Origin of the sequence: Bacillus cereus group sp. BfR-BA-01430 (assembly GCF_022663115.1) — a bacterium.
Classification (GTDB): Bacteria; Bacillota; Bacilli; order Bacillales; family Bacillaceae_G; genus Bacillus_A; species Bacillus_A cereus_BD.
Window position 1 is genome coordinate 1 of sequence record NZ_JAKUEW010000005.1, and the last position, 57,671, is coordinate 57,671.

Here is a 57,671-nt window from a genome sequence, read left to right on the forward strand (position 1 = left end):
GTACCTCACTTATATCGTTGTATCCATTATAACGAGGTTTGCTTATAAAAATACACAAAAACCCCGAATTATGGACTTTTTTTAAGTGTCCACGATTCGGGGTACAGTTCAATTTGAGCAGATGCTTTTTTTATTTCTTTTCGATTTCACAATTGGTATATGCAACAAAAGTAGAAAGTAAACACAATGGATTTCCTTGCATGTGAATGTGCAATGGTTCCTCTTCAAACGACATTTTTTATACAGCTCTTGCTACGAAAGTCCTGTATGCTTCTTTTTTCATTCCATTTATCGATCAATTAACTGCACCATAAGCAGTGCTTTCCCGACAACATTTCCTTCATGATGTACTTCAACATCGACCTTACCAAATTTACGACCAATTTCTAATACCTTTGGATAAACTGATACGATATGATCAATTTGGACAGGCTTTACAAAATAAATCGTTAAATTTTCAACGATTAAATCGCTCTTCTTTTGCGCTCGAATCACACGATTTGTCGCCTCTGTTACAATCGTTGTAAATACACCATAAGATAACGTTCCTAATGAATTCGTCATTTGTGGCGTTACTGAAAATTGATAATTTTGTTCATGTTTCGTTTCTTTTTGATTCACAAATTGACTTGTTACGATATCATCAATTGTTTCTCCTACTTGTGGTTGACGCTGAATCATTTGCAGTGCCTGAAGTACATCTTGACGACTAATAATTCCCTGCAGTTTGCTCCCTTCATCCACCACAGGAAGCATTTCAATCCCTTCCCAAACCATCATACGTGCTGCTGCAGCAACAGACATTTTTCCATTCACTGTAATCGGTTGCTTTGTCATGACCTTTTCAATCGGCGTTTCTTTTGCAACCCCAATCATATCTTTTGACGTTACGATTCCTAATACTTTTTTATTGTCATCGATGATTGGATAACGTCCATGCATCGTTTCTTTATTATAAGCATGCCATCTCTCCACTTTATCATCTGGCTTTAAATATAAAGTTTCTTCAATTGGCGTTAAAATATCTTCAACAAGTACAATTTCCTTTTTAATAAGCTGATCGTAAATCGCACGGTTAATTAGTGTCGCTACAGTAAATGTATCATAGCTACTTGAGATAATTGGCAACTTCAATTCGTCTGCTAATTTCTTCACATAATCTTCCGTATCAAATCCACCTGTAATTAATACAGCAGCTCCCCTTTCTAACGCAAGCTGGTGCGCATTTGTACGGTTCCCAATAATTAATAAGTTCCCAGCTTCTGTATAGCGCATCATCGCTTCTAATTTCATTGCGCCAATTACAAATTTATTTAATGTCTTATGTAATCCTTCTCTACCGCCTAACACTTGACCATCGACAATGTTAACGACTTCTGCATATGTTAGTTTTTCAATATTTTCTTTCTTCTTTTGTTCAATTCGAATTGTTCCCACGCGTTCAATCGTACTTACATATCCTTTATTTTCTGCATCTTTAATTGCGCGATATGCTGTTCCTTCACTGACACTTAAATCCTTTGCAATTTGACGCACAGAAATTTTATGCCCTACTGGCAAGTTATTAATATGTTCTAAAATTTGGTTATGTTTGGTAGCCAAATGGTTTCACCATACTTTCTTTTCCCTAAATTCTTCATGTGTTGTATGTTTAGTATACTATATTTCCAAAACTGTTACACACTCTCTTTACATATCTGTACTATTTTCCATATAACAAAAAAATTCTTACAACAGCATAATTTATTTTTCATCTCATTCCATCATTTATCCGCTCACCTCAATATAGAATAAAAGTAAGAAATGAAAATGAAACACCTGGACAATCATTACAAAATATCCAGAATGCATACTCCTACACCTATTTTTCATACATAAAGAAACCCTTCACTTGTTCGATCAAATGAAGGGTTTCTTTTCTATAGTGTAATACTTTCTCCCACTTCTAATACTCTCCCTGTACGGTTTGTTAGCTTTTCAACAAATCGATGTGGGTCTTGTTCAATAACCGGGAACGTATTATAATGCATCGGCACAACTGTTTTCGCATCAATCCATTTCGCTGCTAACGCCGCATCTTCTGGTCCCATTGTAAAGTTATCGCCAATTGGTAAAAATGCTAATTCAATATCGTTACGCTCTCCAATTAATTTCATATCAGAGAATAATGCCGTATCCCCTGCATGATAAATTGTTTTCTCCTCTGCTGTAAATAAAATCCCAGCTGGCATTCCTGTATATGTAATCGTCTTATTTTCTTCATCGATGTAGCTAGAACCATGGAATGCTTGCGTAAATTTTACTTTTCCAAAATCAAATTCATGCGCCCCACCGATATGCATTGGATGCGTCTTCACACCTTGCCATCCTAAAAACGTCGCGAGTTCAAAAGGTGCGACTACAATCGCATCATTTCGCTTCGCAATTTCGGCTGTATCACCAACATGATCTCCATGACCGTGCGATAAAAGAATCGCATCTACCTTTACATCTTCCGCTTTTAAATCTGTTTTCGGATTTCCTGTTAAAAATGGATCAATTAAAATCACTTTTCCATTCGTTTCAATCTTTACAACTGAATGCCCGTGATAAGATATTTTCATTGTTACATTCCTCCTTACTCCCCCCTATTATTCTACATAATTTCACAATTTCCTGTCTTTTCTAACATCGATTTACTTGTCATAACTCTTTCATCCGATGTAAAGTTATATATGTAACAGAAATCTCGGAGGTGTCGATCGATGAATACTAGATTAGAAAAATTCATGCACTGGCTACAAGAACAAAACGTGGAAGCAGCCTTCTTAACTTCTACACCAAACGTTTTCTACATGACGAACTTCCATTGCGAACCGCACGAAAGACTACTCGGTCTATTTGTATTCCAAGAACAAGAACCTATTTTAATTTGTCCGAAAATGGAAGAAGATCAAGCACGAAATGCTGGATGGACACACGAAATTATCGGATTTACTGATACTGACAGACCGTGGGATATGATTGCAAAAGCATTGAAAGACCGCGGTATCAAAGCAAACGCAGTTGCAATTGAAAAAGAACACTTAAATGTAGAACGCTATGAGGCGTTAACAAAATTATTCCCAAATGCAACATTTCGCTCTGCAGAAGAAAAAGTTCGTGAGCTTCGTTTAATTAAAGATGAAAAAGAACTTTCTATTTTACGTGAAGCTGCTCATATGGCTGACTATGCTGTCGGTATTGGTGTAGAAGCCATTAAAGAAGATCGCAGTGAATTAGAAGTACTGGCAATCATCGAACATGAACTAAAGAAAAAAGGTATACATAAAATGTCATTCGACACGATGGTCTTAACTGGAGCAAATTCAGCTCTACCTCATGGTGTACCAGGCGCTAATAAAATGAAGCGCGGTGACTTCGTTCTATTCGACCTAGGTGTAATTATTGATGGTTACTGTTCTGATATTACACGCACAGTCGCATTCGGCGATATTTCTGAAGAACAAACGCGTATTTATAACACAGTACTAGCTGGCCAACTACAAGCAATTGAATCATGTAAACCGGGCGTTACACTCGGTGCTATCGACCGTGCTGCTCGTTCTGTTATTGCAGACGCTGGCTACGGAGGCTTCTTCCCGCATCGCCTCGGCCATGGCCTTGGTATTAGTGTACATGAATATCCAGATGTAAAAGAAGGCAACGAATCTCCATTAAAAGAAGGCATGGTCTTCACAATTGAACCAGGAATTTACGTACCAAATGTAGGCGGAGTTCGAATTGAAGATGATATTTACATTACAAAAAACGGAACAGAAATTTTAACAAAATTCCCGAAAGAATTGCAGTTTGTGAAATAAAAAAGAAGGCACTCAAAAAGTGCCTTCTTTCATCTTACTAATATTCACTTGAAAATTTACAATCCAAACCGAGAAAAGGTGTACAAAAATCGCTATAACCATACAAGTCCCGCTCAAAAATGTTAAAACTGGGTGCGAGTATGAATGCTCTAAGTAATAAGACACTCCAATAAAAAACAGTGTTATATAGATGTAGATCGCTCCATGTATTTGCCTCATATAAGCCCCCTTTTTTTATATTATACCATAAATTTTCTGATTATTCACATTAATGGACTGTGATTAATATTTCTCAACTGTTACGACTCTTACAATACCCTATATATTAGTATATCTTTTGTAAATTGTTTCATTCATCTTTTTTACCAATTGCATCTTAATTAAAAAAGCCCATCTATGTTGATGCGCTTTTCTGCTTATATACAAACTATCATTCTATTCTTTCATCGCTTCTTTGACAACATCTTGAATCATTATAACCTCTGTTTTCATATCAACAGCTGGTACTTCTTTATCAATACATTCATACCAAAATGCTAAGTGCTTTTTATCAATTTCATGATGAGAATTTTCGACAAGAGCACCATCTTCTCCTTGTACAGAATACCAATATAAGTACTCCTCTTCATCTCTTATTTCCCGGAAAATTGTCTCTACATACATTTTTTCGTCGTTTAGTGTCAAAAGCACTTCTTTCATATTGTCATTAAGAAGCTGCATCCATTCATCTACACGATGACTTTTTCCTTGTTTCACTTTGAATCTCGTTAATTCGACATTCATTTTTATCCCTCCGTTTTCTTACGTACAAATAAATTATATTCTACTGGATTATGAAAACTTAATTTACTAGCTAATTTTTGCGAAGGAATATTGTCTACGTTACAATCCCAGCACGGCATTATATGATTTTGTATACAATGTTCAATGAAACGTGTTGCAACAGCTTGGGCTAATCCTTTCCCTTGATGCGCTTCATGCGTCGCAATATCAATTTCAGCAAAACGATTCCCGCTAAATATTGTGACACATTCCGCTACAATCATCCCATTTTGTTCTATGCAAAACCCAAAGCCATTATTCAAAAACGCTTCATTTGACCCCCAATATTCTTTATAATACGCCTCTGTAAATTCCTTACTTCGTTCTATATCGCTTCTATCAATACGCTTAACCTCATATGTATTTTTGTTACAATCTCGTTTTCTCTCTTCAAAAGTTTCTCTTTGAAATTTCATTCGTGGGATTTTCCGAAATACATTACTAAAACGGCCCTCAATCATCATTTCCCATTCTTCACTAGAAGTGAAAAGCGTAAATCGTTTTTCTGTCGTTTCAATGGCTGTTTTTATATACGAGAATAAATCTTCGTTATAACTTTGATCATGAGTGTCACCGAATAAATAATAAATGCCATTAGCTGCGATAATTAGTCCTGCTGTTAATTGCTCATTTACAAAAACCTCACCATTTATCATTTGATCACATACCGCATAAGCAAATGCGGTCGTTCTTGTATTGCTTTTTAAAATCGGAAGAACTTTTCTATACTCGACTACAGATAATTTTTTCATAATTGCTTCACTATAATCGTATCAGCCTCTATATGTTCAAAACAAAGATTTACCGTTCTCTTTAATGCTCTCGTTCTATGAATCGTACATGCTGGAATTAAAATTGAATCATTCGGTTTCAAAACTGCTGTCTCTCCATCTTGAAAATCGATAAGTAATTCTCCCTCTAATACAATGAATAATTCGTCCGAATTAGAATGATAATGCCAATCATATTCACCAGTAAACACAGCAATTCGTAGGCAATGACTATTTACATTTGAAACGACGAAGTTTTTATGTTGGTCTTTAATATCTTTTGTTAAATCTATTAAATTTATCTTTTCCATAGAATCCCCTCCTTATGCCCCTATATATATTTATCTTAAAATTATCATAAGAGGCATTTTACTAACAAGAAAAAAATTCCATATAAAAGCCTTAAATAAAAAAAGATCTCTAATCTTTCCTAGCCTATAAGAAAAATTAAAGATCATCTCTTCTATTCTATCAGAAATGTACTATCTCCAGCAGAAAGCACACCTTCTATATAACCTTTTGTAAAATCAGGTAATACAATGATAATTACTGCAGTTAAAATTCCCATACCAATTCCTCTTAATTTCAGATTATTCTTCTTTTTACCTACAACCATTGTAATAATTCCTGCTATAAGCAAAACGAATGACAAAATATCACAAATATACCCCATGTTGTCCCTCCTATTTCTATTCGCGTTTCTTTTTATTTATATTATGCGATGCTTATATTTCAAATAAAAGCCCTCCTTATCATAAGAAGGGCCTCATCTAATATTTATTATGATAAAGCAGGTGCTTTTTCAAGAAGCTCTTTCGCATCAGCGTATTGTAAGCCGTGAGCTTCTGCAACTGCTTCGAATGTTACATAGCCATCTAATGTGTTAATACCTTTTAGTAATGCAGCGTTACCTAAGCAAGCAGCTTTATAGCCTTTGTTCGCAATTTGTACTGCATACGGCACTGTTACGTTTGTTAATGCAAGAGTTGATGTACGTGGAACCGCACCTGGCATGTTTGCAACTGCATAATGAACAACACCGTGTTTTTCATAAGTTGGGTTATCATGAGTTGTAATGCGATCCGTTGTTTCAAAAATACCACCTTGGTCAATCGCGATATCAACAACAACAGAACCAGGTTCCATTGATTGAATCATTTCTTCTGTTACAAGTTTTGGCGCTTTTGCACCTGGAATTAATACTGCGCCGATTACAAGATCAGATTCTTTTACAGCTTGTGCAATATTATATGGATTAGACATTAACGTTTTTACTTGATTTCCGAAAATGTCATCTAATTGACGAAGACGCTCTGCACTTAAGTCGATGATTGTTACATCCGCACCTAAACCAACCGCAATTTTCGCTGCGTTTGTACCAGCTTGACCGCCACCGATAATTGTTACTTTCCCACGTTTTACTCCTGGAACGCCTGCAAGTAAAATACCTTTTCCGCCTTTATTTTTCTCAAGGAACTGTGCTCCAATTTGTGCAGACATACGACCAGCTACTTCACTCATCGGTGCAAGTAATGGTAAAGAACGATTATCTAATTGTACTGTTTCATAAGCAATGGATATCACTTTATTATCAATTAAAGCTTTTGTTAACTCAGGCTCTGGAGCTAGATGTAAGTACGTGAATAAAATAAGTCCTTCACGGAAATAACCATACTCACTTTCAATTGGCTCTTTTACCTTCATAACCATATCTTGCTTCCATGCTTCTTTAGCAGTTTCAACAAGTTTCGCTCCAGCTTGTACGTACTCTTCATCTGTAAAACCAGAACCTAAACCTGCACCCTTTTGAACAAAAACTTCATGACCATTTTGTACAAGATGTACAGCACCAGCTGGCGTCATTGCCACACGGTTTTCATTGTTTTTAATTTCTGTTGGAATACCGATACGCATTATTCATTCCCCCTTGAGTTATGAAATGACCCCTAAATTATTTTTTAAACGCTTTCTACGCACCTATATTCTAACATAATCCTTCAATATTTTACAAAAAATAACACAAGTTTTCCGATAGATTTTATTTATTTTTGTCGATATCGATGAATTACATCAACTGCCCCTGTTATTTCAATAATTGTACCCGTAATCATATCAGAATCTTCATCGCATAAAAACGAGATGGTGCGTGCGATATCTTCACCTGTTCCTGATCTACCAATTGGCGTACGCTTATCTTTCAACATGCGCGCTTCTTGAATTGTCGCTTCTTTCATTTCACCAATAATATCACCTGGACAAACCATATTTGCTGTAATACCATATTCTGCTTCTTCATAAGCAACTGTCTTCGTTAATGAAACAAGCCCTACTTTTGCTGCTGCAAAAGCTGAACGATATATCCATCCCGGTGCACTATCGGCCCCTTGAAATCCATAATTAATAATGCGACCAAATTGGTTCTTTCTCATAATTGGAACAACGAGTTTTAACAGATGAAATACCGCTGTTAAATTTCCTTGAATCATCTCATTCCATTCCTGCTCTTCATAATCCACTAACTTTTTTCGTTCAAACACATAAGGACCCGCATTATTAATTAAAAAATCGATCTTACCAAAACGTTTTGTTGCTTCTTCTACTATTTTATGTAAATCTTCTTTCTTCGTGACATCTGCTTGTATAAACTGTAGACGTTCTTCTATATGATTATACTTTTCTTTCATTTCCTCTACAGCACTTCTGTCGCTATGATATGTGACTGTTACAGAATGTCCATTCGCCAATAATTTCTCTGTTACTTGCCTTCCTAAACCTTTTGTACCGGCTGTAATGAGCGCGTGTCTCACAAACATGCCTCCTTTTAAATTGCTATACTCCATATGTAACAAGTTCTTGCTGCAATTACAACTAAAAAGAATCAAAACAAACTTTTCAAAATTCTGTAACGTTTTTTTTACGTATATTACCAAAATTTGTTTTATAATTAAGTTGTAAAGGGTTATAAAATCAATTGGGAGGAATTTACTATGACTAATACATATACAAATATTTTAATTGCTGTAGATGGTTCTAAAGAGGCTGAAAAAGCTTTTAAAAAAGCGATTCAAGTTGCGAAACGTAACAACGCGACATTAACAATTGCTCATATCGTTGATGTGAAAGCATACTCTGCAGTAGAAGCATATAGCCGCGCGATTGCTGAACGTGCTAATCTTTTTGCAGAAGACTTATTAGAAGACTACAAAAAAACAGCACTAGAAGCAGGTCTTGAAAAGGTAGAAACTGTACTAGAATTCGGTAATCCAAAATCTAAAATTTCAAAAGAAATTGCTCCCAAACATAAAGTAGACTTAATCATGTGCGGTGCCACTGGTTTAAATGCTGTAGAGCGTTTCTTAATTGGTAGCGTCTCTGAACATATTATTCGCTATGCAAAATGCGATGTCCTTGTTGTTCGTGGTGATGAAGAGCAAGGTGAGCTTTAATTCATAACAATAAATACGTCTTATTTTCCATTCCTTTCTCATTTTCTAACATTACATGAACATACATTTTTTAGAATCAAACGGACAAAATATATGTGTTTAGAAAAGGAGGATCCTATATGGAGGATTATGAACGTATTATTTTAGATGTAAATGGGAAAGAAATCGAAATGTTAAATACAATCCGCACGCATTTCAAAGAAAAACATGGCATGGAACTAAGTAATGGTGCATTACTTCGAGATTTGATGGATATTGAGTATATTCGAATTACGGAAGATCGACATAAGTACGATTAATTGATAAAACTGTAAGCCTAGAACAGATTGCTCTAGGCTTACTTGCATCTACACGAAAAATGTTAACAAAAAAGAAAGTACGCCAGACTTTAACAGACTGGCGTACTCTTTAACTCAATTCCTAATCACTTCTCCCACTAACGTCTTCGCTTTTTCCAACGCCTGTTCAATTTGAACAAATCCTGTCCCACCTGCACTATTACGACGTTTTACCGCTGCATAAGGTGATAGAACCTCATATAAATCTTCTTCAAATAACGGGCTCATTTCTTTATATATTTCGAGGGGCACATCTAATAAATAAATTCCTTTTCGTGTGCAATGAAGAACAAGCTTTCCGACAATTTCATGCGCCTGGCGGAATGGAAGTCCTTTGTTCGCTAAGTAATCAGCGATTTCTGTTGCATTAGAAAAGTCCTGCGTGACAGCCTGCCCCATTCTTTCTTTGTTTACAGTCATCGTTTCTAACATACCAGCCATAATATGAAGACAGCCTTCTACCGTTTTAACTGTATCAAACATTCCTTCTTTATCCTCTTGCAAATCTTTGTTATAGGCTAGCGGCAATCCTTTCATTACTGTTAATAAACTGAATAAGTTTCCATACACTCTTCCTGTTTTACCACGGATCAGTTCCGCCATATCCGGATTTTTCTTTTGTGGCATAATGCTACTTCCCGTTGCATATTGATCGCTCATTTCAATAAATTGAAACTCCTGACTACTCCATAAAATGAGTTCTTCACAAAAGCGTGATACATGCATCATTAAAATAGATGAATTGCTCAGAAATTCTAATATAAAATCACGATCACTTACCGCATCTAAACTATTTTCATATATTCCTTCAAAACCGAGAAGCGCTGCGCTATATGCACGGTCAATCGGAAATGTTGTTCCTGCAAGAGCACCTGCACCAAGCGGGGAAACATTTATACGTTTCAAAGAATCTTCATAGCGATTTACATCACGTTCTAACATCCAAAAGTATGCGAGTATATGGTGTGCAAAAGAAATAGGTTGTGCACGCTGCAAATGTGTATACCCTGGCATAATCGTTTTAATATTCTCTTCTGCTTGATCAACAAGAACCTTCTGCAATTGTTTTGTAGCTTGTATTATATCTTGTACTTTCTCTTTTAAATACAAGTGCATATCTGTTGCGACTTGATCATTACGACTGCGACCTGTATGAAGCTTTCCTCCTACCTCACCAATTTGTTCAATGAGCATCTTTTCAATATTTAAATGAATATCCTCCGCTTCTACCGAGAAGTTCAGCTTATTTTCTTTCGCTTTTTCAAGTAAATATTGAAGCCCTTCTTTTATTTTCTCTGCCTCATCATTTGTTACAATCCCCTGTTTTGCAAGCATTGTAACATGTGCAATACTGCCTTCTATATCTTGTTTCACTAATTGTTTGTCAAAGGAGATCGATGCTCCAAACTCCTCGACCCACGCTTCTGCCTCTTCTGTAAAGCGCCCACCCCACAGTTTACTCACGCTTCCACCTTCTTCTGATTCACTTGGCTATATACTTTTGTTGGAAGACCAAATAGTGAAATAAAACCAACTGCTGCATCGTGATTAAATTCATCATTCGCTGTATAAGTCGCTAATTTTTCATCATATAAGGAGTATTCTGATTTACGTCCTTCTACAATCGCATGCCCTTTAAATAATTTTACACGCACTGTACCTGATACTGTCTTTTGCGTTTCTTGTAAAAAAGCAACAAGCGCTTGTTTTAAAGGTGAGAACCATAAGCCATTATAGATTAATTCTGTTAGCTTTTGTTCAATAATTGGTTTAAAGTGAGCTACTTCTTTTACAAGTGTTAAATCTTCAAGTTCTTTATGAGCAGTAAGTAATGTCATCGCCGCTGGGCATTCATACACCTCACGCGACTTAATGCCTACAAGGCGGTTTTCTACATGATCGATACGCCCAATCCCATGCTTTCCAGCAAGTGAATTTAATGTTTTCATGAATTGTGAAAGTGAGTAAGCTGTTCCATTTAATGTTGTCGGTACACCTGCTTCAAATCCGATTTCTACAAATTCTGGCTGATCTGGTGTATTTTCTAATGATAAAGTCATTTCATACGCATCTTCTGGCGGCGCTGCCCATGGATCTTCTAAAATTCCGCACTCATTACTACGTCCCCATAAGTTTTGGTCAATAGAAAATGGGCTATCTAAATTGACAGGAATTGGTACATCGTTTTCTTTTGCATACGCAATTTCTTCCTCACGTGACCATTTCCATTCACGTACTGGTGCAATGACTTCTAAATATGGGTTTAATGCTTGAATGGATACTTCAAAACGTACTTGGTCATTCCCCTTACCGGTACATCCATGCGCAACTGCACTAGCACCTTCTCGTTCTGCAATCTCAACTAGTTTTTTCGCAATTAGCGGACGAGATAATGCAGAAACAAGAGGGTATTTCCCTTCATATAATGTATGACCTTGTAAAGCCATCAATGCATATTCATTCATAAACTCTTCTTGCACATCAATCATATAAGATTTAATAGCTCCTACTGAAAGTGCTTTTTCTTTTACAAATTCTAAATCTTTCCCTTCCCCTAAGTCCAAGCAAAGAGCGATAACATCATAATTTTTTTCTTGCAACCACTTAATTGCAACAGAAGTATCAAGACCTCCAGAATATGCTAGCACAACTTTTTTCTTCTCCATTTTATATCCCCCTAAAGAATAAATATTCATAATAACTTATAATAATCCAAACTTTATCATCTTTTCTCAAATGAATCAAGAGATATTCAAAAAAAATTCTCACAATTCCATCGAACTTCTTTCTCTTTTTCGATACAATGGAAACAGAAAGTGGGGTGTCTATATGGAATCATATTTTATTTATGATGAACATCTAGGAATTGAAGTACCACATTTACAAGAGGAATGGGAGGACATCCCAGAAAAAGTGCAACACACAATTCTATTAAAGTGGGAACAAATTCGCGGGAAAATACCTGATCGCATAAAAGAACTTGAATATCATATTAATCAAAAACAACATCATCTCAATAACGAAGAAAACTTCGAGATTTCCTGTAGACTTAATTCTGAAATTGCAGACCTTGCTTCCATCATTAATGATTTATGGCTTTGGTATCGCCTTACGCAACATGTATCTCACGGAAAAACTCATCCATAAAGAGACATGTCCCGCTTTCCATTTGGGACATGTCTCTTTACTTTTGTAAAAAAATAACACATGATGCACTCGATTTTTCATATACTATATGATAAACCGATAAATACGTTATGAAACTCCTTCTTTACCCTTTATACTAACTGTCGAAATGATTCTCTTCTTTGCAATAACTTGTATTATCTTACAAAAATACCGAAACGTCACAACATCATCTCAAAAAAACAATGAAATCTGTAGATTTCCTCCAATTATTGTCGGTTTCCTTACGCATACATTTTTTGAAAGTATGATATAATAGTATAAAATCTTTACAGAAAGGATTTTGATATCATGATCGCTCGAAGGAGCATGTGGCATCGAATTGATGAATCTTACACGTAGCGTATTTTTTAGCTCAGATCCTTTAGTCTAGCGAAAAAATACGAGAGTGGGGAAATTATGATTGCCCGAAGGATAATTTGGCAAAGAAAAGACTCTTCTTACACATAGCGTTTTGTTTAAGTCACACTGTTATTTGCTAAACAAAACAAAGAAGAGAATAGGATTGCTAAATAGGAAATCCTACCAAAGTTTTGTTTAGTCGTTTTTTAGGCTTAAACTAAAACGAAAGTAGGGAGAATTGATGGACGAGAGGATTATTCGTTATTTCTTCAGCGACATATAGCGTAGTTAGTTTGATGTAAACTAACTGACAGCTACTATGCGCTCGTAGTTAGTTTACAAAACGAAAAAAGACTACTAACTACGGAAAGAAGGAATAACGATGAGGAACATCCAAAGTCGACAAATTATTAAAGAAATTTTTATGGTTTTAATCGGTTCATTTATTTTATCAGCAGCACTATATCATTTTCATTTCCAAAACCACTTAACAGAAGGTGGATTTGTTGGAATTGCATTATTCATCCAAAACTTTTTTGATATTTCACCGTCGATTTCAACTGTATTAATGGATATTCCTGTCATCTTATTATGCGCTACATTTTTAGGCAAAAAGATGGTTGGTTATTCATTTCTAGGTTCGATTTCATTCGGCGTATTTTATTCTTTTGTGGAGAACTACTCTCCATTTACGGTAGATTTATCAAATCATTTATGGATTGCCGCTGTACTTGGTGGTGCGTTAGCTGGTATTGGACTCGGTTTTATATTACGATTTGGCGGTGCAACCGGCGGAGACGATATTTTAACGATTGTATTAAGCAAAAAAACATGCTTTACAATCGGGCAAATTTTCTTTGTCTTTGACGCGATTGTTCTTGCGCTTTCATTATATTATTTAAATTGGACGGAAATTGCATTTACGATTCTTTCCATTGCTGTTCAATCCAAAACATTGGACTTCATTTACTATCCAAAAGCAGAAAAGAAAACCGTATCCATTCCTATGTCCAAAAAACATGCAACAAACTAAAAAGCGAAAGGCCTCGGCCTCTCGCTTTTTTCATGCACGTTTCTCTTTCTCTAATAGGTAGCGCACTTGATAAAATTTGTTTGCAAATTCGGTTACATTTCTTGTTAAACGATAATTCACAGTGGAACCAATTGCAATTCCTAGCACAGGAACACCTTGAAATAATTTACGACGAAGTGCATAAATCGAAAATGTCTTCAAAATTTGTTTAAGCACAACCTCTATTGAAGCTGGTTTTAATACTTCTTCTTCTCCTTCATAAAAGTAGGAATCTTCTTGTTCTAACTCTTGCAGTAAATTGGACCAAGCATATTGTTGCAATCTTGTTGGCAATAATGCAGCGTGAAATACTTTTAGAGCAAGCATCATTTCATACGGCTTATTCACATCATGCCCAAACGAAGTTGCAATGAGCTGCACAGCTTTTACATTTAGCGCAATCATAACAGGAAAATCAGCAGTTAATAGGAATAAGCCTCCAACACCAGTTGCTCCTCCTTGTACAAAAGAGTATAGTCGATGACGTGCTGTCTGTTGTTCTGCTATGTATGTTAATTGATCGATAGATAATGCTTTTAAGTCATCTAAATTCTCAATGGACTCATCAAATAATCTAGCTGTACCTAAAATACGATTGCGCGCATCTAATTGCGATTGTGAACTTTGAATAAATGCATGAAGATGAAATAACCATCCGTCTACTTTTGCAAAAAGATTTGTACGCTTTTTCTCAGGTAATTTTTCTACTATTTCATACACCCATTTATCAAACATCTTTTGAAAATCAGTCGCTTCTTGTTCTATTAATTGTCTTTCCCACTCTTTTATATCTTGTAAAATGGATTGTTCTCGCTTCGATTGCATTGCAACAATCACCTCGCTCAATTTTTTTCTATTGTAACATATTTCTGCTTTTTCTTCGCAAACTTGATAAGTACACATATATTAATTCCATACATAAGAATATCCTTCCAATTTCCCCACAAAAAAAGACGGAATCATATAAGATTCCGCCCTCTTGATATATATTAACCAATACTTCCAAGACGAACAACGTCACGAGCGATCATAACTTCTTCGTCAGTTGGAATTACAATAATTTTTACTGGAGAGTGTGGGAAGCTGATAAATGCTTCTTCACCGAATACGTTGTTGCGTTTTGCATCAAAGTATACGCCCATGTACTCAAGACCTTCTAATACGCGCTCACGAATGATCGCACTATTTTCACCTACACCAGCTGTGAAGATGATTGCGTCAACGCCTTTCATGCGAGCTGCGTAAGAACCGATATATTTGTGAATACGGCTTACGAACACATCAAGTGCTACTTTCGCACGGTGGTCGCCTTCTTCTTCTTTCGCAATAATGTCACGTAAGTCACTAGAATATCCAGTAAGACCTAACATACCACTTTTCTTGTTTAATACATTCACTACTTCTTCTACACTTTGTCCAGTTTTTTCCATGATGTATGGAATTAGCGCAGGGTCAATGTTACCAGAACGTGTGCCCATTGTTACACCAGCAAGTGGAGTGAATCCCATTGAAGTATCGATAGATTTTCCACCTTCTACAGCTGCGATACTTGCTCCGTTACCTAAATGGCAAGAAAGAAGACGTAAGCTTTCAAGTGGACGACCTAATAATTCAGCTGCACGCTCTGTTACATATTTATGAGAAGTTCCGTGGAAACCGTATTTACGGATACCGTATTTCTCATAGTATTCATATGGTAAGCTGTAAAGATACGCAGATTCAGGCATTGTTTGGTGGAATGCTGTATCGAATACTGCTACTGCTGGTACGTTTGGAAGCACTTCTTGGAACGCTTTAATACCAACAATATTTGCTGGGTTATGAAGTGGTGCTAATTCGCTTAATTCTTCAATATCTGCTAATACTTGATCTGTAATTAATACAGAGTCAGCAAATTTTTCACCGCCGTGTACAACACGGTGACCGATACCGCTAATCTCATCAAGAGATTTTACGATTCCATTTTCAGTTAATTTATTAAGAAGCATATTAACTGCCACTGCATGATCTGGAATATTTTTAACTTCTTTTTGTTTCTCACCATTTACAGTAATTGTGAAAATACTGTCTTCTAAACCGATACGTTCTACTAAACCTTTTGTTAATACTTTCTCACTTGGCATTTCAAATAATTGAAACTTCAAGGAAGAACTTCCTGCATTAATCGCGATGATTTTTGACATCTAGTCTTTCGCCCCTTTTTCTCTTGGTAGTTATGTGGAAAAACCACAAACCGCTCGATTTTATCTCTTTAAATCCATCAAAATGAAAACGTTTCATTTTTAATGAATTTTATACTCACGATTTTAATTTAAACATCGTCCGCCATATATTTCAAGTGAAAAAATTGTAACACCAAGAAAAAATATATATTACAGATTTCAAAAAAATTCAGTTTAATCTTGTGTATATTAAAACTACATACCCACCTTATAAAACTGTATTACATCAACAAATACATCTGTTACATATTTTATGCTTTATGCGTTGCAAACCAATTATTTAATTGGCTCATCATATCCTCCATCGCCTTCACATTGGAAAACTTAGGTAATTCCACTAATAACGCCTGTTTTGGCATTTCTATCTTTTCTCCTTTTTTTTGGAGAACAAATATACTTTTTGCATTTTTTTCGTTTTTAAACATGGAAACCGGTAGCTGTAATAATCCTTGAATAAAACATGTTTCTTTAATAAACGCATGAAGCTTCGGCGCCTGCTCACTTTCAAAAATAAAGTTTGGCACTAAGAAGAATAAGTATCCTCCATCTTTCGTATGCTTGACACTTTGTTCAATAAATAAGTGATGCGCATAAGACATTCCTTCATCTGCTTTTAACTTATATTCACTTGAGCCAGCTTCGTTCGGATAATAACCTACTGGCAAATCACAAACAACTGCATCAACAGGATCAATATAAAGTGAAGCTAGTCCATCTTGATTGAAAAGCTCAATTGCTTGTTTTTGCAAATTCGCATTTACTAAGGCTAACTTAATAAGTAAGTCGTCTACTTCTACGCCAAAGCCACTCATTGCTACCCCGTCTTGAGCGCTATTAAAAATAGTCGTCATTAAATTTCCTGTTCCAATTGCAGGATCTAGCACCGTTATTTCTTTCTGACCCTTCATAAATTTATGGAATAAGTATCCCATAAATATTCCAACTGCATCAGGCGTCATCTCATGATTTGCTTGTATGCCTTCTTTCATTCCTTTTAAGATCGCAAGCTGAAATGCTTTTCGAATTTCTTCACTTTTATATGTTTCTTCATTAAATTTACTGTATTCACGATTCAACCGTTTCATTGTTGATTCAGATAAATTTTCTTGCAAAATCGCTCCTTCAAACAAGTTATCCCCTGTTTCTACAAGCGCTTCTAAATATGTCACATCCAATTCTTTACGTAAAATTACGGTAGAAGAATCGAAAATAGAAAATAACGTTTCTACTGTCTGACTCACATACATTCCTCCTTCAGTCCATTACACATAACTTATATCATACCACAATCTAATTTTTTGCCAAAAGAAAAAGCGACCTCTTTTTTAGAGCTCCCTTTTCAAATTGAAGACGATATGAACTTTTTCCATTTCATCCTATATGAGAAAAAACGACCTCCTAGAAAGAGGCCGCCTCCCTTTTATCCCGCTATTTTAGGGCAGTAAGACTCCCACCTCAAGATTCAGAGAAAAACAAGGAAGATAGGTAGGAGTAGGGCTGCCCATAACAGCCCGATTGGTGAGGGCTTATGATCAGTGGGGGGATGAAGAAAACCCCCACTGATTAAAGTTTCACTTTATTACTTCGCTGCTTTCGCCGCTTCTAATGCCGCTTCATAGTTTGGATGGCTTGTACCTTCACTTACGTATTCTACGTACACAACTTTGTCGTTGCTATCTACTACAAATACCGCACGAGCAAGTAAACGAAGTTCTTTCATTACAACGCCGTACGCTTCACCAAATGAAAGGTCACGGTGGTCAGAAAGTGTTACTACGTTTTCTAAACCGTTTGCTGCACACCAGCGTTTCTGAGCGAATGGTAAATCAACGCTAATTGTTAATACTTTTGTATTTTCAATACCAGCTGCCTCTTCATTAAAACGGCGTGTTTGCGCATCGCATACACCTGTGTCAATTGAAGGTACCACGCTAATTAATTTCACTTGACCTTTATATGTTTCTAAACTTACTGGAGATAAGTCATTTGCTAATACTTGGAACTTTGGCGCTTGATCGCCCACTTTAACTTCTGTTCCAACTAAAGTCATTGGATTACCTTTAAAAGTTACGTTTGCCACTTAAAAATCCTCCTTTATTTAAATAAAATATGTACACTGTAAATGATAGTTTGTCCCTAGGCAGAATGCAAACAAAATTGCTTCATTTACAAAAAAATAAAGAAGCTAATCAATTGACTAGCTTCTTTTTCACTGTTAAATTTCAAACTCCGGTTCCTCGCCTTTACGTTTCTCCATCATTTCCTTTACTTTATCAACAGCTTGTGGCGCTAATTCAATTACTTTGTCAATCATATGGGTTTGCTTATCTAAATGTAATACTTTCACGCCTCCTCCATTTATAACAAGAAAGGCAACAGGATTAATGGAGACTCCTCCACCGCTCCCTCCTCCAAATGGATGACGACCAGAACTTTCAATCCTTCCAAACTCACTTCCACCCGCAGCAAATCCAAAACTTACTTTCGAAACGGTAAGAATTACACTTCCGTCTGCTGCTTTAATCGGGTCCCCAATAATTGTATTTACATCCGTCATTTGTTTTAAATGCTGCATTGCTGTTGTCATTAAACCTTGAATTGGATGATCCATTCTATATCCCCCTATGCTTGAATAGATTTTTCTGTCACACTAGATCTTTGCTTTCTCATAAAGATGAGCAACTTTATTCCTGTTATTACAGTACGATACATATGAAAGGATGCTGTCAGTTCACACCTTGATGCAAATCCTTTCCCTTGAAAAACAGGTGTAATTTCAAAGTCCGGTATATCGACAATATGCATATATTGCCCGATGACTCCAGCAACCATCCCTTTTGTGCCCCAGGCATAACCGGTAACAATTCCAGTACTAGCTGCATCGCCTGCTCCAATTTGGGAGTGCCATTTCCAGCCATTGATTTTCACCTTTTTTAAAAAATCTTTACCAATAGTATGGATTTGTTGCAGCTTTTTTATCAGTTCCCCGATACTATCCAGTTGTGCCATGATTTTATTTTCTATACCGCCTTCTCTTTCAGCCTTCTCAATTTTTTGACCAGTCTTTTTCTGTTGCCTTTCCATTCTTTCCAATACGTCAAATGTATATTTTATCTTCCATATTTTCACTTGAAATAAACATTGCTTCTCCGTCTCTGAATATAAAAACGTTACTTTAAGAGATATCTTTGACAATAATAAAAGTAAAAGAAAAATAAGAAAAATCCCTATCCCGATTGCAAGCCACTTCATTTATACCCATCCTTTCATTCCATACCCATTATCGACAAATTTATGCATCATTAAACCACTTTTGATAAGATTGAAAATATAAACTTTTCTAAAAAACAAAAAGGGATTTTGGCATTTTATATCGAAATATACTATTTGAACATATCGTCCAGAAAGATTTTTCTCACGAAACATAATTTGACTGCAATGGAGGGATACGCAATGGCAGATCGTCGTAATTTATTTTTCTTTTATGGTGATGACAAAACAGCGCTCATTGAAAAAATGAAGCCGATATATCGTATTTTAGAGGAAAACGGATTTACCATATTAGATCATCCAAAAAATGCAAATGCTATCGTCAGTGTTGGAGATGATGGAACCTTCTTACAAGCTGTTCGTAAAACTGGCTTTCAGGAAGATTGCCTATATGCGGGTGTTTCTGCGAAAGATGAAATTTCTTTCTACTGCGACTTCCACATTGACCATGTTGAATCCGCTCTTCAAGAGATTACAAAAAACGAAATTGAAGTGCGTAAATATCCAACAATTAAAATAGATGTCGATCAAGATACATCTTTTCATTGCTTAAATGAGTTTTCTTTACGCTCTAGCATTATTAAAACATTCGTCGTCGATGTCTACGTCGATGACTTATATTTTGAAACATTTCGAGGAGATGGCTTAGTCATTTCTACACCGACAGGTAGCACAGCTTATAATAAATCATTACAGGGCGCTGTTGTTGATCCGCTTATCCCATGTTTCCAAATAAGCGAGCTCGCCTCTTTAAATAACAACACATATCGTACACTTGGATCACCATTTATTTTAAATCATGAACGTACATTAACTTTAAAGCTACGACCAGAGGGGAACGATTATCCTGTTATGGGAATGGATAACGAAGCGCTTAGTATTAAACAAGTCGAAAAAGCTGTTGTGCGTTTAAGCGATAAACAAATTAAAACGGTGAAATTAAAAAATAACTCTTTCTGGGAAAAAGTGCAGAGAACGTTTTTATAAGTAATAAAAAGAGTGCTAGCAAATGTTCTAGCACTCTTTTGTTTTATTCTTATTTTTGATGCACAATTTTCCCATCTACTACAACTGTTACAGCTTGAATATCTTTTAGTTCTTCTACCTGTATGTGAAATATATCCCTGTCTATAATCGTAAAATCAGCTTCATATCCTCTCATAATTTTCCCGCGCCTTTTTTCTTTTCCAATTGCATAAGCACTTCCCGTTGTAAATAAGGACACTGCTTCAAATACCGTTAATCTCTCTTTAGGCATATAGCACACTCCATCGTTAAAACTTCTCCGCGTTACCGCACTATATATACCTAAAAACGGATTTACTTGTTCAATTGGCGCATCTGAGCCTCCATTACAATGTAAGCCTGCATGAAGTAAAGTCTTCCAAGCATATGCATAGCGAAGACGACGCTCTCCCAATTTTCCAATAACAGATGGAAAATCTGATGAAACAAACACAGGCTGAATATCAATAATAACCTGTAACTTCTTCATCCGTTCAATTAAATCCTCCCTTGCAAGTTGGCAATGAATAATGCGATCACGTAATCCTTCTGCAGGAGGGTATAACTCTAGTGCCTCAATTACGTACTCTAGCGACAAATCACCAATCGTATGAATCGCAACTGGCATTTGTAAGTTGCGAGCTTTTTCCACAAGATCAGCTAGCTCATTTCGCGAATAAATTGCGACACCATTTGTCTCTTTTGCATCCTCATACGGCTCGCTTAATAATGCCGTTCTCCCGCCAAAAGAACCATCAGAAAAGATTTTCATCGCACCAAATTCAATGTAGTGCGTATTTTCATATTCTTTTCGCTCATCGGCAACTTCATGATGAACGAGCAAATGTGCTTTAAAAGGCATTTCTTTTATGACATGCGAAAACGCGTCATATGTTTTTTTAAAGCCTCCATAATAATTTAAGTCTTCCGTATGTCCCCCTACTAGCCCATATTTCCAGCAATCACGAATAGCCACCTTTAAAACTCTTTGTAAGTATGTTTCATTTATTTCAGGCTGAACATGTTTGATCAACTCTTGCGCTTGTTCATATAAAAGACCCGTTAATCTACTTGAGGAATCACGACCGATTTTCCCACCTTTTGGATCCTTCGTTTCTGCCGTTATATTGGCTTTTTTTAGTATGTATGAATTTACCCAAGTAACATGACGACAAACGCGTTTTAACAAAATGGGATGCTCCTTTGAAATCGTATCTAAATCATGAGTATGAACGTTTTTTGTATCTGTAAAATAATTTTCATTCCATCCTTCTCCAATAATCCAAGAACCTACTGGCGCTTCTTTTACTCTTTCTTTAACAAGAGCCAATACTTCCTCATAAGATGTACACTTTGATACATCTAATCGAAGAAGTCTTTCACCATGTCCAATTAGATGCATGTGACTATCAACAAGACCTGGAAGTATTGTTCGCCCTTCTAAATTGTGTAACTGTTCAAATGGATAACGAATTTCTAAGTCTTGTTTTGTTCCTATATCAACAATCCTTCCGTTTTCAACATAAACCGCTTCTACTTTTTCATTCTCTTCTTCCATCGTATAAATATTTCCGCCGTACCATAATTCCCCCATCATTTTAACCTCCTCACCCTTTTCGCATACGAAATCAAAATGTAGAAAAACAGCACCATTTTACATCACATGGTGCTGTTTCAAATATTCATTTTGATTCGCTGCGATTGTTGACACTTGTCCTTTATCTTTTACTTTAACCGCAATTCCATTTCTTGTTTTCTAAGTTCAACACGTCTAATTTTTCCGGAAATCGTTTTTGGTAGTTCGTCTACAAATTCAATCTTACGAGGATATTTATAAGGTGCTGTTAATTCTTTAACATGTTCTTGGAGTAATGGAATCAATGTATCTTCTTTTTCCTGTACATTGTCTCTTAATACGATAAATGCCTTTACGACACTTCCACGAATCTCATCCGGGCTCGCTACTACTGCGCATTCTCTTACATATGGATGTTTCACAAGTGCATCTTCCACCTCAAATGGGCCAATTGTGTAGCCAGAACTAATAATGATATCATCACCGCGGCCTTCAAACCAAAAATAGCCATCTTCATCTTTTTTCGCTTTATCCCCTGTCATATAGTAATCACCACGGAATTGCATTGCTGTACGTTCATCATCTTTATAATATTGTTTAAAGAGTGCTGGTGTATCAATATGAACAGCAATATCTCCCACTTCTCCTACAGATACGGGGTGCCCTTCTTCATTTATAATTTCTACTTGATTACCCGGCGTCGGTTTTCCCATCGATCCTGGTCTTATTTCCATTCCTTTCATAACACCAATGAGCAATGTATTTTCTGTTTGACCATATCCATCTCTCACAGTAACTTGAAAGTGCTTTTGGAACGTCTCAATCACCTCACGATTTAACGGTTCTCCTGCGGATACAGCACTGTGCAACGCCTTTAAATTATATTGCTGCAAATTTTCCGCTTTGGCCATTAAACGATATTCTGTCGGCGTACAGCAAAGCACATTTACTTGATTCTCATCTAATAGCTGTAAATATGTTTTCGGCTCAAATTTACCGTGATATACAAATCCAGTTGCACCTGAACCGAGAGTTGCTAAAAACGGGCTCCAAATCCACTTTTGCCATCCTGGACTAGCCGTTGCCCATACAATATCATTCTCTTCAATTCCGAGCCAATTGGGAGCGCTCGTACGCAAATGTGCATAACCCCAAGCATGTGTATGAACAACACCTTTTGGATTTCCTGTCGTTCCTGATGTATAAGATAAAAAGACCATATCTTCCTTATCCGTCTTGGCAATATCTAATACATCACTTTCTGTTTCTAATGCAGTATTTAAATTCGTCCATCCATCTACTTCTTTTTCACTTAAAACAAATTTTTGAAGAGAATCCATTTCCTTTATTCCTTCAAATTGTGAAATATATGGTTCATAACTTATAATAGCTTTTACTTCTCCATGTTGAATACGATATTCAATATCTTTTTTACGAAGCATTTCGGAACTTGGAATCACAACAAAACCCGCTTTAATTGCTCCGATATATGTCATATACGCTTCGATTAAACGCGGCATCATAATAAGAAGCTTGTCCCCTTTTTGCAAACCACTTTTTATAAAAGCGTTTCCAATCTTATTCGCTCCTTTTATTAATTCAAGGTATGTAACCTCTCTTCTTGCTCCTTGCTCATCTTGCCAAATTAATGCTAACTTGTCTTTTTCATTCATATATTTCTCTATCTCTGTAACTAAATTATACGACGGTGGCGCTAATAGTTCTTCTCTTTTCATTAATATCCTCCTTCGTCACTATGCCTCCCTTATATAATAAAGAATTTTCTGTAAATTTTGAACCCTCTTCTTTTGACAAATTTTTCACCGATGTCGAAAAGGTCATGTTGTTTTCTTCCATCAAAAAAGAAGGAGCGGATGTACCCGCTCCTTCTCAGCCATGATATATGGGATTATTTGTGGAAACCGCCTAATTGTTGTTCTGCTAAAGAAACTAGACGTTTTGTAATTTCGCCACCAACAGAACCGTTAGCGCGAGATGTTGCATCTGCTCCAAGTTGAACACCAAACTCTTGAGCGATTTCATATTTCATTTGGTCTAATGCTGATTCAGCACCAGGAACTGCTAGTTTGTTTGTGTTACGTGCCATATAGTATCACCTCCTTGTGAGTATAGAGTGTGATAAACTATATGACTTCATACCTATCTAATGGTGGTAATTTATGGTTTTAGAAAAGATCTTCAAATTGATCTTCTTTTGCCTTGTCTACTGTTTGTAACACCATTGTTTCTGTATTTGCAACAGCTTGTTCAAGTAACGGTGTAAAATCATATTTTGCTTCAAAACGATTTGCTTTTTCACGCTTTGGTTTTGTCGCTGGATTTGCTGGTGTAAATACTGTACAGCAATCTTCATATGGGCGAATAGAAATATCGTATGTGCCAATTTCATTCGCAATTTTTATAATTTCTAATTTGTCCATTGTAATAAGAGGACGTAATACTGGATAGTTTGTCACTTCATTAATCGTATGCATACTATCTAACGTTTGACTCGCTACTTGTCCAAGACTTTCACCAGTTGTAATTGCTAATGCATTACGTTCTTCGGCAATGCGCTCCGTAATACGCATCATCATACGACGCATTACTGTCATCGTATAGCTAGATGGAATTTCCTTATTAATGGTCTTTTGCACCTCTGTAAATGGAACAAGATGAAGCGTTACACGTTTACAATATTTCGTTAGCTCTTGTGCTAAATCCATTACTTTTTGTTTTGCCCGTTCACTTGTGAACGGCGGACTATGAAAATGCACAGCCTCTACAGATACACCGCGTTTCATTGTTAAGTAAGCAGCCACCGGGCTATCAATACCGCCAGATAGAAGCACCATCACTTTGCCGCCAACACCAACAGGTAAACCACCTGCTCCCATGCGCTCATCACACATAATATAGCTATAACCACTACGGATTTCTACACGGATATTTACATCTGGATTATGCACATCCACTATGATATCTTCCGTATTTTCTAAAACATATCCGCCGATTTCTGGCAGTAATTCCATCGTTTGCATTGGGAAATGTTTATACGAACGATGTACTGTAATTTTAAATGTTTTTACAGGTTTTTTTACTAATAAAAAAGCGGCTAGTGCACCTTTTTTAATTTCTTCTAATTCTGATGGTACTTTCATTGCTAAATTGAACTTATGAATACCAAATACATCTTTTAAGCTCTCTGCAATTGCCTCATGATCTTCACCATTTAATTCAATATACATGCGATCATGCGTTGCATTAATTTTAATGTTTGGGAATTTTTTTAACTTAAACTTCACGTTATCTTTTAACGTACTAACGAACTTCGAACGGTTCTTTCCTTTTGTCGTCATTTCACCATAACGAACTAAAATGTGATCATATTTCATCATATTTTCTTTACCTCATCACTTCATATAATTTTGGCAATGTCTCTTTTATAATGTCTTCAAATTGTTTTACTTCTTCCATTGTATTTTCCGGTGCTAAACTAATGCGAATCGCACTCGCAGCTACGTCATGTGGTAATCCCATTGAGACTAATACACGGCTCACCTCATTTGCTTTTGAAGAACAAGCTGATTTCGTTGATACGTATACTTCACGTTCCTCTAAAGCATGAACAACTACCTCTGGTTTTAACCCAACAAATGATACATTTAAAATATGAGGTGCAGCATGCTGAAGTGATGTATTAATCGTTACCCCTTCCATGCTCTCAAAGAAACGAATGAGTTCTGCTTGTAACGTTTGTAAATGAGCAACCTTTTCGTTCATACGTTCCATTGTCATCCGCAGCGCCTTCACCATGGCTACAATACCAGGTAAGTTCTCTGTACCTGAACGATAGCGAAGCTCTTGCTGGCCACCTGATAAAAGCGGGTCTAACCGAACGCCATCACGTACATATAAAAGTCCTGTTCCTTTTACGCTATGAAATTTATGTCCTGATATTGAACAAAGATCAATATGAGAAGCATGAAGATCAAGCGGTACTTTTCCAATACCTTGTACATGATCTACATGAAATCTTATTTTCGGATAGCTTGTTAACAATTCACCGACCTCAGTAATCGGCTGAATTGCCCCCGTTTCATTATTGACGTGAATCATAGAAACTAAAATGGTTTCGTCACGAAGTGCTTGTTTTACATCTTGAACAGACACAACACCATGCTCGTTCACAGGTAAGTATGTTACCTCAAAGCCAAGCTCCTCTAATTGTTTATATGCTTCAAACACAGATGCGTGTTCAATATTTGTTGTAATAATATGTTTGCCACGAGAGCGATTCTTCATCGCTATTCCTTTAATCGCAAGGTTATTTCCTTCCGTTCCACCCGATGTGAAAATAATTTCTGAAGGCTTAACATGTAGAAGCTGTGCTACAACCGTCCTTGATTGCGTTAATAAATGTTCAGCTTCTCCTCCAAGCGAATGAATAGAAGAAGGATTTCCAAAGTATTTCCCTGCAACTGTTACATAAGATTGTAGGACTTCTGGATATGGTTTTGTCGTCGCACTATTATCAAAATAGATCATCGTTCTTCCCCTTTCAGCGCTGTCACATCATATAATCATATCATAAATCTGTGCAATTACGCTAAACATATACAAAGGTTTGCTTTTCATATAGGCATCTGCCTTTGCTTTGTATCTTGAAACGAAAAGCTTTGCGTTATTCCGCTATTCATTATAACAACATCATCTGTTAATTTACACATTGAGACATAAAAAAAACAAACCCCTTTTCATCAAGAGGTTTGTTCATTATCTACAAACTCAGCAATTTTTTGAACAACACCAGGTTCCAATTGTTCTAAAACGGAAGCTGCTTGTTCTAAAGCCGCATCATATTCATATTCACGGAATAATCTCTCCGCGTTGTCTAAACTATAGGCTAAATCCATATCTTGGCTACGATAGCGATTACCATATTGAATTAATTTTTCTACTAAATATGCTTGACCAATCACATCTTGTGTCCGTTCAGATACACCATTCACAATCGTATATGCTTCCTCTAACTCGCTATTTACTACATGCATATTCAGTGGTTTTAATTCTAAATGTCCATATACAGCCTGCATTGCTTCTTGTCCCTTTTGTAAATCTTCCATAATACTCTCTGGAAGACCTGGCAAGTTAGACTTTTGCATAAGACGTTTTGTCTCTAAAATCATATTGCGCATCTCTTGTAATTTCTCACGTGCTTCAAATTCTTCCTTACGCATTGTCTGTAGCATCTCTTTATATTCTGCATGAAGGACTTTTAACGTTTCACATTGCTCATAAATTTCTTCAAGTTCTTCACGAATAACAGAAAATGCAATATCTTGCTCTGCAACACGTAATTGCAATACTTCAAAACGTTTCATCAAAATGTGCATTTGTTTTTCAATAATCTTTTGCGATTCAATATCTTTATCTTGTAACTGATAGCTTTGTTTCACAAACTGTGTTTCTGCTTTTGTTTCAAGCGCTTGTTCATGAATCTCTTCTAAATCATCGTAAACACGCACTGTTTTTTGCTCTACATAATATTTTGCATGCACTTCTTTTTCTAATTGATCATATAACGTATCTAAACGCGTTTTTAAAGCTTCAATTTTCTCTGCTGCTTCTATAATATGAAGCTCTTGTATATCTAGTAGACATGTTTGTAGTTGTTTCGTCATCTCACGTACTTCTTTAGGGATTTCCAAATGATTTAAGACATAGCCTTGCTTTTTCATATCGTCATGGCCTTGTAATAAATCTTCTAATTGTACTGGTAATGTAGCTTGACACTCTACTAATAAGTCAGGAACTTCATGGATCATGCCTTCTAAGTTTGATAATCCTTCTTCTAAACTCATTACAATGTCTCTTGCTTTTAAATAATCGCCATTCGCTGTTGCTTCCTCAAACTTTTGAAATTTGTCAGATTCGACATCTAACAACTCTTCAATCTTCTGCTCTGCCGCACCATACATATGACGGTGCGCAAGTACATTCTTCTTCATATTACGATATGTATCACGTAACCCATCAATTTCCGCACTATTTTTCTCATGACTCTCTAATAATTGCTGTAATTCGTTTAAAATATCCGTGATACGATTATCCGCTTCATCTAAATTACTAATAGCTTCATTCATCGCATACTTTGCTTTTCGGAAGGAAAATTGCGAGGCAGATTTCCGTGCGCTTTCTAAATCTTTTTCGGCTTTTGGAAGAATTGTTGCTACGATTTCATCCCAATCTTCACGCCACTTTCCAAACAACTCTTCTGTTTGCCCTGTCATATTTAAATCTTTTACCCGTTTCAATTCATCTGCAACTGGTTTATCTTTTATTTCTTGTTGCCACTGTTCCAGTGCTTCGATATCTTTATATGAACGATTTCTTATCATGAGCTCTATCATGAGTAGCACTAGAATAGAGCTTACCACAATGATAACGATCGTTAAGATAGAATCCATGCAAAAAAGCCTCCTAATTGTATCTCTATTTTTGTCCGTTCCGTTTATGAAATGGAAGGCATTATGTATAAAAAGGGAAATCCCCTATATTTAACAACTAACAATGTAATAATCATACCATGTTATGCCTTGTTTTTGACCTAGTTTTTTTAAAATTTCCTGTTTCTTTTGTTATAATGGTCATATTTATATATATCTTTTTATATAAATACCTAATTTCAATCTATCTCTCCAAATATTTGTACAAACGTTTCCTCTTCCCGATGAGATACAAAATAGATGCATCTCGTTAATGCTGGCTCTATAGGAATCATACAAATGCCTTCTTTCATTCCTTGTTTTACTGCGATTTCTGGCAGTAGTGTAATTCCTAATCCTGCTCGTACCATCGCCAGCATCGGCTCTGCATACGATGTTTCTACAGCGATTGTCGGCTTGACTCCCACTCCATGAAATACTGTCATAATCATTTTTCTTACATCACAAATCTCTGGATAAATAATGAGCTTTTCATGCTGCAAGTCGCTCATTTTTATGACTTTTTTATCTTTAAATACATGTTCACTTGAAACAACACAAACAATATGTTCTTGGCGTACTTTTCTTATGTACTTTGCATCATCTACGAAAGAATCAATTAACATCGCATCAATCTTCCGCGCTTTAAATAATTCCATTAATATTTTTGTATGCTCAATATACCATTCTACTTCGTATGTTTTTTCCAATATTCCTTTATATTTCGATATATAATGAGCTGCTAAACTCGGCAATATACCAAGAGAAATCTTTTTCTTTACTTGATATCCTCTTAGTTCCATCTTCACTTCATTGATTTGTTTTAAAATGGGTTCCATCCGGCTTAAAAATAATTCCCCAGCTTCTGTCAATTCAACTCCTTGAGCAGACCGCTTTAATACTGTCACCTCAAGGTCTGCTTCTAACCTCTGAATTTGCTTACTCAGCGCTGGTTGCGAAATATGCAGCAGTTTACTCGCTTTCGATAAACTCTTTTCATGTTTGACCTCAATTAGCGATCGTATCGCTTCAAAATCCATAACTATACACCTCTAACTAAAAGTTATAGCCGTTATAAAAAAACGGTATTTCCTCTATCTATTAAACAAGCGCTATACTCACTTCATGCTTTATTTTATGAACTTACTATATCGAAATAAAAAGGAGAAAGATACTCTTGAGTAAAAAGCAACTACTACTCGGTTCATTTTTATGTTTACTCGCCGTAACATCTTGGGGATTTATGTTTCCTGTTATGGCCAGTGCCCTACAATTTATAGATCCATTTTTCTTTACAACGATTCGCTACGGATCCGCAGCTATTATTTTTATCATACTTCTCTTGGCATTTGAAGGCATATCCTCTTTTCGCTTAGAAAAGAAAACTCTTTCGTTATTATTTTTCGGAACAGTTGGCTTTGCTGGATATGGATTTCTCGTTTTTTATGGTCAACAATTAGCCGGACCTTCGGGAGCCATTCATGCCGCTATGATTCAATCACTTATGCCACTTCTTGCTTTACTACTACAGTGGGTGACAAAAAACAAACGACCACAAAACTATACATTCCTTTTTATGTTTTGTGCTCTAATTGGTGTCATGCTCGTTATTTCAAAAGGTAATATTCATTTATTATTTGGAGCAGCAAGTCATGTATCTACAAATTTATTCATGCTATGCGGCGTTATGTGCTGGGTCATTTATACAAATGGCGCTTCCCACTTTCCGTCTTGGTCACCGCTTCGGTACACAACACTCACTTGTTTCTTTGGCTCTATTGCCCTTCTTGTCATTGTGAGTATATTAGCTTATATAAAATTTATTTCTGTACCATCTATTTCGACAATCCTTACTGTTCGCTTCGAATTATTTTATATGTCAATTCTTGCCGGAGTAATCGCCGTCTTTTGCTGGAATATGGGAAATCGTTTCATTTCATCTATTAACGGAATTTTATTTATGAATTTAGTTCCTGTATTAGCGCTTATCGGATCTATGTTTCGTGGATATACCGTTACTAAAATCGAAGTGATTGGCGCGGCTCTAACAATTATCGCTTTGCTTTGCAATAACTTATGGCAACGAAAAAAACAACCGATAAAAAGTGAGATAAGAAATACCCCCACCTCAGCTTAATTAGGTGGGGGTATTTTACATATGAACCGCCTTTGGTAACGGATAATATATATTTGTTATATATAACGCTTGTTCTAGCCATCGCTCAATTTCCTTCGTATACCTTTCTAAGAAGAATGCTTCGGAAGGATAAGAATGCAATACTTCCGATACATATTGCGGATATAAATATGGCATATTTATCATCCCTTTTAGCTGCGTCATAAACATTGTAAATGACACTTTTTGAAACTCTTGTTGCATTTGTCCTTGCCTAATAATTTGCTCTATATAGTATCTTTCTTTTGAAAAATAAACAGTCATAACTTCACGAATTAACGTCGTATCTATTGATAGCTCTCGATAAAAGAAACGCGTCAGTTCACGATTCTCAAATTGATATCGTAAAATCCCTTTAATCATTCGATTCAGCACTTCTTTAGCTGGTACATACTCCCTTTGTTCAAAAGCCACTTCAATTACACGGATATACCCTTCTAAAAAATCAGTAATAAGCTGTTCTAATAAACCTTGCTTACTAGCAAAATAATATGAAATATTAGCCACATTCACATCCGCTCGTTTTGCAATATCACGCACTGATGTTCCATTATACCCTTTCGTATAAAACAAAGAAATCGCTGCATCCATCACCTTTTGTTTCGTATGTTTCATGTGCTCACGTCCTCTCACTCTGAACAGCTATAGTTTAAATTTCTTGACTTTTAAGACAAATTCCTTTAATTTTCTATCGACAAAGTCATAGAGAATACAGCGTATTTTGCTATGATTTTACATTTATCGCCAGAAAGGATGACGTTTCCATGTTTACAAAAGAAAGCTATGTAGGTTCACGTGAAAAGCAATATGAAATTGTAATTAAACAACTCGATGCTTTGTTAACAGGCGAATCCAATACAGTCGCAAATTTAGCAAATGCTTCCGCACTACTCAATCAATTTTTAGAACGCATTAACTGGGTTGGTTTTTATGTAACAGAAGGCAACGAGCTTGTACTCGGACCGTTCCAAGGTATGCCTGCGTGCGTGCGTATTCCTTTTGGCCGCGGTGTTTGTGGTGTGGCAGCTGAAACAAAAACAACACAACTTGTCGCCGATGTTCATCAATTCCCTGGACATATCGCTTGTGATAGCGCATCTAATTCTGAAATTGTTGTACCGATGATAAAAGAAGGCAACGTAATCGGTGTATTAGATATTGATAGCCCTGAAAAAAATCGTTTTGACAAAGTAGATCAACAATATTTAGAAAAATTTGTGGAAACGCTCCTAAAACATATGTAATAAGAAAAGAATGAGCTGTCGATCAAGTAATGATTACTAAATCGATAGCTCATTCTTTTTATTTATAATGTATGTTAGAGGATATAACATTACTGCTATTTAACGCCTGCTGTAAATCAGAAACAATATCTTCCCACGATTCTAAACCGACAGATAAACGAATTAAATTATCAAAAATATCCATTTTCTGACGAACTTCTGCTGGAATGACCGCATGTGTCATTGTCGCGGGATGCTGCACTAATGTTTCTGTATCACCAAGACTGACCGCAATCGCAATCAAATTTAATTCGTCCATAAAAGCTTGCGCTTCCTCTTTTCCTCCTTTAATAGAGAACGAAATAACACCTCCACCACGCTTCATTTGCCGGGATGCTCGTTCTCCTTCTGGATACCAAACTTTTTCAACCTTTTCATGTTTTTTCAAAAAAGCTACTACTTTCTCCGCATTATCACAATGTCGATCCATTCGAACCGCTAACGTTTTTAGCCCCCTTAATAATAACCATGCATCAAAAGGCGCCATAATTCCCCCAATATCTTTTCGAATCGGACGGATTTTTTCGGCTAACTCCCTCGTTTTACAAACGGTAACTCCCGCAACTACATCACCGTGCCCACCAATATATTTCGTTGCGCTATGAAGAACCGCATCACACCCAAGAACAAGTGGATTTTGTAAGTATGGAGAACAAAATGTATTATCAACAATAACAAGTAAATGATTTTTCTTTGCTACTTTGATTACTTTCTCTAAATCAATCAGTTTCATCGTTGGATTAATAGGTGTTTCAACGAAAATCAACTTCGTATTCGGAAGAATTTCTTTCTCAATCTGCTCATCCGTTTCCATATCACAAAAGGAATGTGTAATCATAAATTTCTCCTCTAACACTTCCAAAAAGCCGTACGTACAACCGTATAACCCATTGGAACAAATCATATGATCCCCTGCACGTAAACAAGCAAGCAATGTCGCCGAAATAGAAGCCATACCCGATCCAAACGCTAATGCAACTTCTCCCCCTTCTAAAGCTGCCATGCGTTCTTCAAATAACTCTACAGTCGGATTACCAAGCCGCGAGTAAATATAGGATGAATCTTGCCCCGCAAAACTATCTTCTCCTTGTTTCGTTGTTTCAAATGTATAAGTTGAAGTTTGAAATAAAGGTGGCGTTAAACTCCCTTTATGCACACCTGGTTCATATCCATAATGAATGAAATCTGTCTCCATATTGCTCTTTTTCATAAAACATCCCCCTTATGTTTCTATATTATGTAAACGTTTTCTGTACGTTTCTAAAATTCTTTCTGAATGTTCTGAATTCCTCCTTATCATTTCCAAATTTTATATGCATAAATAAAAAACGAACTAACTTGACGAAATTTCGGGAAACAGATATAATAGCGTTTGTGTAAAATAAAAAGGCAGCCTTGTAATTTGAATTTATCGTTTGTATTTTGTTCCTCTCAAGAGGTGTATCTCGTAACTCCCTGCTGCTGGAGCGAAGGTACATGAAAACAAAATACCCGTAAATGTCAATTACGTCTGTTTTTATTTTACGTAAATAAAAACATTAAAGGAGGAGTCAACTATGGCTCGTTATACAGGTCCAGCTTGGAAACTGTCTCGTCGTCTTGGTATCTCTCTAAGCGGCACAGGTAAAGAATTAGAAAAACGCCCTTACGCACCAGGTCCTCACGGTCCTAACCAACGTAAGAAACTTTCTGAATACGGTTTACAATTACAAGAAAAACAAAAACTTCGTCACATGTACGGCATGACTGAACGTCAATTCCGTCGCACATTTGACCAAGCAGGTAAAATGCCAGGTAAACACGGCGAAAACTTCATGATCCTTCTTGAAGCTCGTCTTGACAACCTAGTTTACCGCATGGGCTTAGCTCGCACTCGTCGCGCAGCTCGCCAATTAGTAAACCACGGTCACATCATGGTAGATGGCGCTCGCGTAGATATCCCATCTTACCGCGTGAAACCAGGTCAAACTATCAGCGTTCGCGAAAAATCTCGCAACCTAGCTGTAGTTAAAGAAGCTATGGAAGTTAACAACTTCGTACCAGAATACTTAACTTTCGATGCTGACAAATTAGAAGCTACTTTCACTCGTCACGCTGAACGTGCTGAGTTACCAGCTGAAATCAACGAAGCATTAATCGTAGAGTTCTACTCTCGTTAATCTCGGTACTCTGCAAAGAGTATTATTAAAAGCCTTAGGAACCTTGTTTATCAAGGATCCTGGGCTTTTTTTATTTATCATTAACAATGCAAAATAAAGCACAAAAAAGAATAAAACTGGGGCTAAGTGGGGCTAGTTTGGGACCGAAAATATAAAAGGCTGGCGTGTGTATAGAAATGGATAAGTACAAAAACAAATGATAAAAGGAGTTACTTGTTTTGAAAGAAAAATTCACCAAGATTCCTCTTCATATACAGGACTTTCAAAATTTTAAATTGTTATTACAAGCAATAGTACAAGACGAAATAGAATTGATTGAAGGTTTTTCTAAATACACTTTACATATTTCTTCTAAAGAATATAAGGTCACTATTAACCTTAGAAGTGAATTTTTCCCAGAACCATACTTGGCAATTGCTGCTATAAGCATTACCCCAAGTAATGAAGGAAAAGGAAGTATTATTCTTGAATGGTTTAAAACATTCGCAAAAGAAAAGGGCTTCGAGCGTTTAGTATTACAAGAAGTTATAACCGAAGAAGGTTACCACTTTGCATTAAAAAATAGGTTTACAAAAGTGGGTAATCTATACGAGGAAACATTCGGAGATCCAAGCAGTAGTGACGGGGATTATGAACTACATTTAATGTAAAACATACGATACAAAGTGGACGTTTTTTTCATAACCGTTCACTTTTTTACTTGATGCATTATCTAATACCATCAGTTTTTTACTCCCCCTTCATTTCGAATATGGATAAGTTCGCTTTGAGGTGTACCTCTAATAAATTCATTACAATGTAATATTTACAGTTTCATCCTCAAATTGGTATTATTTACTTGTTAAGGAGGGAAATTCATGAGTTTAAACATGTATCTAGGGGAAGTACATACCCAAACACAAAGTATGAATGCTGTATGTACCGCTATCATTCAAGGTATGGAACAAGCCATTCAGTCAATTGACGCTTTTGCAGTTGATACTATTTTACAAGGATAAACATACAGTAGTGCAAAATCATTTTTTGTACAAACCTTTCGTCCTTTAGCACAAGGGATTATTTATTTATGTGAAGAATTAATCGTTCAGAATAATGCCTTCCCAAGTCAATTTGAATCAAAGGTAGCTTCAACTGATGTAATCGAACAAGAAACATTAGAACAAATTCAAGAAATTGACCGAATGAAAGCAAGTATGGAAGCCATCATTCAAACTATACCAATTCCAGGTATGGATGCTATGGTAAATCTTTTCACTGCTATGAGGAAAAAACTGCAAGAAAAGTTAGATCACCTGTATGAGTTTAACCAAACATCTAGTAATAATTATAGTACAGCAATTCAATTAGCGGCTAGCATTGCGACGGGTTTGGCTGAAGTCCAAAGCGGGAAAGGTTTTAGTCCTGCAAGTGGTACATTTAGTACACAAGGATTGAATATGGAGTGGACAACCTCTATTCAAGAAATTACAGAAGATAGGAAGCGTCAGGCTGATAATTCAATTAAAGATGGAGAAATGTGCGGTAGGCTAGAAGAAAAATCTCCGATTAGAAAGGTTTGGGACGATAAGGTAGACGATGTAGTTAAAATGTTCGAAACAGTAAAAAAGATGTGGAATGGTACTGTAATCGGAACAGGGAAAGCTGTTGAAGATGGAATCAAGTCCATGGAAACTTTAAGTAACATGGATATAAGGAATATGGATATAGGAACTTTTATTAATGTTACATATGCGATTTTACATTTGGATGAAACGACACAAAATATGTGGCATACATTTTCAAATTCTGTGAAACGAGATATTATAGATGGGGATGCAGAGAGCCGTACACAATGGACTACTTATGGATTAACACAAATAGGGATTGGTGTTATTCTCGATAAGGGACTAGGTAAAGCAGGCCTGGTCACAAAAGGAATAAAAGGAGCAGGTGGAGCAAGTACATTCGCTAAAGGCGTAACGCTAGTAAAAGAATTGAAGCAAGCATCTGATATTTTACAATCTTTTAAGAAAGATGTTTCTTTTGCTTTCTCTGGTGGAAATATCATAACCAAGATACCTCAAAGCGAATTGAAGCAAGCCTATTATAATTTTGCAAAGACTATAGATGGTAATGCTAGAAAACAACCAGGAATTGCAAGTGGTGGTGAAAATCTATCTAATCCACGTAAGTCAATGAGAGGTTCAAGTGGTAATATAGGATTAGTACCCAAAGATGTTGCGGATAGCTTAAGAGGTAGAGAATTTAGTAATTTTGATGCATTTAGAAAAGCTTTCTGGGAAGAATATTCAAAGTCAAGTTATGCAAATGAGTTTAGTAAAGCTAACATTAAGAGAATGAGTGCCGGGTTAGCGCCAAAAGCTCCAAAATCACAGCATTACGGAAAACAAACAAGTTATGTTTTACATCATAGGAATCCTATTCACAATGGAGGAGGCGTTTATGATTTAGATAATATAGTAATATCTTCTCCGAGAATGCATCAAGAAATTTTAAGTAAGGGATTCCATTTTAATAAATAAGGAGTGAAATATATGTTTAAAAAATTAACAAGAGAAGAACTGATAAATCTAGTAAGTAAAATTGTAGAATGTGAAGGAACTGAAGAAGAGATTGATGAAATGATAGAAGTTGTAGAAAGAAATGTTCCACATCCAGAAGTAAGTGATCTAATATATTGGAATGATGAAGACCTTACTCCAGAACAAATAGTAGATATAGCATTAGCATATAAACCAATACAGCTTTAGAATTTAATAATGTCTCACTCTTGCTACATAAATAACAATAAAGTTAATGCTTTATTAGATAAAAATTAGAAGAGTTATAAATTCAGCAAAAATGATTTCAAAATATTTTACTATCTTTCTCCTAAGTGGAAATTGTAATCAAAAATAAAAAGCCAATTCTTATGAACTGCACCTCCAATTGTTAGACTGTGTCTAACAATTGGAGGTGCAGTTTTTTGTATGACAAAATTTACGAAAGATTTAAAGTTAGCGCTCGTTCAAGGATTTAATCCAAAAACAATTTCTCAAACAGAATATGCAAAACAGATGAATATTACAAAGGCACAATTTCAATACTGGTTGCGCCTATACGAACTCCATGGCGAAGAAGGTTTACACGAGGTCTATACAAATTACACCGTAGAGTTTAAACTAGACGTACTAAATTTTATGGCTCAATCGGGTATATCGTTAATGGATACAGCGGCTATATTCAAGATTCCTTCTTTTACAACGGTTTATCAATGGAAGAAGCAATTTGAAGTAGGTGGCTTAGATGCCCTTGAACCAAAGAAAAAGGAGCGTCCATCCATGAAAAATAAAAACACAAAACAAGATACGAAAAAGATTCCGGCAGAAGGTTCAGTTGAAGCGTTACAAGCTGAATTAGAACGCTTACGTATGGAAAATGCGTATTTAAAAAAGTTGAATACCTTAGTTCAAAACAAGGAAAAATCACGAAACAAGACAAGGCACAAGTAGTCTATGAATTAAGGCATGAGTTTCAAGTGAAAGAGTTAGTAAAGTTAGCAGGGTTCCCTCGAAGCACCTATTACTTTTATGTAAAACAAATGGGTAGAATCGATCCAGATGCGGATTTAAAAGTAGAAATTAAAGCGATTTATGAAGAACACGAAGGTCGTTATGGATATCGTCGTATTCGTGATGAATTAGCCAACCGTAATCAAATCGTGAATCATAAAAAAGTGCAACGAATTATGAAAGAATTAGGTTTAAAATGCCTTGTACGTATGAAAAAATATAAATCTTATAAAGGGACAGTTGGTAAAATTGCACCCCATATTTTAGAGCGTAATTTTACGGCAGATGCGCCAAATGAAAAATGGGTAACCGATATTACGGAATTTAAATTATTCGGTGAGAAACTGTATGTATCCCCTGTATTAGAATTGTATAATGGTGAAATCATTACTTACACAATTGGCTCTAGACCAACGTATTCACTTGTTTCAGAGATGTTAGAGACAGCATTAGAAGGTTTACCTGAAAATCATCAACTATTGATGCATTCAGATCAAGGTTGGCATTATCAAATGAAACAGTACCGTCACGCATTACAAGAAAGAGGTATCGTGCAAAGTATGTCTCGTAAAGGCAACTGTTACGACAACGCAGTAATGGAGAATTTCTTTGGAATCATGAAGTCTGAATTTCTCTACATAAAAGAATTTGAAAGTGTAGAGCACTTCAAAATAGAATTAGAAAAATATATAGATTATTACAATACAAAACGGATAAAGGCAAAATTAAAAATGAGCCCGGTGCAATACCGGACTCACTTTTATCAAGCTGCCTAATGAAATAACCGTGTCTAACTTTTAGGGGTCACTTCACTTCTGTTTTCGTATCAAATGAATTGAGAAATGCAATTTTAGAAAGCGATTTAAAAGGTTTTGAATTTGTAGAAGTATGGGATTCAGAAGCAACCTTGTAAAATAAACTCTAAAATTGAGGAATAATAAAAAGGGAACATGTTCCGCATCCTACGCCTGATGATATGATCTTTTGGAATTCTAACCAATTATCTCCTAAAGAAATAATTGTTGAAACGCTAAATTGCAAAAAAGAAAAAGAAAAACAGACTGCTTATATTACAGTCTGTTGTTTAACGTAATTTATCAAGCAAATTATAATAATAAAATGTCTTCGCTCTTTTTCTTTCATTTGAGAATATAAGCCCTTCTCTTTCTAAAATACTCAAATAGCGTCGGCATGTATTACTATTAATCCCTGTCAACTCTACCATTAATTTAGTGGTGAATACAGGGTGCTTGAACATTGTATCAATAATTTTTCTGATATTATTATTTATAATTAATGTACATGCTTTATTTAAGTCCTGTTGATATAATTCATTTAATTCCTCTATAAATCGAATATTTTTCTTCGCTTGCATATTTACACTTTGTAAGAAAAAGCGAATCCATTGATCCCAATCTTGCTTAAAACGTACATCATTTAAATAGCGATAATACTTATGCTTATCTTTTTCCAATACATCACTAACAAAAAAGTTAGGATAATCTATAATGCCTTTATTGTATAAATATAGTGGTATTAAAATTCTTCCAATTCTGCCGTTGCCATCTAAAAATGGATGAATAGTTTCAAATTGGGCATGAATAATTGCAATTCTAACTAGATGGTTCAAGTCCTCTTCATCGCTATTAATGTATACTTCTAAGTTATTCATATATTCATCAACCAACTGTGGTTCTGGTGGAACAAATGTAGCTGTCTTAATCGTACATCCTTCTGGCCCTATAAAATTTTGAATTTTTCTATACTCACCAGGAGAACGGTTACTTCCCCTTACTTGATTGGATAATAACGTTTTATGTAATGTTTTGAACATCCTAGTTGATATTGGTATACTACCCAACAACTCTTTTCCATACATTAAAGCTCTAGAATAATTGAATACTTCTTGTGTATCCTGGTTATTCTTTCTAGAATAAGCTTCAACTTCCAATACCTCATCCAACGTAACCTGCGTTCCTTCGATTTTGGTTGATTGTACAGCTTCTTGAAGCATTAATGGATAAATTAATAAATCCTTACTAATTTTTGAATTATTCAGCATCACCTGATACTGACCCATAGTTGTATTTGCATTAATTAGTTCATTTAAAAATGTTAATGGATTCACAATACCTTTTTCAAAAGGCAATCTTAAAGGTACAAATGGTTGCATACTAATCACTCCTTAGAACCATTATAACATCATTTTGAAAATAATATACGAATCCTAGACATTTAAAACCAAAAACCCACAAAAATGATAGCAATAGAATAATAAAAGCGATTAGAGTTGCATAACATCAATAATGAAAACAAAAAAGAACACTGAATAAAGATTATGATTAATCATTCAGTGTTCTTTTTATTATTTATACCGTTCTATTCGATTTAGTATTTCTTTTCAGTGCTAGCATAACATTAGATCTATCATTTTTAAAGTTAGCCAGTGTACCTTCTTCTAAACCAGTCAATGCTTCAAATATATCTTCACGTAAGCTCAATTTATACTCACTTGAAAGTTCTTCTAAAATGCTATTACTAATTCACTATATATAAAATAAAATCATTTTTCATCCTCTTGTTTTTCCACGTATACATAAGCATCTTTCAAATTTTTGTGTACATCGCTTTGTGTATTCTCCGCAAGCTGACCAGCATTTAGCAAAGAAAATATAATAAGCGCTTCCAGTGACATTTTTTTATGCACCCCTTTCTGTTGTATGGCATACATATATACTACTCCTAGCGTGTGACTTCTGTATGAACATACGAAAAAGTTTAAGACAAAAAGGCTTTGAGGAATAACCCCCCCAAAGCCTTTTTGTCTTATATATTCTATTTCTTAGTAACGAATTAAGAAATATTTCTTTTTACCGCGGCGAATGATTGTGAATTTACCTTCGATACGGTCTTTTTCTGTGACAACGTAATCTAATTCTTGTGTGCGCTCACCGTTTATGTAAATCGCACCGTTTGTAACATCTTCACGTGCTTGACGTTTTGATGGAGAAATTTTGCTTTCTACAAGTAAGTCAATTAACCCTGTATCTTCTGCGCTGCGTTCTACAGATGGTACATCTTTGAAGCCTTGTTCAATTTCATCTGCTGTTAATTCTGCTACAGAACCGCTAAATAAAGCTGCAGAAATTTTAATCGCTTGTTCTAATGCTTCTTCGCCGTGAACAAGTTTTGTCATTTCAGAAGCTAATGCTTTTTGTGCTGCACGTTTTTCAGGTGCTTCAGCTACTTGTTTTTCTAAATCAAGAATTTCTTCATGAGATAGGAATGTGAAGTATTTTAAATATTTTACAACGTCGCGGTCATCTGTGTTAATCCAGAATTGGTAGAACTCGTAAGGAGTTGTTTTCTCTGGGTCTAACCAAACTGCGCCGCCTTCTGTTTTCCCAAACTTCGTACCGTCAGATTTTGTCACAAGTGGAATTGTTAATCCGAACGCTTTCGCATCTTCTTCTGATTTACGAATTAATTCAAGGCCCGCTGTAATGTTACCCCATTGGTCACTACCACCAATTTGCAGACGGCAACCATGGTTTTTATATAAGTTTAAGAAGTCATATGATTGTAAAATCATGTAACTAAATTCGGTAAATGAAATACCAGTTTCTAAACGAGATGCAACTGTATCTTTTGCTAACATGTAGTTTAAACCGAAGTTTTTACCGATGTCACGTAAGAATGTAATGACATCTAAGTTGCCAAGCCAGTCATAGTTATTTGCCATTACTGCTGGATTTTCTACGTTTTCAAATTCTAAGAAGTTTGAAAGCTGTTTTTTAATACTTTCAGTGTAGTAAGCAACTGTATCTTTCGTATTTAATGTACGCTCTGCTTTTTTACCACTTGGGTCCCCGATCATACCAGTACCACCGCCTACAAGTGCGATTGGTTGATGACCAGCTAATTGAAAACGACGTAACATTAAAATCGGTAACATATGGCCGATGTGTAAGCTATCTGCTGTTGGGTCAAAACCACAGTATAATTTAACACTTTCTTTTTCTAATAATTGCTCTAGGCCTTCAGCATCTGTTTGCTGGTTAATCAAACCGCGAAACTCAAGATCTTGTAAAATATTCATATTCTACATACTCTCCTTTAATGTAATGTGGCGTGAAATGTGAAAACATAAAAAAATCGCCCCTCAAATAAGGGACGATTTTGATTATCGCGATACCACCCTAGTTGTAAGCAAAATTGCCTACCACCTCATTCACATAACGGCTCATCACCGTCTTTTCCCTTTTGAATCAAATCTAATTCAATCGAAAAAAGATGCTCGAGGGGCGTAATTCGCGATCATCTATGTGCTGATTTCCACCGACCATCAGCTCTCTAAAACAGGGAAATGATCACTACTTCTCCCTTTCCACGCTCAATTATTTATATACTTTTCTTTATACCATCATTTATATAAACATGTCAAATTAAACTGGTAATTTATTCTAACACTTATTTTTTACAAAGTTGTCAACCATATCGTAATGAGAGATAGAATGGGGATACCCGCTAATAATGAAATATGAAATACAATCGACAGATCATTTCCAATCGTCGCTTCTACAGGATCTTTCGCTGGGGAGGCGAGTAATCTAAGTAGTCGATCAAAGCGACTTACTGTTTTCGGAAAATCCGGTATTTTTACATGGTCACTATTTAAATACTGCTTTAATTTATATTCCTTCTTAAAGGGATTTTCGCTCAATATCATCCACCTCCAGCAATTGTTTTAATTTCTTAATCCCATTATGAAGTCTTGATTTCACCGTACCTACTGGGATACTCAAAACCTGTGCAATCTCTTTTTGTGGCATATCATGATAATAAGACAGAATAAGGACTGCTCGCTGATCTTCAGGAACCTTTAACATTGCTTCTCTTACAGTAATCCGATCTTCTTGTGAAAATTCCTTCTCTTGAATTGGTGCGAAAAACGGTAAAAGAGAGTGCCACTTTTTTCTTCGATTTAATTTATTAATCATAAGACGATAACCGATTTGAAATAAATATGTTTTAACCTTTCCCTTCTCCACTTCATACATATGCTTTTTACGTTCCAGCATTAAAAACGTATCTTGAACGAGATCTATACTCAATTGTTCATTACGGTTAAAACGATATAAAAATGTATATAGTGCTGGTTTGATTAAGACATATAGTCTTTCTCCAGCTTGTTTATCCCCATTTTGATAAGCAAGCATGAGCTCTTCCTCAATCCCAATCTGCGCCATATTTTTTGATCTCCTTTATCCCCTTTAGCGTTAAAGAGATTCGTCCGATTAAATATGCACTTGCAACAATTATCCATACTTGTGATTGGTTCGTAAAAAACTGCACATATGGGTTTTGAATTGTGAGCCCACTTGAAACTAAAATGTTTAATACTTGCACACATATACATGCATACACTGCAAGACAAACAGAAATTGTATCAAATACATTCCAACGAAAGTACACTTTTGTTTTGATAAAATCAATTTTATTTCCCTTTTTTCGTATAATATATTTCCTATCAAATGGAATAATGATAGAAAACATAACGCTCATAATCACTCCTACTGTAATCATTGAAACTTTAAATCCAATCGCCATAGGCAATAACATTCCACAACCAAATACAACGATAATACTTACGAAAGCCAATGAAAATATCCATTTATTCGACATATAAAATACCTCCCTCATTTGTTGTATCATAAAGTTATACAAATGAGGGAGGCAAACGGTTCACAAAATATTTTATTTTTTTACTTTCGATACAGTTATCCCATCACCAACTGGAATAAGGAGAGATTCTAACTGAGGATGATTTGCTACAGTTTCATTGAATTTCTTCATTCGCTCCGTATGGAGTCTAGGTTCAATAGCTGAATCTGATACACTACCACCCGCAAGGACATTATCTATCACAATCAAAGCATCCTGTCTTACCAACTCAATGCAATATTTTAAATAATTTTTATAGTTATCTTTATCAGCATCAATAAAAAAAGTCAAATTGTTTATGCTCACTAACTAATTTTTCAAGGCTTTGTAAAGCTGATCCGGTAATATATGATACTTGGTCACCAAATCCAGCTTTACATAAATTACTGTGGGCTAACTTTGCATAGTTCTCTTTTAATTCAAGGGAAGTTAAATTTCCTTCTTTCCCAAATCCTCTAGTAAGACAAATCCTGCTATATCCTACAAGAGCTCCTATTTCTAGAACATTTTTAGCTCCTGAGATAGAAAAAACACTCATTTTGAAAAAAGATTAATCAAAATGAGTGTTTATAATTTTGTGGAGGAGTTAGTTTTTATAAAAAAGTTTGATTAAAACTAACTTAGAATTCTTTGATTGAAGCGATACAGCATCGCATCTTTTTTAAAAGTGCCGCAACTTTCTTTAAATCTTCGTGATTTAACAACCTCTCATACCCCATATCGATAAAAGTTGTTTCTTTTCTGTCCTCCCCTTTAATACTCTAAGCATAGAGAGCATTAATTCCTAGTAGTGCAGGTTTTATATACCTTGTTTTTTAACACATAAAGATGATAACTCTATTTCTGGTGGTACTTCTTGTTCTTATAAAATATGTAGTCTCAACAAAAGCAACCTTCTCAAAATGATCAAAACTCAGAACAATAGCATTTTACCATCTTTGGTTAAAACCCTTAATTTTTTATATTCTATTTACAAAAATCAACATTTTCTAAATTTAAAATAAACCTTTTACATCTCTCTACTTTCTTTGTAAAATAAATTTAGCTTTTTAACAAAAGAAAGCTAATTATTTAAATTTGATATTGCTTAAACAGTGAATTTGCTTCTTCGACAACTTGATTTACAACATCTTTTGCAGTTACATCTTCTCTCAATAGTCTTGTACCTTGTCCAGCCCATAATGACATATATTCATGATTATTTTGTTTAGTTGCTTGTTTTCTAATATCACTAGTAATTGTATTTTGTGATGGAAATGCAAGAGGGGCAATTTTTTCATTTTCAAATTCACGAATAAACTCATTATAAATCCCACGGGCAGGGCGACCTGAAAAACTCTTTGTAATAACTGTACTGTCTTCTGTGCTATTTGATATAACTTTTTTATATATTGGGTGTGCTCCAGATTCCTTGGTAACTAAAAATGCTGTTCCCATTTGTACTCCTTGCGCCCCCAATATAAGAGCTGCAGCGAGTCCTCTACCATCCATTACTCCTCCTGCTGCTATAACAGGGATATTAACATGATTAACTACTTGAGGAATTAATGTGAATGTACCTATATTTGCACCATTCGGAAACTTCTCTACATCAAATGTACCACGATGCCCACCAGCTTCACTTCCTTGAGCTACAATTGCATCTACTCCATATTTTTCTGCTTTGATTGCTTCATCAACTGTTGTAACCATTGTTATAATTTTACTACCATTGTTTTTTGCAAGCTGCATCCATTTAAGTGGCATTAATCCAAATGCTGTACTAATTATAGGAACCTTTTCTTCTATCAATACTTGAATTTGTTCATTAAATAATTGTGGTGTTTTAACTTCTAAAACTTCTTGATCTATTTCTAGCTTAAATCGCATCTTATTTAATACTTCTTGTACACGTTGTAATCCTTTTAAATTATCATTCATATTGGTACAGAATAGATTAACACCAAACGGTTTATCAGTCCTCAGTCTTATTTCTTTTATTGTACTACGGATATCTTCTGGCTTCATATAAGCAGCACCTAACGTACCTAGTCCCCCAGCTTCAGAAACAGAGACAATTAAATCTACTGTAGTAGGTCCTCCAGCCATTCCAGCCAGTATAATAGGATATTTAATGTTTAATAATTCGCACATTTTTGTATTTAAACTCATACTTTCTTCCTCCTTAAAGATATTCTGAAGATTTGATAAAAACTTAGTGTACATTCTTTATTTTTTTAATTCATGTAAGAATTTAATAAATTTTAAAAATGCAGGCGATTTTAAAGTATTCTTGGGATAAGTAAAAAATGTTGTAACAAATCTATATTGATCTGGTAAAGGGATAACGGACAACTCTTGGTGTGTATCAATCTGTTCTATTACTGATTTTGTCAATACAGATACCCCTAACCCTCCTTTTACACATCCTACAATACCATCGAGCGTACTTAATTCCATAATTCGATTAGTTATATTCCCTTCCGACTCTAACCAACCTTCCAGTATCCTTCTATAATAACACCCTACTTTAAACATAATAATAGTTTGTTTTATAAGATCTTCTTTTTTGTTCTTTAATAAAAATTGACTATTAAATAACAAAAAGAGTTCTTCAAAAAATACAGGTATTTGCTCTAGAGTAGGAATATTTACCTTACCAGCAATAAATGCTCCTTCAACTTCCTTTCGTTGTATTTTTGTTATAAGCTCATCTGTATTGTTTGTTTGTACCATAATCTCAACTTGAGGATACCGTATATGATACTGAGATAATATCATAGGTAACCTTACAGCTGCTGTTGTTTCCATTGATCCAATCACTAATTTTCCATTTAATAGATAGTCTTTGGGGATTATTTCCTTCTTTGATTCATTAACCAAGTTTATTATTTTTTCTGAATATGTAAGTAGTCTTTCTCCAGCAGGTGTTAATGTCACTCCATTTTGGTTCCGAAAAAAAAGTTGCGTTTGATACTCGTTTTCTAGTTTTTTGATTTTGGCAGTAATATTAGATTGTACAAAATGCATTTTTTTAGCTGCTTTAGAAAAGCTCCTTTCTTTTGCTACTTTGTGGAATGTAACTAAATTTTGAATATTCATTCTCTTTTTCTCTCCTAACCGTATTTTTTATCACTTTTTTTGATGGAGTACATTAAAAAACAGAGTTTTACTTACCAATTAAAGTTATATATTATATGTATTAGCAAGATGAATCATAAAGGAGGGATTAAAAGATTTTGTCAGAGAACCAGGAAATAAAATTAATATTCCGTTAGTTTGTATTATACTGTTAATTTTATATAAAAAAGGAAAGAGTTTGTTTTATCAACTTTATTCAGAATATTCTATTTATTAATTATTTTCAAAATTATGGAGGTTAACTTATGTTTAATTCAGAATATAATATTGGAATTATTGGAATGGGACCCCGTGGTCTCTCTATTTTAGAACGTTTGTGTGCAAATTTAATAGACTACAAAATAAATAAACATATAAAAATTTATATAATAGATCCGTATCCTCCGGGGGCTGGGAAAGTATGGAGAACCAATCAATCTCCTCACCTCTTGATGAATACTGTCGCTTCCCAAATTTCATTATACACAGATTCTAGTGTTGAATGCGCTGGTCCAAAAATTTCTGGGCCAAGTCTTTACGAATGGGCTAAGTTTATAACATTGATGGGAATAGACAGCGACTACAGCGAGCAAATAAAAGAGGAAGCAAATGCTCTTCAACCAGATTCCTATCCAACACGTGCATTTTATGGTTATTACTTAGAATGGGTTTACAATAGGATTATTTCAAATCTTCCAGAAAATGCAAGTGTATACGTCCATCAAACTAATGCCACTTCTTTATATGAGGATGAAAATGGTAAGCAAATTATTAATTTAGAAAATCAGAACATACCGTTAATTGTAGATAGTGTTATTCTATCATTAGGGCATTATTCAACAATTCTTTCAAAAACAGAACACAGCTTAAAACAATTTGCTGATAATTGTTCCTTAACATACATTCCACCTAATAACCCTGCAGATGTAAATTTAAACAATATAAAACCTAAGGAAAATGTCATTTTACGTGGAATGGGTTTAAACTTCTTTGATTATATGTCTTTACTTACACTTGGTCGTGGAGGATCTTTCATAAGAGAAAATGGTAAACTTATTTATCAACCATCGGGGCAAGAGCCACGTATGTACGCAGGTTCCCGAAGGGGTATTCCTTATCATGCACGGGGTGAAAATGAAAAAGGCGCTTTCGGAAGACATGAGCCTATTTATTTAACTTCGGATATCATTAAAAGTTTCCAAAAAAAGATAAACCTTGGAGAAAAAATTAATTTCAAAACAAAAGTATGGCCTCTAATTGCCAAAGAGGTTGAAACAGTTTACTATATGACACTAATACAATCTACCTCATGTAAATGTAAAGCAGCACTTTTCCGCAATGAATATATGGTAACAGCTTGGAACAGTAAAGAAGAACAAGCTATTTTAGATAAATTTGATATTCCTTTAGATAAAAGATGGGACTGGGAAGAAATTTCCTACCCTTATAAAAATCTCTACCAGCTCAGCCATCATCAATATCGCGAATGGTTATTAACATATTTAAAAAAAGATATGTTAGACGCGTATCAAGGAAATGTATCCGGGCCTATAAAATCCGCTTTAGACGTCTTAAGAGATCTACGTAACGAAATACGTTTAATTATAGATTATGGAAAACTTAGTGGTGAATCTTATAAATCTGATTTACAAAAGTGGTATACACCTCTTAATGCTTTCTTATCAATCGGGCCACCAGTGCAACGAATTGAACAAATGATTGCTTTAATAGAAGCTGGTATTTTAGAAATCCTTGGACCAGATATAGAAATTGAATTACATACCGAATCAGCTAGATTCCATGCAAAATCTAATAAAATTTGTGATAGTAAAATTGATGCTTCTGTTTTAATTGAAGCTCGATTACCTAATATAAATTTAAAACAAGCAACAAATCCATTATTAGCAGACTTATTAAATACTTCACAAATAACAAACTATACTATTATGAATGCTGATGGTACACAATTTGAAACTGGAGGAATTGCCGTTACCCCTCCACCTAACCGTTTAATAGATAAGAATGGAACACCGTATTTAAATCGCTTTGCATATGGTGTCCCTACTGAGGGAGTTCATTGGGTCACAGCTGCTGGAATTCGACCAGGGGTAAATTCTGTAACATTAATAGAATCAGATGCTATAGCCAGAGCTGTTCTTTCCTTAGGGGTTACTAGCACTAATTTGGTACCTATATCGTTAAAATCGGAAACATTAAATACATGAAACAAATGAACAATCGCTCTAGTGTAATTAGTGCTATACATATAGCACTAATTACTGTTATTACTTCCACCCCGGTATTTCTTATTGGTGCCAGTAACAACTTGATTCGTCAGGATATCAATATAAGCACGAGCGAAATTGGAATAATTTTGACCCTCTATTGGTTAGGATCACTTTTAGGCGCTTTTATGAGCCGTAAAGCAACAATATTTTCTTCTATTAATAAACAAATCAGTTTTTCAATCTTTATTACAGCAGTTTCTTTAAGTTTAATTTTCTTTCATCCTAAGATAGGATTATGGATTGGGGGAATTCTAGGAGGAACTGCATATGGTTATAGTCAACCATACACTAATTATTTAATTATGAGAACATGCGATCAAAAAATACAAGGTTTTGCATTTGGTCTCAAGCAAGCCGCTATCCCAACAGCAACACTTCTTTGCAGTCTAGCAGTACCAATTTTAGCAGTACCATTCGGTTGGAGAAGTCTCTTTGGAATGATTACGTGTGTCGCATTTATTTATGGTGGATTAACACTAATTTTCTCTCGAAATATTCATTTTACAAAAAAAGCAAATTCAAATCCTATCCCCCCCTTGTCACCTAACATACATCTAATCATGTTAGGTGTAGTGGGAGGTTTAGGTGCAATGATTGGAAACAGCTTAGGTGGTTTCTTAATTGCCTCTCTTACATTTGGTGGTATATCCTTAGTTACAGCAAGCTTAATAGCCGCTTTTGCTTCTATTACAAACATTGTGGTTAGAATATCAGCAGGAATAATAACAGATCACTCTAATTATTCGCCTTCTAAATTATTAATATTTATGTTCATGGTCGGTGTTTTAGGTACATTATTCCTAACTACATCATCTTATTTTTTACTACTTATTGGATCTATATTAGCTTTTGGAGGAGGCTGGGGATGGGCAGGATTGTTACATTATATAACAAGTATTGCTTATCCCGAGTACGAAGGTCAAGCAACTGCATTTAGTCAAATGGGAGTATCCTTCGGTGCCGCACTTGGGCCATTATTATTTGGAATTTTATTTTCAACTGTTGGCCCTAGTACCGCTTGGGCTATAATGTCCCTAGCTGGCGCTATAGCTATAATAATTATGTTGATATCTCAAAAGTTTATTCCAGATAACAAGAACCCAAAAAATTTAACGCAAAAACTTCCATCTTAATCATGGATTAAAAAATACTTTGTAAAAATTAACAGTACTAACCTTTATTAGTAGTGTAGAAAATTGAAATAGATTTTATTTTGAGATGGCTTTGCCATCTCTTTTCTATTCTAATTTCAGGGTTTTAATTCACAGATAATTGTAGACCATGAAAATGGACAACATCTTTTACCAAAAAGATTACTAGCAAATTTGATAGCGAATAATAGTTATCTCAATTTTTATAATAAGAATTATACGGAAGCCATAGCTTTTTGATTTCCTAAAAAAGAAAGGTTACTTCAATAAAAGGGTAATGTCTAGATTTCTTAAATATTATTAGTTCAGTATTAGTTAAGTGATTTATTAATTTCTTATTAAGTTATTTAGGAGTAATTAAATCTTCAACACCTTGTATCACTAAAATAGGAATATCCTTTAAAATATGTCTCTTTGAGGAGACATCATATCTTAATTTTATATCTTTCCGGAGAGCTTTATTAATTTTCTGACATTTTATGGATTTAAAAAATAATATGGATAAGCAATGTGAGCATTTGTTCAAAAATATCATGTTGATTTTGATTGGTTTTATATAATTCTTTGGAAAGATCTTTTTATTTTTGCAAACATTAGCTGTTATTCTACTCCAAAACTCATCACCAGATTTTAAATAATCTTCTGCATCAATCCCCATTGCAGATACTAATATTACCTTATTTATATTAGTAGCGTATAAAAGTGCTAACATACTTACCCATGATTGCCCCACTAATTTGAGTTTATCTATATTTATCTCTTCCCTTAATTTTTCTAATACAAGAACTTCATTTTCTATTGGGTAGATTTCTGAATCGTTTATTATCTGAGAACGTCCACAACCACATAATCATAAAATATTAGCTTAAAATGCTCAGGTAAACATTCTAGGTGTGGCAAAAAATATCGATGTTCATCACCAAGCTCACCATGTAAAAATATAAGAAATCGACCTTCCCCTATACTATATATAGTATTTCCGTATATTTCAATGTATTGTTCGTGGTAGTCCATATATCCTCTATTTTTATGTAAGAACAACTTATGCGAATTAAGGAAGTTGTATTGCATTATTTCTACGAAAAAAATTAGAATGTCTGTAGAAGTTCACGTATATACACAAGATTCACATTCGTCTGTAAGAGATACATAACCTGTGTATATCTAAAAATATGGTAGGAACGCTATTCTGTAAATTTATACTGCTCAGTTTTCTCATAGACTCTACATACTTTTAAAGAAAAAATGACTGTATATACTTATGTTAAGAGCATGTTTTGATTTTTAATAAAAAATTTCTCAAACATGCTCTTTCCTCCTAGCCATTTATCAACGTTATTAGTAATAATTTAATCAAACTTTATTCTACAATAAAACTTTTTTGTTTTACGTTGTAGACATGTATTTATAATTAAAGTGTTGAGACGATAAAAACATAGAGTGATAAAGGTTAGATATTATGAAGTCGCTTCTATTTTTCTTCGATTATGAATAATCCCCTTATCATTCATTAATCTTCGAGTATCACTATCATCGTATTTGGCAATTTTAACAAAATCAAAATTCAAAAAAGAAGCTGTGAAATTATTTTTTCTTTAAAATTATCCGCTACTTTAAACCAACTTGAAATAATTCTAAATTTAAAAATTCAAACAATGTTTTATCATCTGTAACCTTTTTCTCCAATAATTATCATGATAACCTATTAATAAAGGGACCCCATCATACTATTTACATCTTACAACCTTAAATTTATTATCAATTAACAATTCATTCATAATTTTCACTTCTTGATATTTTACAGAATCACCAATCAATCTCGAAAAGATTTATTTAATTGAACAATTTGTAAACTATCGGTGAGTTTGACTACAATACGAAAAATAATCTCAACGCACACAAATGTATATTGTTACTGTTGTGTTTCATTCTATGACATGAAATTATAAATTATTGATTGATCGAATCTTTATAAAGGAAAAGTTGGTAAAAATCTAGATATAATATCAAAAGATGTATATCCTCTATTTACATAACACTTATAGTGTTTTTTATCAATTTCTAAAACTATATAATACTTTCTAGTTTTCTTAATATAAACCGTATCTCCTACGTTAGGTGTGTATTCAAGAGTTGAAAGTAAATCCTTATTTAGCTGCCCATACACTTCCATTTTCATTTATACACATCTCCCTCATATAAAATTATTTATTTACATCACTTTTAATTTTTTTCCTAGCTCTATTTTTATTATTTAATTCAACATTCGAAATTTTTAAAAATATAATTATAATAGCTATCATGATTATACTAGCTATAAAACAAGTATAAATTAGAATTGAATTATATAATCCAACCGATTGTGCTCCAAAGCCAATCCCAATAATCGGTATCCCTACACCTAAATATATCACCACATATAAGCTTGAAAAAACATCTCCCCTACTATTTTTAGGAGCAATTTTATTAACTAACATCATCGCACCCATAAATGACAATCCTTGACCTAACCCTGTAGTAATAGTGCCGATAAGTAAAAGCGTTAATGAGTGAAGAGGCACAGCAACAACTATTCCAATAAGCCCACCTATTAAGAATAGAAGTCCAGAAATCATAGAAGTATGAATAGGAAACTTCTTCAAAAAAATCTGTGTCATTGATGATGTTCCTAGCATCAAAAATACTACTCCACCTGCAATCGAAAGATTTTGGATTTCCATAAAATTTATCACATAGGAAGGAATAAGCGACATAAACAAAGCTGTTACGGACCAAGCTATAAATGCAACTAATGCTCCAATACTAAATTCTCTTCTTATATTCCGAGGCACATTAGGTTTTTGTAGTTTCCATTTTTTTTCATCAGTTTTCTTAACAGTTTCCGGCATAATCCAAAATACTATAAAACTTGGAATTAATAAAAAGAGATGAATTATATAGGGTAATAGTGTTGGAAATGAACTATATTGTGCAAGTACACCTGATAATATAGGACCAATTGCCGTTCCTCCTGAAGTAGCTAATGAAGCTATTAATGATCCCATTTGATTATTTTTAGGTGGCTGGAGCTCAATTAAAGCGGCTGTAGCAGTTCCACTTATCATCCCAGCTGCAATTCCCTGTAATGCCCTTGCTAAAAATAAAGTAAAAAGCCCATTAGCAAATATAAAAATAACTGTAGAAAAAAAAGTTATTAAAAACCCTATAAGTAATACCTTTTTTCTGCCTATATAATCAGAAATTTGACCAAATAACAATAAAGAAGGAATCAGTATTAATGCGTATACTGCAAAGATTATTGTTAGCATCCCAGATGAAAATCCCCATAAATTTTTATATACACTATATAATGGTGAGGGTAAATTAGCACCAACCATTAACATGAGTAATGAGTATCCCAATAGCCAAAATGAAAAATCTCTCTTGCTCATTTTCTCCATAGTTACTCTCCTCTATTGATATAATATTCTCATCATTTTTTCGTAGGTAAAAGAATTATTCATCATCCTTTTATATTCTCCGTATTTTATGACTTCTTCTGTAATTTCTAATAGTGCAGACATAGTAGCTCTATATGCACCTGATCCAAAACTTAACCTACTTACTCCTAAACTATTTAGTTGTTGAATTTTTGGAGTTGAACGGCCAACTAAAATATTGATCGGTAATTCTATTTCCTTTACAAACATTTTAATAGTATCTTCATCTTCTACTCCTGGAATGAAAATACCATCCGCTCCAGCATCTTGATATGCTTTAGCTCTTTCAATAGTTTTCGCAAATCTACATTTATCATTGAATAAATTTAACCAATAGATATCCGTACGAGCATTAACAAATAATTGAACCCCTTCAATGATAGCTAAATCCTTGATCTTTTCAATTTTTTCCTGCTGATATGCTATCTCATATATCTTTGTGTTTGCACTTTTTATACTATCTTCTAAATTTATCCCAGCGACTCCAATACTAATTAATTTTTTTACATTTTCTAGTATTCCCTCAATTGTCTCACTAAATCCCGATTCTATATCTGCACTAACTGGAATATCTACTGATTTTGTAATTTCTTTAACTACCTTAAACATTTCTGAAAAAGGTATCCGTTCCCCATCTAGATACCCTGCCGAAGCAGAAATTCCAGCACTAGTTGTTCCAATTGCTTTGTAACCTAATTCTTGATAAGTCTTTGCACTCATAACATCCCATGCATTTGGTAAAATTAAAGTTGTAGGTTGATAGTGATAATCTTTAAACACCATTTTCTTATTTAGTAATTTGTTCATAATACATCCCCTCCTATACTTAAATTTTAATATTTATCTCCCTTTAGGATGATTGTATCATTAGAAAAATTCGATTATCATGGAAATATGAATGTAAAGGAGGTTTTATTATGCATTTATCCCAAATCGCTTCTCTAATTAGTACCCCTTCTCGAGCAAAAATGCTTATTCACCTTTTAGATGGAAGAATTTATCCAGCAAGTGAATTGGCATATGAGGCAAAAATTAAACCGCAAACAGCTAGCCATCATCTTTCAAAAATGATTGAAGGAGGGATACTTCATATGGAGAAACATGGGAGACACCGTTACTACAAAATAGCTAATGCCGAAGTAGCACAAGTTCTTGAAACTCTTCTCTCTATTTCTCTACCTGAAAAAACTTCTTCTTTTAAGCAAGCTTGTCAATCGGAAGCCTTAAAACATGCTCGTACTTGCTATGATCACTTAGCTGGAAAATTAGGAGTCTCTGTAACCAACTCGTTAATAAATCAAGGGTATTTAATTAAAGATGGTCTGAATTTTGATGTCACTGATACAGGGAGACATTTTTTTACTCACTTTGACATTGATGTTGATGAAGTGCGTCAAAGACGTAGGTTATTTGCTCGAGCATGCTTAGATTGGAGTGAACGTCAACATCATTTAGGCGGAGCTCTTGGTTTCTCACTTACTTCTTATTTTCTTAATAATAATTGGGTTCAAAGAACTCCTTCATGTAGATCCCTTATAATCACAGATACTGGTAAAAAAAACATAGAAAAAATCTTTAAAATTTCTATAGATTAATAAAAAATAGAATATGAAATTACATTTTTTTTAGACTGTGCTGTCTCCACAGCCTATTTTTACGTCTACCTCTTTTGATCTATCAACATTAATAAAAAGAGGTAAAAGAACGATTTTTTTATGCTGGACACATTAAGGTATCATCATATAATTTCGCAAGAGATAGTAAATCCCAAAAATTTAATAATGAATAATCACTTTTTTAATAACCATATCTTTATAATTCATAAAAAGTTAAGGATAGATAAAATTGAAAAGTAAGAGAATTTTGAAATTATAAATAAAATTTATAATAACATCTAAAAAGGATACGTTCTTTACTGATTTTGGCATTGATTTAGATCAATTCAAATGTAAGGGGCAGTGATATTCTCATGCACGTTTTAACTGGAGTAAAATCACTATCATCTTGCTGATAGTGATTTTACTTGGATAGTTCAAGTTCCATTAATTCGAGCATCAAAAGTTTCAGATAAAGGAAAAGTAAGTTTTAATCAATATTTCAATATAAATTAGAACTAGTCAATTTCCTTTGTAAATACGCAGTGCAGCGAGATAATGAGATACGAACAAAAATGCCACCTTAAAAACTCTGAATTAAGATGGTGTTTTTATTTTTTAAAATTTAAATTATTAAAAAACAATATTCCTAACGTTGTTTTTTAGATTTTATAAGAAAAATTTTATTAGCGTTTCTTATAACCAATAGAAATGTTTGTGAATTTTTCACTCTAAAGCATCACGATTGAAAAATTTTATATTTTCAATTAATCCCTTAAAATCAATTGAGCTTTGCCACAGTTCCTATATGAACATTCTTGAGGAAATTTTCGTTTCGCACTTAGAGCAAATTATCTATTTATAAGGTCTTTTTCACTAAAGTATTTTTCTGCTGAAAATTTCTATTTACAAGATAGATACTAATAATTATAAATAAGCTGCCAATTACAATGGACGGGTACAACCTCTCCCTTAATAGTAACCAACCAGATAATACACCAAAGAAAGGTGCTAAAAACAAAAAGGCACTTATTTTCCCTGGATCTCCCTTTTGTAAGAGATAATACCAGGAAACGAATTGAACTATAGAAGACATAATACTTAACCATAATAAAATAAGCAACGCATTAACATTCAAAATGAAGAATGGCTTTTCAAGAAAAAAACTAGCAAGTAAAAGCAATAATCCACCAAAAAACATCTGATAGGCGGATAAAATCCACGTATCGAAAAATCCCCCCCATTTTTTTACTAATAATGTTGCGATTGCCCAAAAAATGGCAGACGAAATCCCAAAGAAAATTCCACTCGTAAACTCAATTTGCGCCCCCATTGTAATACTTACCCCTATTAACCCTAAAAGAACACCAACCCATTGAGAAATTTTGTAACTTACTTGCAAAAAAATAGTACTGAATATAACAACAAATAATGGATTAGAAAATGTAAGAATTGAGGATTCGCTAGCTGAAATTGTTCGTAAACTTAAGAAAATGCATCCCATAACACCGGTCGTTTGGAAAGCCCCAATAATAATCATCTTTATCCAATGTCCTTTAGATGTTGGATGAGGTCGTTTTAACACAATAATGATTACCGCCATTATGAATCCAGCAAGTGTAAAACGCAATGCCGCTAATAACAACGGGGATGAATAAGACAAGCCTATTTTACCTACAGCAAAAGAAGAACCCATTAAAAATGTTGTTAAGAGTATTAGCATTGTAAATTTGAAAATACTCATTTTTCATCTCCCCACATATTGTAGTAAATAATTTATGAACATTATAACATCTGAACATTTCCATTATTATCGAAATATGAAATAAGAATATGGAAGAAACTATCAACTTAAACCTTTGCACAAGGAAGATTAAAGAAAATCTATTATTTTCTAGATCTTTTTTTGTTTTTTAACAAATAAAAAGTACGTACCTTAAAGTGATATGAATGCTAATAAATAACAGGACATCATATAATGGGAGAATGCGTGTTGATGACAGGCTTTATCTATGTGAAAGGCAATGCAAATACAGAAAATTTCACAGGATTTATTCGTAAGAAAGCAATCCAAGCGAAATAGAGGTGTTCTAAGAAATTTATTTCAATACAAAAATAAAACAGATGTATCTCCCTCTCCAATGGGATGTATTTTGGAATATACACCAACAAATTCAGATGCTATCCTCAATACAAGTCTAACCCAACAGATTTTCCCATTTATCTATACTGAACAAGCACAACAAAAAACTGTACAAAATAAGATGCTGGCAGATACTAAAAAACTACATGACTATCGAATACGCTCGGTTTCGGGCGCTATAATTTATCACAATGCAGGCGAAAAAATAGCCCTCTACCTGATTAAAAAGGAACAGATAGAGGGCTATTTTATATATGTTCTTCCTCAGATTATCCTACCTATTAAAAAATAATTCTTTTCCATAATCATTACTAAGATTATGATTAACCATTTCCCAGAATGGTAAAACGCTTAACAGTAACCTCGGTGGCTCATCACGGATAAAAAATCCGGTAGGTGGTGTTCTCCACCCTGTGTCCTTTTTTATAAAGTCTATATTTAATTCGATATCTTCAATTACCCAAAAAGGTATCTTAGCGTTATTTGCTAAATGTGTGTAAATATTTGGATTGGCCCAAGCGAATAGATAATTAATATCCTTTTGATAGCAGTAACTAATTGCAGCATGAAATACTGCTTTTGCACCCGATTTATTTATAGAAGAAAACCTGCCTGCTTCAGCTAAATTAGAACGATTGTTTTCA

The 57,671-nt window shown here is 34.7% G+C and carries 57 protein-coding genes, 4 pseudogenes and 1 other annotated feature (1 of these 62 running past the window's edge); of the genes and pseudogenes, 18 read left to right on the forward strand and 43 right to left on the reverse strand.

Features of this window, described 5'->3' with window-relative positions; translation table 11 throughout:
- Nucleotides 1–130: 130 nt before the first annotated feature.
- The 3 genes from MR058_RS11155 to MR058_RS11165 form a co-directional block, all read right to left on the reverse strand.
- A complete protein-coding gene (locus MR058_RS11155) occupies nucleotides 131–235 on the reverse strand; it encodes a DUF3949 domain-containing protein (protein WP_396021438.1) in 105 nt (34 codons plus the stop codon).
- A gap of 53 nt (nucleotides 236–288) precedes the next feature.
- The gene (locus tag MR058_RS11160; protein WP_242144099.1) at nucleotides 289–1,602 is read right to left on the reverse strand and encodes a CBS domain-containing protein; all 1,314 of its coding nucleotides are present in this window, start codon (nucleotides 1,600–1,602) and stop codon (nucleotides 289–291) included.
- A 317-nt stretch (nucleotides 1,603–1,919) separates the two neighbouring features.
- Nucleotides 1,920–2,603, reverse strand: a complete 684-nt coding sequence (locus MR058_RS11165) for a metal-dependent hydrolase (RefSeq protein WP_242144100.1) — start codon at nucleotides 2,601–2,603, stop codon at nucleotides 1,920–1,922.
- 141 nt (nucleotides 2,604–2,744) lie between these two features.
- Between MR058_RS11165 and pepQ the strand changes: the two genes are divergently transcribed.
- Complete coding sequence (pepQ, locus tag MR058_RS11170) at nucleotides 2,745–3,842, forward strand: Xaa-Pro dipeptidase (protein ID WP_242144101.1); 1,098 nt, start codon at nucleotides 2,745–2,747, stop codon at nucleotides 3,840–3,842.
- Between the two features lie 12 nt (nucleotides 3,843–3,854).
- Here the strand turns inward: pepQ and MR058_RS11175 are convergent, their stop codons facing one another.
- The 7 genes from MR058_RS11175 to MR058_RS11205 all read right to left on the reverse strand — a co-directional run bounded on the left by MR058_RS11175 (nucleotide 3,855) and on the right by MR058_RS11205 (nucleotide 8,274).
- Nucleotides 3,855–4,061 (reverse strand): hypothetical protein, encoded by a 207-nt coding sequence (locus tag MR058_RS11175; RefSeq protein WP_242144102.1) that lies wholly within the window; start codon nucleotides 4,059–4,061, stop codon nucleotides 3,855–3,857.
- Between the two features lie 216 nt (nucleotides 4,062–4,277).
- Entirely contained in the window at nucleotides 4,278–4,625 is a 348-nt protein-coding gene (locus MR058_RS11180) for a DUF6176 family protein (RefSeq protein ID WP_242144103.1), read from the reverse strand.
- Between the two features lie 2 nt (nucleotides 4,626–4,627).
- Nucleotides 4,628–5,416 (reverse strand): GNAT family N-acetyltransferase, encoded by a 789-nt coding sequence (locus MR058_RS11185; protein WP_242144104.1) that lies wholly within the window; start codon nucleotides 5,414–5,416, stop codon nucleotides 4,628–4,630.
- Entirely contained in the window at nucleotides 5,413–5,745 is a 333-nt protein-coding gene (locus tag MR058_RS11190; protein ID WP_242144105.1) for a cupin domain-containing protein, read from the reverse strand. The genes MR058_RS11185 and MR058_RS11190 overlap by 4 nt, the downstream gene beginning before the upstream one ends.
- 152 nt (nucleotides 5,746–5,897) lie before the next feature.
- Nucleotides 5,898–6,107, reverse strand: a complete 210-nt coding sequence (locus MR058_RS11195) for a hypothetical protein (protein WP_242144106.1) — start codon at nucleotides 6,105–6,107, stop codon at nucleotides 5,898–5,900.
- Nucleotides 6,108–6,214: 107 nt separating this feature from the next.
- The gene (ald, locus tag MR058_RS11200) at nucleotides 6,215–7,348 is read right to left on the reverse strand and encodes an alanine dehydrogenase (RefSeq protein ID WP_242144107.1); all 1,134 of its coding nucleotides are present in this window, start codon (nucleotides 7,346–7,348) and stop codon (nucleotides 6,215–6,217) included.
- A gap of 128 nt (nucleotides 7,349–7,476) precedes the next feature.
- Complete coding sequence (locus MR058_RS11205) at nucleotides 7,477–8,274, reverse strand: SDR family oxidoreductase (protein WP_242144108.1); 798 nt, start codon at nucleotides 8,272–8,274, stop codon at nucleotides 7,477–7,479.
- Nucleotides 8,275–8,421: 147 nt separating this feature from the next.
- Here MR058_RS11205 and MR058_RS11210 point away from each other — a divergent pair, with 147 nt between their 5' ends.
- Complete coding sequence (locus MR058_RS11210) at nucleotides 8,422–8,880, forward strand: universal stress protein (RefSeq protein ID WP_012095760.1); 459 nt, start codon at nucleotides 8,422–8,424, stop codon at nucleotides 8,878–8,880.
- 119 nt (nucleotides 8,881–8,999) lie between these two features.
- On the forward strand, nucleotides 9,000–9,179 hold the full coding sequence (locus tag MR058_RS11215; protein ID WP_242144109.1) for a ProA domain protein: 180 nt from the start codon (nucleotides 9,000–9,002) through the stop codon (nucleotides 9,177–9,179).
- A 114-nt stretch (nucleotides 9,180–9,293) separates the two neighbouring features.
- Here the strand turns inward: MR058_RS11215 and argH are convergent, their stop codons facing one another.
- On the reverse strand, nucleotides 9,294–10,682 hold the full coding sequence (argH, locus tag MR058_RS11220; RefSeq protein ID WP_242144110.1) for an argininosuccinate lyase: 1,389 nt from the start codon (nucleotides 10,680–10,682) through the stop codon (nucleotides 9,294–9,296).
- Complete coding sequence (locus MR058_RS11225; protein ID WP_242144111.1) at nucleotides 10,679–11,884, reverse strand: argininosuccinate synthase; 1,206 nt, start codon at nucleotides 11,882–11,884, stop codon at nucleotides 10,679–10,681. Before MR058_RS11225 ends, argH begins: the two co-directional genes overlap by 4 nt.
- Nucleotides 11,885–12,047: 163 nt before the next feature.
- Here MR058_RS11225 and MR058_RS11230 point away from each other — a divergent pair, with 163 nt between their 5' ends.
- Both MR058_RS11230 and MR058_RS11235 read left to right on the forward strand, forming a co-directional pair.
- Nucleotides 12,048–12,365, forward strand: coding sequence for a radical SAM protein (locus MR058_RS11230; RefSeq protein ID WP_242144112.1), 318 nt, complete (start codon nucleotides 12,048–12,050; stop codon nucleotides 12,363–12,365).
- A gap of 763 nt (nucleotides 12,366–13,128) precedes the next feature.
- Nucleotides 13,129–13,779 carry a YitT family protein gene (locus MR058_RS11235; protein ID WP_242144113.1) on the forward strand — a complete coding sequence of 217 codons (651 nt, stop codon included), beginning with the start codon at nucleotides 13,129–13,131 and terminating at the stop codon, nucleotides 13,777–13,779.
- Nucleotides 13,780–13,809: 30 nt separating this feature from the next.
- On the opposite strand, the gene MR058_RS11240 is transcribed toward MR058_RS11235, so the two are convergent.
- The 6 genes from MR058_RS11240 to MR058_RS11265 all read right to left on the reverse strand — a co-directional run bounded on the left by MR058_RS11240 (nucleotide 13,810) and on the right by MR058_RS11265 (nucleotide 19,292).
- Nucleotides 13,810–14,643, reverse strand: a complete 834-nt coding sequence (locus tag MR058_RS11240; RefSeq protein ID WP_242144114.1) for an EcsC family protein — start codon at nucleotides 14,641–14,643, stop codon at nucleotides 13,810–13,812.
- Between the two features lie 164 nt (nucleotides 14,644–14,807).
- Complete coding sequence (gene ackA / locus MR058_RS11245; RefSeq protein WP_242144115.1) at nucleotides 14,808–16,001, reverse strand: acetate kinase; 1,194 nt, start codon at nucleotides 15,999–16,001, stop codon at nucleotides 14,808–14,810.
- A 290-nt stretch (nucleotides 16,002–16,291) separates the two neighbouring features.
- Nucleotides 16,292–17,281: a class I SAM-dependent methyltransferase gene (locus MR058_RS11250; protein WP_242144116.1), complete on the reverse strand. Its 990-nt coding sequence runs from the start codon at nucleotides 17,279–17,281 to the stop codon at nucleotides 16,292–16,294.
- A 338-nt stretch (nucleotides 17,282–17,619) separates the two neighbouring features.
- A complete protein-coding gene (gene tpx / locus MR058_RS11255; protein ID WP_242144117.1) occupies nucleotides 17,620–18,120 on the reverse strand; it encodes a thiol peroxidase in 501 nt (166 codons plus the stop codon).
- Between the two features lie 135 nt (nucleotides 18,121–18,255).
- Nucleotides 18,256–18,651, reverse strand: a complete 396-nt coding sequence (ytfJ, locus tag MR058_RS11260) for a GerW family sporulation protein (protein ID WP_242144118.1) — start codon at nucleotides 18,649–18,651, stop codon at nucleotides 18,256–18,258.
- An 11-nt stretch (nucleotides 18,652–18,662) separates the two neighbouring features.
- A complete protein-coding gene (locus tag MR058_RS11265) occupies nucleotides 18,663–19,292 on the reverse strand; it encodes a DUF2953 domain-containing protein (RefSeq protein ID WP_242144119.1) in 630 nt (209 codons plus the stop codon).
- Between the two features lie 201 nt (nucleotides 19,293–19,493).
- On the opposite strand from MR058_RS11265, the gene MR058_RS11270 reads away from it, so the two are divergent.
- Nucleotides 19,494–20,297, forward strand: coding sequence for an NAD kinase (locus tag MR058_RS11270; RefSeq protein ID WP_242144120.1), 804 nt, complete (start codon nucleotides 19,494–19,496; stop codon nucleotides 20,295–20,297).
- A 49-nt stretch (nucleotides 20,298–20,346) separates the two neighbouring features.
- Here MR058_RS11270 and MR058_RS11275 read toward each other — a convergent pair whose 3' ends face one another.
- The 7 genes from MR058_RS11275 to MR058_RS11305 all read right to left on the reverse strand — a co-directional run bounded on the left by MR058_RS11275 (nucleotide 20,347) and on the right by MR058_RS11305 (nucleotide 29,419).
- On the reverse strand, nucleotides 20,347–21,909 hold the full coding sequence (locus MR058_RS11275; RefSeq protein WP_242144121.1) for an amidohydrolase: 1,563 nt from the start codon (nucleotides 21,907–21,909) through the stop codon (nucleotides 20,347–20,349).
- Nucleotides 21,910–22,040: 131 nt separating this feature from the next.
- Nucleotides 22,041–23,627 (reverse strand): acyl-CoA synthetase MbcS, encoded by a 1,587-nt coding sequence (gene mbcS, locus MR058_RS11280; RefSeq protein ID WP_242144122.1) that lies wholly within the window; start codon nucleotides 23,625–23,627, stop codon nucleotides 22,041–22,043.
- Between the two features lie 173 nt (nucleotides 23,628–23,800).
- Nucleotides 23,801–23,998, reverse strand: coding sequence for an alpha/beta-type small acid-soluble spore protein (locus tag MR058_RS11285; RefSeq protein ID WP_012095776.1), 198 nt, complete (start codon nucleotides 23,996–23,998; stop codon nucleotides 23,801–23,803).
- 79 nt (nucleotides 23,999–24,077) lie between these two features.
- Nucleotides 24,078–25,289, reverse strand: a complete 1,212-nt coding sequence (thiI, locus tag MR058_RS11290; RefSeq protein WP_242144123.1) for a tRNA uracil 4-sulfurtransferase ThiI — start codon at nucleotides 25,287–25,289, stop codon at nucleotides 24,078–24,080.
- Between the two features lie 7 nt (nucleotides 25,290–25,296).
- Nucleotides 25,297–26,439: a cysteine desulfurase family protein gene (locus MR058_RS11295; protein ID WP_242144124.1), complete on the reverse strand. Its 1,143-nt coding sequence runs from the start codon at nucleotides 26,437–26,439 to the stop codon at nucleotides 25,297–25,299.
- Between the two features lie 212 nt (nucleotides 26,440–26,651).
- A complete protein-coding gene (gene ezrA / locus MR058_RS11300; RefSeq protein ID WP_242144125.1) occupies nucleotides 26,652–28,361 on the reverse strand; it encodes a septation ring formation regulator EzrA in 1,710 nt (569 codons plus the stop codon).
- Between the two features lie 218 nt (nucleotides 28,362–28,579).
- On the reverse strand, nucleotides 28,580–29,419 hold the full coding sequence (locus tag MR058_RS11305; RefSeq protein WP_242144126.1) for a LysR family transcriptional regulator: 840 nt from the start codon (nucleotides 29,417–29,419) through the stop codon (nucleotides 28,580–28,582).
- Between the two features lie 137 nt (nucleotides 29,420–29,556).
- On the opposite strand from MR058_RS11305, the gene MR058_RS11310 reads away from it, so the two are divergent.
- The gene (locus MR058_RS11310; protein ID WP_242144127.1) at nucleotides 29,557–30,516 is read left to right on the forward strand and encodes a DMT family transporter; all 960 of its coding nucleotides are present in this window, start codon (nucleotides 29,557–29,559) and stop codon (nucleotides 30,514–30,516) included.
- A 15-nt stretch (nucleotides 30,517–30,531) separates the two neighbouring features.
- Here MR058_RS11310 and refZ read toward each other — a convergent pair whose 3' ends face one another.
- The gene (gene refZ / locus MR058_RS11315; RefSeq protein WP_242144128.1) at nucleotides 30,532–31,170 is read right to left on the reverse strand and encodes a forespore capture DNA-binding protein RefZ; all 639 of its coding nucleotides are present in this window, start codon (nucleotides 31,168–31,170) and stop codon (nucleotides 30,532–30,534) included.
- A 149-nt stretch (nucleotides 31,171–31,319) separates the two neighbouring features.
- Here refZ and MR058_RS11320 point away from each other — a divergent pair, with 149 nt between their 5' ends.
- Nucleotides 31,320–31,799, forward strand: a complete 480-nt coding sequence (locus MR058_RS11320) for a GAF domain-containing protein (RefSeq protein ID WP_242144129.1) — start codon at nucleotides 31,320–31,322, stop codon at nucleotides 31,797–31,799.
- 58 nt (nucleotides 31,800–31,857) lie between these two features.
- Here MR058_RS11320 and megL read toward each other — a convergent pair whose 3' ends face one another.
- Entirely contained in the window at nucleotides 31,858–33,048 is a 1,191-nt protein-coding gene (gene megL / locus MR058_RS11325) for a methionine gamma-lyase (protein WP_242144130.1), read from the reverse strand.
- A 346-nt stretch (nucleotides 33,049–33,394) separates the two neighbouring features.
- On the opposite strand from megL, the gene rpsD reads away from it, so the two are divergent.
- The 6 genes and pseudogenes from rpsD to MR058_RS23860 all read left to right on the forward strand — a co-directional run.
- Complete coding sequence (gene rpsD / locus MR058_RS11330; protein ID WP_242144131.1) at nucleotides 33,395–33,997, forward strand: 30S ribosomal protein S4; 603 nt, start codon at nucleotides 33,395–33,397, stop codon at nucleotides 33,995–33,997.
- Between the two features lie 218 nt (nucleotides 33,998–34,215).
- A complete protein-coding gene (locus MR058_RS11335; protein ID WP_242144132.1) occupies nucleotides 34,216–34,647 on the forward strand; it encodes an N-acetyltransferase in 432 nt (143 codons plus the stop codon).
- Nucleotides 34,648–34,854: 207 nt separating this feature from the next.
- A pseudogene (locus tag MR058_RS11340) lies at nucleotides 34,855–36,519 on the forward strand (T7SS effector LXG polymorphic toxin).
- A 12-nt stretch (nucleotides 36,520–36,531) separates the two neighbouring features.
- Nucleotides 36,532–36,747, forward strand: coding sequence for a bacteriocin immunity protein (locus tag MR058_RS11345; RefSeq protein ID WP_242144133.1), 216 nt, complete (start codon nucleotides 36,532–36,534; stop codon nucleotides 36,745–36,747).
- Between the two features lie 219 nt (nucleotides 36,748–36,966).
- Nucleotides 36,967–38,324 (forward strand): IS3 family transposase gene (locus MR058_RS11350; RefSeq protein ID WP_242144134.1). Its coding sequence is split into 2 segments (ribosomal slippage): nucleotides 36,967–37,423 and nucleotides 37,423–38,324, totalling 1,359 coding nucleotides; the frame shifts between segments, so codons are not numbered across the junction.
- 29 nt (nucleotides 38,325–38,353) lie between these two features.
- A pseudogene (locus MR058_RS23860) lies at nucleotides 38,354–38,461 on the forward strand (imm11 family protein); the annotation flags it as partial.
- Nucleotides 38,462–38,632: 171 nt separating this feature from the next.
- Here the strand turns inward: MR058_RS23860 and MR058_RS11355 are convergent.
- From MR058_RS11355 to MR058_RS11395, 9 genes and pseudogenes are all read right to left on the reverse strand, one after another.
- Nucleotides 38,633–39,721 carry a Fic family protein gene (locus MR058_RS11355; RefSeq protein ID WP_242144135.1) on the reverse strand — a complete coding sequence of 363 codons (1,089 nt, stop codon included), beginning with the start codon at nucleotides 39,719–39,721 and terminating at the stop codon, nucleotides 38,633–38,635.
- Between the two features lie 390 nt (nucleotides 39,722–40,111).
- Complete coding sequence (locus tag MR058_RS11360; protein WP_242144292.1) at nucleotides 40,112–40,243, reverse strand: transporter; 132 nt, start codon at nucleotides 40,241–40,243, stop codon at nucleotides 40,112–40,114.
- Between the two features lie 147 nt (nucleotides 40,244–40,390).
- Entirely contained in the window at nucleotides 40,391–41,647 is a 1,257-nt protein-coding gene (tyrS, locus tag MR058_RS11365; protein WP_242144136.1) for a tyrosine--tRNA ligase, read from the reverse strand.
- A gap of 67 nt (nucleotides 41,648–41,714) precedes the next feature.
- Nucleotides 41,715–41,947 (reverse strand) — a binding site (T-box leader).
- Nucleotides 41,948–42,025: 78 nt separating this feature from the next.
- On the reverse strand, nucleotides 42,026–42,271 hold the full coding sequence (locus tag MR058_RS11370) for a hypothetical protein (protein WP_242144137.1): 246 nt from the start codon (nucleotides 42,269–42,271) through the stop codon (nucleotides 42,026–42,028).
- Nucleotides 42,252–42,797, reverse strand: coding sequence for an RNA polymerase sigma factor (locus tag MR058_RS11375; protein ID WP_242144138.1), 546 nt, complete (start codon nucleotides 42,795–42,797; stop codon nucleotides 42,252–42,254). Before MR058_RS11375 ends, MR058_RS11370 begins: the two co-directional genes overlap by 20 nt.
- Nucleotides 42,778–43,233, reverse strand: coding sequence for a hypothetical protein (locus MR058_RS11380; protein WP_242144139.1), 456 nt, complete (start codon nucleotides 43,231–43,233; stop codon nucleotides 42,778–42,780). Before MR058_RS11380 ends, MR058_RS11375 begins: the two co-directional genes overlap by 20 nt.
- Before the next feature lie 72 nt (nucleotides 43,234–43,305).
- A pseudogene (locus tag MR058_RS11385) lies at nucleotides 43,306–43,798 on the reverse strand (O-methyltransferase); the annotation flags it as partial.
- A 545-nt stretch (nucleotides 43,799–44,343) separates the two neighbouring features.
- On the reverse strand, nucleotides 44,344–45,423 hold the full coding sequence (locus MR058_RS11390; RefSeq protein ID WP_242144140.1) for an NAD(P)H-dependent flavin oxidoreductase: 1,080 nt from the start codon (nucleotides 45,421–45,423) through the stop codon (nucleotides 44,344–44,346).
- Nucleotides 45,424–45,480: 57 nt separating this feature from the next.
- Nucleotides 45,481–46,353, reverse strand: coding sequence for a LysR family transcriptional regulator (locus MR058_RS11395; protein WP_242144141.1), 873 nt, complete (start codon nucleotides 46,351–46,353; stop codon nucleotides 45,481–45,483).
- Nucleotides 46,354–46,637: 284 nt separating this feature from the next.
- On the opposite strand from MR058_RS11395, the gene MR058_RS11400 reads away from it, so the two are divergent.
- Complete coding sequence (locus tag MR058_RS11400; protein WP_242144142.1) at nucleotides 46,638–48,596, forward strand: FAD/NAD(P)-binding protein; 1,959 nt, start codon at nucleotides 46,638–46,640, stop codon at nucleotides 48,594–48,596.
- Complete coding sequence (locus MR058_RS11405; protein WP_242144143.1) at nucleotides 48,593–49,792, forward strand: MFS transporter; 1,200 nt, start codon at nucleotides 48,593–48,595, stop codon at nucleotides 49,790–49,792. The genes MR058_RS11400 and MR058_RS11405 overlap by 4 nt, the downstream gene beginning before the upstream one ends.
- Nucleotides 49,793–50,153: 361 nt before the next feature.
- Here the strand turns inward: MR058_RS11405 and MR058_RS11410 are convergent, their stop codons facing one another.
- The 5 genes and pseudogenes from MR058_RS11410 to MR058_RS11425 form a co-directional block, all read right to left on the reverse strand.
- Complete coding sequence (locus tag MR058_RS11410; protein WP_242144144.1) at nucleotides 50,154–50,543, reverse strand: hypothetical protein; 390 nt, start codon at nucleotides 50,541–50,543, stop codon at nucleotides 50,154–50,156.
- Between the two features lie 724 nt (nucleotides 50,544–51,267).
- Nucleotides 51,268–51,393, reverse strand: a pseudogene (locus tag MR058_RS23660) (DNA-3-methyladenine glycosylase I); the annotation flags it as partial.
- Between the two features lie 386 nt (nucleotides 51,394–51,779).
- Nucleotides 51,780–51,989, reverse strand: a complete 210-nt coding sequence (locus MR058_RS11415) for a hypothetical protein (protein WP_242144145.1) — start codon at nucleotides 51,987–51,989, stop codon at nucleotides 51,780–51,782.
- A 25-nt stretch (nucleotides 51,990–52,014) separates the two neighbouring features.
- Entirely contained in the window at nucleotides 52,015–53,250 is a 1,236-nt protein-coding gene (locus tag MR058_RS11420) for an MFS transporter (protein WP_242144146.1), read from the reverse strand.
- Between the two features lie 12 nt (nucleotides 53,251–53,262).
- A complete protein-coding gene (locus MR058_RS11425) occupies nucleotides 53,263–54,096 on the reverse strand; it encodes an isocitrate lyase/PEP mutase family protein (RefSeq protein ID WP_242144147.1) in 834 nt (277 codons plus the stop codon).
- Between the two features lie 110 nt (nucleotides 54,097–54,206).
- Between MR058_RS11425 and MR058_RS11430 the strand changes: the two genes are divergently transcribed.
- The gene (locus MR058_RS11430; protein WP_242144148.1) at nucleotides 54,207–54,884 is read left to right on the forward strand and encodes an ArsR/SmtB family transcription factor; all 678 of its coding nucleotides are present in this window, start codon (nucleotides 54,207–54,209) and stop codon (nucleotides 54,882–54,884) included.
- Between the two features lie 859 nt (nucleotides 54,885–55,743).
- Here MR058_RS11430 and MR058_RS11435 read toward each other — a convergent pair.
- Entirely contained in the window at nucleotides 55,744–56,628 is an 885-nt protein-coding gene (locus MR058_RS11435; protein ID WP_242144149.1) for a DMT family transporter, read from the reverse strand.
- A 280-nt stretch (nucleotides 56,629–56,908) separates the two neighbouring features.
- Between MR058_RS11435 and MR058_RS11440 the strand changes: the two genes are divergently transcribed.
- A complete protein-coding gene (locus MR058_RS11440; protein WP_242144150.1) occupies nucleotides 56,909–57,319 on the forward strand; it encodes a hypothetical protein in 411 nt (136 codons plus the stop codon).
- Here MR058_RS11440 and MR058_RS11445 read toward each other — a convergent pair.
- Nucleotides 57,302–57,671 carry the 3' portion of a thermostable hemolysin gene (locus MR058_RS11445; RefSeq protein WP_242144151.1) on the reverse strand. It continues 284 nt past the right edge of the window, so only the last 370 of its 654 coding nucleotides appear in the window; its start codon lies beyond the right edge, outside the window; its stop codon occupies nucleotides 57,302–57,304. The two genes, MR058_RS11440 and MR058_RS11445, sit on opposite strands and share 18 nt — an antisense overlap.

Excerpts from the sequence above, each read along its gene's own strand:
- MR058_RS11185 (WP_242144104.1), bottom strand. The coding sequence starts at position 5,416 with ATGAAAAAATTATCTGTAGTCGAGTATAGAAAAGTTCTTCCGATTTTA.
- MR058_RS11265 (WP_242144119.1), bottom strand. The coding sequence starts at position 19,292 with ATGAAGTGGCTTGCAATCGGGATAGGGATTTTTCTTATTTTTCTTTTA.
- MR058_RS11210 (WP_012095760.1), top strand. The coding sequence starts at position 8,422 with ATGACTAATACATATACAAATATTTTAATTGCTGTAGATGGTTCTAAA.
- MR058_RS11415 (WP_242144145.1), bottom strand. The coding sequence starts at position 51,989 with ATGAAAATGGAAGTGTATGGGCAGCTAAATAAGGATTTACTTTCAACT.
- tyrS (WP_242144136.1), bottom strand. The coding sequence starts at position 41,647 with ATGAATATTTTACAAGATCTTGAGTTTCGCGGTTTGATTAACCAGCAA.
- MR058_RS11405 (WP_242144143.1), top strand. The coding sequence starts at position 48,593 with ATGAAACAAATGAACAATCGCTCTAGTGTAATTAGTGCTATACATATA.
- MR058_RS11230 (WP_242144112.1), top strand. The coding sequence starts at position 12,048 with ATGGAATCATATTTTATTTATGATGAACATCTAGGAATTGAAGTACCA.
- MR058_RS11360 (WP_242144292.1), bottom strand. The coding sequence starts at position 40,243 with ATGTCACTGGAAGCGCTTATTATATTTTCTTTGCTAAATGCTGGTCAG.
- pepQ (WP_242144101.1), top strand. The coding sequence starts at position 2,745 with ATGAATACTAGATTAGAAAAATTCATGCACTGGCTACAAGAACAAAAC.
- MR058_RS11295 (WP_242144124.1), bottom strand. The coding sequence starts at position 26,439 with ATGATCTATTTTGATAATAGTGCGACGACAAAACCATATCCAGAAGTC.
- MR058_RS11180 (WP_242144103.1), bottom strand. The coding sequence starts at position 4,625 with ATGAATGTCGAATTAACGAGATTCAAAGTGAAACAAGGAAAAAGTCAT.
- MR058_RS11195 (WP_242144106.1), bottom strand. The coding sequence starts at position 6,107 with ATGGGGTATATTTGTGATATTTTGTCATTCGTTTTGCTTATAGCAGGA.
- MR058_RS11395 (WP_242144141.1), bottom strand. The coding sequence starts at position 46,353 with ATGAATATTCAAAATTTAGTTACATTCCACAAAGTAGCAAAAGAAAGG.
- thiI (WP_242144123.1), bottom strand. The coding sequence starts at position 25,289 with ATGATGAAATATGATCACATTTTAGTTCGTTATGGTGAAATGACGACA.
- refZ (WP_242144128.1), bottom strand. The coding sequence starts at position 31,170 with ATGAAACATACGAAACAAAAGGTGATGGATGCAGCGATTTCTTTGTTT.
- ald (WP_242144107.1), bottom strand. The coding sequence starts at position 7,348 with ATGCGTATCGGTATTCCAACAGAAATTAAAAACAATGAAAACCGTGTG.
- MR058_RS11165 (WP_242144100.1), bottom strand. The coding sequence starts at position 2,603 with ATGAAAATATCTTATCACGGGCATTCAGTTGTAAAGATTGAAACGAAT.
- MR058_RS11400 (WP_242144142.1), top strand. The coding sequence starts at position 46,638 with ATGTTTAATTCAGAATATAATATTGGAATTATTGGAATGGGACCCCGT.
- MR058_RS11390 (WP_242144140.1), bottom strand. The coding sequence starts at position 45,423 with ATGAGTTTAAATACAAAAATGTGCGAATTATTAAACATTAAATATCCT.
- ytfJ (WP_242144118.1), bottom strand. The coding sequence starts at position 18,651 with ATGGATCATCCAATTCAAGGTTTAATGACAACAGCAATGCAGCATTTA.
- megL (WP_242144130.1), bottom strand. The coding sequence starts at position 33,048 with ATGAAAAAGAGCAATATGGAGACAGATTTCATTCATTATGGATATGAA.
- MR058_RS11215 (WP_242144109.1), top strand. The coding sequence starts at position 9,000 with ATGGAGGATTATGAACGTATTATTTTAGATGTAAATGGGAAAGAAATC.
- MR058_RS11205 (WP_242144108.1), bottom strand. The coding sequence starts at position 8,274 with ATGGAGTATAGCAATTTAAAAGGAGGCATGTTTGTGAGACACGCGCTC.
- MR058_RS11175 (WP_242144102.1), bottom strand. The coding sequence starts at position 4,061 with ATGAGGCAAATACATGGAGCGATCTACATCTATATAACACTGTTTTTT.
- MR058_RS11225 (WP_242144111.1), bottom strand. The coding sequence starts at position 11,884 with ATGGAGAAGAAAAAAGTTGTGCTAGCATATTCTGGAGGTCTTGATACT.
- MR058_RS11270 (WP_242144120.1), top strand. The coding sequence starts at position 19,494 with ATGGCAGATCGTCGTAATTTATTTTTCTTTTATGGTGATGACAAAACA.
- MR058_RS11430 (WP_242144148.1), top strand. The coding sequence starts at position 54,207 with ATGCATTTATCCCAAATCGCTTCTCTAATTAGTACCCCTTCTCGAGCA.
- mbcS (WP_242144122.1), bottom strand. The coding sequence starts at position 23,627 with ATGAAAAGAGAAGAACTATTAGCGCCACCGTCGTATAATTTAGTTACA.
- MR058_RS11275 (WP_242144121.1), bottom strand. The coding sequence starts at position 21,909 with ATGGGGGAATTATGGTACGGCGGAAATATTTATACGATGGAAGAAGAG.
- MR058_RS11320 (WP_242144129.1), top strand. The coding sequence starts at position 31,320 with ATGTTTACAAAAGAAAGCTATGTAGGTTCACGTGAAAAGCAATATGAA.
- MR058_RS11440 (WP_242144150.1), top strand. The coding sequence starts at position 56,909 with ATGCAAATACAGAAAATTTCACAGGATTTATTCGTAAGAAAGCAATCC.
- MR058_RS11305 (WP_242144126.1), bottom strand. The coding sequence starts at position 29,419 with ATGGATTTTGAAGCGATACGATCGCTAATTGAGGTCAAACATGAAAAG.
- MR058_RS11285 (WP_012095776.1), bottom strand. The coding sequence starts at position 23,998 with ATGGCACGTAACACAAACAAACTAGCAGTTCCTGGTGCTGAATCAGCA.
- MR058_RS11240 (WP_242144114.1), bottom strand. The coding sequence starts at position 14,643 with ATGCAATCGAAGCGAGAACAATCCATTTTACAAGATATAAAAGAGTGG.
- MR058_RS11190 (WP_242144105.1), bottom strand. The coding sequence starts at position 5,745 with ATGGAAAAGATAAATTTAATAGATTTAACAAAAGATATTAAAGACCAA.
- MR058_RS11420 (WP_242144146.1), bottom strand. The coding sequence starts at position 53,250 with ATGGAGAAAATGAGCAAGAGAGATTTTTCATTTTGGCTATTGGGATAC.
- MR058_RS11155 (WP_396021438.1), bottom strand. The coding sequence starts at position 235 with ATGTCGTTTGAAGAGGAACCATTGCACATTCACATGCAAGGAAATCCA.
- MR058_RS11380 (WP_242144139.1), bottom strand. The coding sequence starts at position 43,233 with ATGTCGAATAAATGGATATTTTCATTGGCTTTCGTAAGTATTATCGTT.
- MR058_RS11375 (WP_242144138.1), bottom strand. The coding sequence starts at position 42,797 with ATGGCGCAGATTGGGATTGAGGAAGAGCTCATGCTTGCTTATCAAAAT.
- MR058_RS11235 (WP_242144113.1), top strand. The coding sequence starts at position 13,129 with ATGAGGAACATCCAAAGTCGACAAATTATTAAAGAAATTTTTATGGTT.
- MR058_RS11435 (WP_242144149.1), bottom strand. The coding sequence starts at position 56,628 with ATGAGTATTTTCAAATTTACAATGCTAATACTCTTAACAACATTTTTA.
- ackA (WP_242144115.1), bottom strand. The coding sequence starts at position 16,001 with ATGTCAAAAATCATCGCGATTAATGCAGGAAGTTCTTCCTTGAAGTTT.
- MR058_RS11345 (WP_242144133.1), top strand. The coding sequence starts at position 36,532 with ATGTTTAAAAAATTAACAAGAGAAGAACTGATAAATCTAGTAAGTAAA.
- MR058_RS11425 (WP_242144147.1), bottom strand. The coding sequence starts at position 54,096 with ATGAACAAATTACTAAATAAGAAAATGGTGTTTAAAGATTATCACTAT.
- rpsD (WP_242144131.1), top strand. The coding sequence starts at position 33,395 with ATGGCTCGTTATACAGGTCCAGCTTGGAAACTGTCTCGTCGTCTTGGT.
- ezrA (WP_242144125.1), bottom strand. The coding sequence starts at position 28,361 with ATGGATTCTATCTTAACGATCGTTATCATTGTGGTAAGCTCTATTCTA.
- MR058_RS11355 (WP_242144135.1), bottom strand. The coding sequence starts at position 39,721 with ATGCAACCATTTGTACCTTTAAGATTGCCTTTTGAAAAAGGTATTGTG.